The organism is Acinetobacter sp. I-MWF, from assembly GCF_025433935.1.
Classification (GTDB): Bacteria; Pseudomonadota; Gammaproteobacteria; order Pseudomonadales; family Moraxellaceae; genus Acinetobacter; species Acinetobacter guillouiae.
The window spans coordinates 366355-424025 of sequence record NZ_JAMBAR010000001.1; the positions used below are offsets into that span (position 1 = coordinate 366355).

Consider the following 57671-nt stretch of genomic DNA (forward strand, 5'->3'; position numbering starts at 1 on the left):
AAATTGAGAATCTGCAAAAGTACTGGGCGCAGCACTGATGGTCAATGCAGAGAATAAAAACGTTAGGCAATGTCTAAGTTTCATGTGAAGCCTCTAAATGTCTAGTCATTCTTGCTATTTAATTTCTAATCGAAGTAAGGTTGTTTTTAGTTTTAACAACTCAGGTAAGGTTTCCAATAATAAACTGATTTGTTTAAGTACCAAAAGTAAATTATCTGACAAATTTTCTTGATCACTGATGTGCTGAATTTCAGTGAGCTTTGTTTCAATTAAGGCTTCATTTACAGCGATTTGGTTAAGCAAAACATCAGTTAAAGTATGTTTGCACCATAACATCAAATCTAAAATCTGCTGATCATGTACATGTTCACGATGGCTACCTAAAGCTGAAACATAACTGAGCTGGCTATGGCTATAGACCAAGTATCGAAAGGCATTGTGAATTAAATCCGGATTTGGATTGGGCTCAGCACTTAAACTGGAAATCATCGTGGATAATTCAATCTGTGCATTATGTGCTGCTCGGCGTGCTTTACGATAATCAATACTGTTGGTGCGGCCTTGTTGATATTGTTCAACAACCGCATCGAAATAGTCTAAGGTTGCTTTACTGCTTTTTCGGATATTGTTGGAAATATCACGGAAGTTCCAGTCTGGCCAAATAAAACTGACCGCAAACCATGCGATTAAACATCCCAAGAGGGTGTCGATAATGCGTGGTAAAATAATGGCATAGCCTGCGCCTTTTAAATTAAAGATCAACAAGACCATAAGCGTTGCCATTAAAGTCGCCATGGCATATTTTTTTGAGCGTAGGTAGAAAAAGTACACCCCAAAAATAATAGTGAGGAGCAATTGGCCTTCAATACTGGGGACAAAGTATAAAATCGGAATACCCAAAAGTACCCCTAATACAGTGCCTAGCGTGCGCAGTTTTAAACGGCTTTTGGTGGCAAAATAACTAATCTGGCATACAAATAAACTGGTAAGTAAAATCCAATAGCCGTTTTTGGCAAAGGGCAATAGCGAAATGGCATAGCCCACAGCAAACACAAACGCAATACGCACGGCATGGCGAAATAATGCAGAATTTGGGGTTAAATGTTGTTTAATCTTGAGCCAAAGGTCTGGTAGATCATGAATATCATCATCCAATAAATTGAGATTATCTCGATGTTGGCTATAACTTTGTTGATAATTACGTTGTTCAATACTCAGATTAACAAATTGATCTTGCACATTTTTCAGATTGTTTAATACCAACAGTAAATTTTTTACTTCTAAATTATGTGGATTGTGTTGAATCCATTCCTGCATTGAGTTTTCTAAATGGGCTAAAGCAATATTGTTGTCTGTATGAGTTTGAAAGATTTGGCGCTTTAAAATTGCCTCGGCAAGTTGCTGGCAATTGTGCGCCTGCAAACGTACATTTTTCTGAATACGATAAATTAAATCTGTGCGGCTAAAGTTCTGGTGAATCTTTTCATAGTGCAAATAATTAGACGTAACTTGTTCATGAATATCTTGGGCCAGAAAATATAAATTAAGCCAGTAAATGGTGTTTTTATTGGCACGAGAGGCTTTTAATCGGGTCAGTAATGAGGCTTTGGTTTGGTTTAAGTTTTGTACCAACTGACTGTTTTGCAAAGAAAGATCATATAAAAGTTGCTCAACATTGTCGACATTATCAGGATCAAACAGTTTTGCTTTTGACATCAACAGCTCAGAAAGAAGATTAAAGCTATTGGATAAGTTGTCTTGTACAGCCTGTGTCGGTTTCAGTAGATAGAAAATGATAGAGGTCAAGCCATACCATAATGTGCCCATGACAAAATAACTGGGCTGTTGATACCACTCAGTATATTCACCTAAGCCAAACATGGTATAGATTGACAAGAGCACGGTACCAAATGAAATGGTGGCGTAGCGTTGCCCCAATGCCCCCATTAAGATAAAAACTGCGCTGGACAGAGATAAGTAAATTAAAAATAAAAGTTTATAGGGATGTAAAAAATCTAAAATACTACTGACAGTAAAAAATAGCACACAAACCAAGCCAAGATTTCTTAAACGAATACTCAGTCGGTCATCAAAATCTGTGAGTGCTGTTGCAATTGCACCAAGCGTAATTGGAACAATGAGCTGTTCATAACCTAGAAAATACAGCCCAAGCGTTGTTCCAGTTAAAACAATCAAAATCTGTAGGCAATAAATCAAAGTTGAATTTGATTTTATATTTTGAAAGATTTGCTGATAACTATTCACAGTGTCAATTCAGTGGCTTGGGCGTTTCAATATTTTACTCATTTCTGAAAAGGCGACACGATTTATTGCATATAGAAATGTAAAAAATAAACGGTAATATTCAACATTTTGTATACAGTTTAACCCTTACTTAAATGCTTAAAAAAACTCAGAATAAGCGATCAAATACTTAAAAATAGTAAAAATGTCAAACCAGCAAAACACTGAAATAAAACAACCTCGTTATCGAAATGCTGAATTAACAGAACGTCGTAATTTAAAAATGGCGGGTTCGATCCATGCCTATGTACGTGGCAATACGGCCAAATATTATGATTGGTTGAAGCAAGCTGAAATAAGTTCGATCCCACAGGGGCCAGCGATTTGGATTTGTGGAGATTGTCATACTGGGAATTTGGGTCCTGTTGCCAATGCTGAGGGTAAAATTGATATTGAAATTCGCGACCTAGATCAAACTGTGATTGGTAATCCTGCCAATGATGTTATCCGTTTAGGGTTATCCTTAGCCACAGCTGTGCGTAGTTCAGATTTACCTGGTGTGGTCACCGCACAGATGATTGAAGCGTTGTATGCTGGTTATGTGCATGCCCTAGCACACAACGGTCGAGGGATTGATAAATTACAGCGACCAGTACTTGTACATAGTGCAATGCAAAAAGCACTGAAGCGAACCTGGAAAAATTTAGCAAGAGAGCGTTTAGAAGGTTTAACGCCTGAAATAACCTTGGGGAAGAAATTTTGGCCCTTATTAAAAAAAGAACATCTCGAAATTCATCGTGTTTTTAATCAGCCTGATATTCAAGACTTGGTCACAATGATTGGTCAGCGTGATCAATCTGCTCAATTGAAAGTCATCGATTCAGCATATTGGGTTAAAGGGTGCAGTTCTTTAGGCTTATTGCGCTATATCGTACTGATGGATTCATCGAATCATATTGTCAGAGATGGCAAAGGCCTGTGTTTAATGGATCTGAAAGAAGCCACAACAGCACTTGCACCACGTTATTCAAATACACCGATGCCAAAAGACAATGCAGCAAGAATTGTTGAAGGCGCAAGACATTTATCGCCATTTTTAGGGGAGCGGATGCGAGCAAGTAAGTTTTTAGATACTTCGGTTTTTATTCGAGAGTTATTGCCACAAGATTTAAAACTCGAAATAGAAGGGGTCAATGAAGTTGAAGCCAAAGACTTAGCTTTCTATTTGGCTTTTGTGGTTGGTCGTGCACATGCTCGACAGATGGATGATGCAGTACGTAATGCTTGGGTAAAAGAGCTAAAACGCAATCAATCAAAAACCATTAATGCGCCATTTTGGCTATGGCGTAGTATTGTTGAATTGATGAGTGTACATGAGGCAGGTTATTTGGAACATTGCCGCCGTTACGCGCTTTCGCATCTAAAATAAACACGATGTGGATAAGCGCATACTTATCCACAATTAGGGTCTGTTGACATTTCATAAATGGCTTGCGTTGTAAGCTAAAATTGAGCAGGCAAGGCATGAAACGAAGAGAATAGCGAGACTATTTTCGAGTTTCATAACACAGGCTGAGATAATTTTAGCTACAACCCTTCGGGACTAGAGTGTTTTTTGCTGCTACGTCGTTACGAACTATTCATTTAGAATGACTAAATTTCATATTTCGTGCCTTGTATCATCTAAAAAACACACGTAGTCGCAAACATAGACGAATTGTCAACAGACCCTAATGATTTAAATTATTGAATCACACCACAGGCAATACGATCTCCACCGCCACCCAGTGGTTTTGGATGGTCTGAATAATTATCGCCACCGGCATGAATCATAATGGCTAAGCCTTGAATATCAGCCAGTTTTAGACGTGGTGCAATTAAGGTTGTTTTAGCATTTCCATTTGAATCTACATTAAGTACAGGTAAATCGCCCATATGTCCATCATTGGGGGTACCATGTCCAGTTTTCTGTGGATTGAAATGACCACCCGCAGCTAAAGCAGCGCCCATTTTACCGTCTTTTTCAGCAGGGGCACATGAGCCTTTTTCATGAATATGGAAACCATGATAACCAGAAGGTAATTGGCTAAGTTGGGTGTTGATGGTTAAACCATTTGGAGAATCTTGCAAGCTCACTGTACCAATTTTTGCACCAATGCCTTGTGCAGAGACCGCATGCATATCCACTGTTTGTAGTGGTGTTTTAAGCTTAGGTTTGACCGTTGTTGTACTACATGCCGCTGTAAAAAGTGCGATACATGTACAAAGTATAGAAGTTTTAAAGAAAGTAGATGTCATCGAACGCATCCAAAGTATTTGATTATGATTAGTCACTATTCAAACAAAGCAAGGCCTGATAAACAATGTGAATTAAATGTCTGATTGTATGAATTTATTTAACAGTAAATTTGATTGGCATTGATTATGCTGGCTAAAAATAAATAAACAAAATAATCAGCAAAATAATTATGCAGAATATCTACGATATATAGATCGCTATACAAGGTATATTCGCCAATTAAAGCTTATTGGCGAATATACGATTGACTCATATTGAAATTTTAATTATCACTTGCCTGAATTGGGCTAAGGTTTTGTTAGTTGATCATCATCAATGTCATAGGCCATCGTGGCATCTGGCATTAGGATTTCTGGCTCAGTGGTTTCATGTAACCACTCACGCCAAATGGCCAAGAGAATTGCAAGAATGACAGGGCCAATAAACAGTCCAACCAGTCCAAAGCTCGCTAATCCACCAAGTACACCAAACATGATCAACAAGAACGGAATCTTGGTTGCACCTGAAATAACCAAAGGTCGAATCACATTATCAGCAGTACTGACAATACAAACACCCCAAGCCATTACACCAATTGCTTCCATAGTTTGACCTTGTGAAAACAGCCATAATGAAACTGCACCATAAGCAACAGGAGGGCCAAATGGAATCAGTGCCATCAAGAAAGTCACAATGGTGAGTACCATTGGATTTGGAACACCCGCAACAAAATAACTTACACCAGCAAGAAATGCTTGAGCAACCGCAGTTAAACCAACACCATAAACCACAGCACGGGTTGTTTCAGAAATGGTGTCAAGATAATGGTGAATACGTGGGCCAATTAACATTTGTAAGGCTTTACTGACTTGTTCCAAAATGGTTTGACCATCTCGATAGAAGAAGAATAAAGACATGATTGCAAAACCTAACTTAACCAGATTTTTGGTAATTTCGTTCAAGACGAATTTACCATAGTTCATATGGCCTTGAATCCATAGACCAATGGTTTGCGAAAGGCTGGTAGGATCAGCATTAATTTCACGTACAGTACGGCTGACTTCTTTGCCAATGATGGGGAGTTCACGGATAAAGTCTGGAACAGTCAAATGACCTGAAGATAATTGGCGTTGTAGGTCGAAATAAAGATTTCGTCCTTCATGTTGTAAAATAAAAATGGCAAAAGTCAGTGGAATTCCAACCACCAACACCACCAGCGTAATCATCAGTGATGCACTGAGGGTTGGTCGATTCGAACCAAACATTCTTAATATGCGTTTGTACATTGGCCAAGTCATATAGGCAATAATACATGCCCATAACACAGGTACAATGAAGTATTTGAGAATATCGTAACCTAGAAAAATAAGGATAAACAATAATCCAAACAATAAGATACGTTGTAAGTTCGAAGTGAAATCTTGCACGAATTACTCTAAAAATTGTGAGTGATTGACTCAATATTAACTGAAAAATAAAGTGTGGCAAATTTTAACCCTACTTTATCTGATCTTTCTTGAATTGGTTTTAGAACCAATCGCTTGGATCGTCTATTAAAGCATCAAGTAAGGGTTGCCATTGTTCTTGAATGGTTAAAAAGTTCTTTTGGGTTTTATCAAAAACGTTTAAACCTTGCATCGCCAATTGGCTATAGGCAGTTCGTTCGGATATCCATGCAACAGGTTTTTGTTCGATTTTATCAAAGAATTGCTGAATATCTTTCGAGCTTGAGCTGTTGGCTTTCATTCGATTGGCAACCAGATATACAGAAACTTTGCCTTTACGGATTTTTTTAATGTCTTGGATGTGTTTAAGGAAACGTCGGGTACTGTCGATATCAAAAAATGAGGGTTGTAGCGGAGTGACTACAGCATGGCATTCACTAATCAATTGCTCAGCATGTTCACCAGTTAAAGCACCTGGTGCATCAATCACTAAATAATCTAAGTTTTTAGGTGCATCTCCAATTGATTTTTCATGACGCCAATCCAGACTTTGAATTGTTGCTGCAGTGTCAGGACGTTGCTTTAACCATTGCAGTGCAGATTTTTGTCCATCTGCATCAGCCAAGGCCACTTTATAGCCTTTTTGTGCAAGCGCCGTCGCTAATGTTATTGCTGTAATCGTTTTCCCACAACCGCCTTTTAAATTTGCAACAAGTATTGTTTTCATGATTGATCAATTAAGTCTGTAAGCTAACCTTCACCTTACTTTAGCATTAATTTTTAGCATATAGGTTATACATGACAAAACTTTAGTAGTTGTTTACATTGTGCAAGATATCGAGTTAAAGGAAAAAGCATGTCCATCTGGATGGCGATGTTAATTGGTGCATGTATTGGCATCGTTTTAACCACAATCGTGTTATCAAGTACGCGTAATGGCAAAATCAAAGCAGAGTATGAGCAATATATTGCTGAGTTGGAATTAGAGCATCAGCAGATTTTAGCAAGCGCGCAAAAGCGTAGTGTAAATACCAGCCGTGCTGTGTTGAAAGGCAAGATGGCGGAACAACTGGCACCAATCATGCCTGAGTTTCGTTATTTACCCAGTGATGCCAAGTTTTTAGGTGATCCTATTGATTATGTCGTGTTTGATGGTTATACCGATTTTCGAGATGGTGAAGGTTTGGCTGAAGATATTGAAGTGGTGCTGATTGATATTAAGAGTGGTGGGGCACGTTTGACCAAAGGGCAACAGGCGATTGCCCAAGCAATTCAAGACGGACGAGTACGCTTTGAAACGATTCGGATTGATTTTGACGATTAGAAGGTTGAAGTGTTATTGCATCGAGTGTGTAGATTTTTAGCCTAAATCAAAAACCAAGGTCCTTTTCGATTTTGCTTTAGATCAAGTGAAAAGGACACTGTTTTTAAATTGTGGGTGAAAGTCGAAACGATCTTGTTTTAAACGGGGATTGAGTGAGGTTAAAATTTCTCTATCAAATTTTCTATTCTATTCAATGGCGCAAGCTTAAAGCTTGTGTGCTCTGGCCATAAACATACGTCGTCCAATTTTTGGCAGATCCTCAGCATCAAAATAATATTTTTCAGAAAACTTAAAATTGGCGTTTAAAAGTTCAAGTTCGATATTACGGTTTAAGTGACATCCATCAGCAATAACTTTTTGTATAGGCGTTAAAATATCTTGCAATTTTTTTAAGGTGTTATTGTCATGATATTGAACGTGTTCAATTAGATGCAGTGTCCCTTGAGGTTTTAAAACGCGATAAATTTCTTGAATGGCTTTGTCTAAATTGGCAATGCTACACATGGTCCATGTACTGACGATATTTTCGACTGAATGATCTGCAAAAGGCAGCTTTTCTGCGCTGGCTTGAATATGTTGTACATGAAAAGGTGCATCAAATACCCGTTTTTGAGCAAGTTGATAGACATCTCGGTTTGGCTCAAGCGCATAAACTTGATCAACCTCTTGGTAAAATGGCAGATTTAAACCTGTGCCAAAACCAATTTCTAAGACTTCACCTCGAACTTTTCCAAGTAATTCTGCACGTCCATCCATCATGCTTGGTGTTTGCATCACTTGATTGAGCAAATGCGGGAAAATACGTTGTTGGTAAAATTTATAAATCATCATTGTATGCAATTATAGGAATATAAGCTAAATTCTAACCAAAGCCTGCTTTGAATATAAGACAAAAATAGGACGAAATCTCTGTATTTTGTTACCGAAACTCGATTTTTATTTTAAGTTTTTATATTAATACTAGGATTATATATTTTTACAATTTTTAAGTGTGGTTTGAGGAACATGATATGAGTAAAAAGTTAGTCTGTGCAGCGTTGATGGCACTGAGTGCTTTTCAGGTCTATGCCTTTCAATCTGCTGATTCTTCTAAAGTTTCAAAAGCCAACCCAGCATTTAATATTGCCAATGGTTTAGCACCAATCGATCAACATCAGAAGATTTCTGTTTTGGAACCTTTTCATGGTGAATTTCGGATTCTCGGTTCAAAAGAATATAAGGATGATGAGCAAGCAAAATTTTCTCCAATTGATTATGCAGTAACTCGCGGTTTATTTACTGAGCCTGAAATTGCCCGCCAAATTTCGATCAATCAATACGATCGTTTCTTAAATTGGAAAATGGCTCGACCACCAATTCCTGCTCAATTGGCAACTCAATTGGTCAGTAATATGCATATTATTCCCGCTAATCCTGAAATTGCTCAACAAATCAAACAGGTAAAGCGTGGCGATTTAGTTCGCTTAACTGGTGATTTGGTTCAAGTGAATGATAAAGATTTGGTGTGGAAATCTGCTTTGGATTGGAATGGTGTCGGTGATGGGGCGTGTAAACTGATTCGGGTAAATTCTATTCAGTGGTTGGAAAAGCAAAATATCTAAATTCAAATTGAGCCACATCAGAGAAGATGATAAGGTTTGCTATAATTTTAGCCAGTTTGAATCATAAAGAGTGTGATAAATGAAAGCTTTAGTGGGTTTTACTTTGTTGGTTTGCAGTTTGGGCTTAGTCGCTTGTCAAAGTTCAAGTCCTACAGTGGAAGGTAAAACACATGAGTATACATTGAAACAAAAGTGCCCAACTTTGATGGATATGAAAGTAGGTGAAGTGCTTGTATTCAATGCACCTGAAAATCCAAGCACAGGTTATCAATGGCAGTTATTACAACCACTTAAAATATTTAAAACAGAAGAAACCTATTTGCAAAATGATAATGAAGAGGGAGCAGTGGGTGTCGGTGGTACCAAGACTTTCCGTTTTAAAGCTGAAAAACCAGGACAAGATTATATTGAATTGGTGCACGTTCGTTCATGGGAATCTTCAAAACAACCTGATCAACAATGGCGTTGTCGTATTCGGGTTTCTTAGGATTTCACTTTAATTGTACTGGTTCAAACATGATCAGCGTTTCTTCTCTTGTGCCATTTGCTCTGGCACAAGAGAAGATTAAATAAATTGTTTATTGCTTATCAGTCAATTGTTTCCAATGATCAAGTTGCTCATCAGCGCTTAACATTTCTCCCATACCTTTGACTGCATCACTTGGATTTTTCAGTTCACCATCTGCAGATTGCTTTTTCTCATCATAGACTTTGGCTTGATTTTCCCAATATTGATAGCGTAACCCTTGAATATAGCGTCCTTGTTCGGTTTTTAGATCCAGTTGTTTAAGCATATTCAGCGCAGATTCAATGCCATCACGTTTGAGCTGACGATCTATTTCTTCGGTAAGAGTGCCATCTGTTGCACGTTTTTTTAGGTCAGCTTCTAAAGCATTATTATTTTCGGTAAATTTCTGATCATATTCTTCAAGTAATGCGATATCGTGAGCATCATCGGGTGTACTTGGAAAGCTTTTAATCGGTTTGGTTTTCAATTGATCCATGATCTCTTGAGAGGCATCTTTAGGTTCAGATGAATTGTTTTGCTGTGGGCTATCTTTAGGAGAACATGCTGCCATGAAAACGACGGATGTAAGTAAACCTGAAAGGAGTAAAGGGCGAAGTATTAAATTCATGATAAACATTCCTCATTAAAGCGTTTCGATTAGCGCAGTTTCCTAAAGTTATAAACATAGGTGACATAAGGGAAGTCTATTTCATCTTGCGCATGTTTACCCGTATATTCCAAGACAATATGTTCGAATTTGTGTTTCAGCGTGAGTTGCTGTTGTTCTGGCATCGCTGCAATAAAACTGGTGGATAACAAGCGTTTGCTGACCACGTTTTCCACGGTTCCAGTTTGTACTTGTGAAAAAACTTTGGCTGTTTCAAGCTGGAATAAAAATTGATTTTCAAACGCCAATTTCCATTGCCCACTATGGTAACGTGGTGTGTCTCCTTCGATCGTCGCGAGCAGATCTGCCAATGCTTTAACCCAGTCTATCGTCTCATCGCGCTGGTTCCAGATCAAACCAAGATGGCCCTCAGGTTTTAAAATGTGGTGAATTTCATTCAAGGTTTCAATATTGGCAAACCAGTGAAATGACTGCGCGCACAAAACAGCATCAATACTTTCAGATTCTAACGGAATTTGATCACTCTTTGCTTGAAGCGTTTGTACATCAGGATGTACTATTTTCAATTGTTCCAACATTTCTGTGACGGGCTCGACAGCAATAATATTGGGCGTTGCTTGTTTGAGGTAAGGGAGAAATTTTCCAGTACCTGCACCTAAGTCAACAATGCTTGAATCTGGGCCTAGGGCTAAATCTTCTTTTAACCATTTGACCACGTCTTGTGGATAATTGGGTCTGACTTGTTGATAAAGTTCAGCAGCAGTACTGAAGCCTTTTTGAGCAGCAGGATGTAGGGAATGTGTCATATTTTGCGCTTTTTTATCTGACTAGACTCTATAAAATATGACACTTGAAGCAATCAATAGGCAAGTGCCTATTTATTTAATTTCAGCCAATGATAGAGCTAGTGCTCGGTGTGCGAATGGATAAGCAAATAATTTTTGAAGATGATCATATTAGAGCAATCTATTTACAAGGCGATTCTGACACTTTAGTCCTGTCATTTGGTGACTTGATTTCTAGAGCTAAAGGACTTTCCATCAATGCTGAAAAGTCTTTGATGAAATATAACTATGCCGTGGTCGGGATTATGCCAAAACAGAAGTCTTGGTTTCCTGCCTCAAGCATGGCTGCATTGTTAGAGCACTTAGATCCCATTTTAAAACAATTTAAAAATATCGTGGGTTATGGCGGTTCGATGGGTGGCTATGCGGCAATCAAATATGCCAAAGCTTTAAAAATGAATCGTGTTGTTGCCATGGTTCCGCAATATTCTATCGACCCTTTAGAGGTTGAGGACAAGCGTTATACAGATTTCTATGATGCTGAATTAAATGTGGATATGCGTATTCAGGCACAAGATATCGTTGCAGACTGTGAATACATCATTGTTTATGACCCTTATTTTGAAAATGATAAAGAACATTATTTAAAAATTAAGCCATTGATCCCTCAATTGCATACGTTACATTTACCGTATACTGGTCATGATGCGATTGCAGTTTTAGCCAACTCTGCGTTACTACATGATTTTATTGAACGTGAATACGATCAAACTTATTTTTATAAGCAGATTCGTGAAGTAAAGAAAAACAGCAAATTTTATTATCGAAGTGTGATTGCTCACTTATTGGGGACACATAACGAGGCTTTGGGTAAAATTCTAAAAGGTACAGATATCCAACTGGATAGTACTTTCTTTGATGCCAGTTTAAAGCAGACCATTACGCGTATTTTATTGACCAATAAACGAGTAGATGAGCAAGATTTGCAGAAACTGGGTATTCAAGTCAATTTTGCTTTTGAAGATAAAACGCAGCTACAAGACAGTTTTGGCAATATTTTAGTATTTAACGTGATCACGCAAAAGCTAGAAAGCTATGATCAACAAGTGATTGATGTGAATGGAAAATACATTATTCCATTGCATGTTGAAAACAATGGTTTGGCACAAGTCGAGATCAAAAAGCAGACCTATTTGATTTGTATGAATGATCGCCGTGTGACCAAATTATTTAAGCAAGATGAAGCTTTGTCTTTGGATATGAATCCAATTGTGATTAAAAAAACCACTGACTTTTATGTGTTGACCTATAAAAACTTTTATATGAGTTGCGATATTCAAGGTTTGGTGAGTTTTGATGATGAAAGCTTAAATGAGTTTTGCCACTTTAAAGTTGCTTAAAGTCAGCGGTTGAGCTGAAATATCATTTGGTGTCTAACGATTTCACATTTGAGCTATTTAAATAGACAGATATGGCTTTAGTTACATTGCTTTAAATAGGCGATTGGAAATAAAGCGGTATATTTTTTAAATTCATTTTGAACGTCTAAATCACTGACTTTATAGACTTCGCTGGAATGTTGATAAACATCGGTCACTGCTGCCAGAGAACCTTCTTCACCGTCTTTATAATGATAACGGAAGGTTTTTTGCGTGGCATGGAGCAGTTTTTGCTTCATGGGTGGTTGATGAAGGAAGGTATAATTAAACACACGATTTTCCATTTCCAAATAATATCGAGCTTGAATACGACAACCCCGATTTAATTTAATCAGTTTAAATTCATTTCCCTCAGAACTTCTAAACTCAGCTTCGTCTAAGTTATTTATTGATTGTAAAACATATGCTTTTGCATAGACTGGTGAATATAAGCCAAAACCAAGTAGAGTGAGCATAAGTGACGGATAAGCTGTCCAATTCATTGTAAGGTCTTTTTTGTTGATTGTTTAACCCACTATAAGGCGTAATCAGGTGTTTTAAAATATAAAAGATCCATGCCAGAGGTCTCTATCAACTCATAAGACGTAGATATAAGTTATCAAGTTTAGAACCTACGATTCGCTCGTTTAAACGTCCCAAAGTCATTAAAACGGACCCCATTTTCTTGCATCACTGGATAGCAGTCTTGAGCAATGGCTTGACGAATATAAAATGGATCACGTACAACAAAATGGTGAATGGCATGTGTACCAGCAAAATTAAAACAAAAGGCTTGTAAAGGTTTCATCCGCCAATCTGTCCAGACCTGACACTGCTGAACGATATTGCCATCTTCAACATCGCCATAATAATGCATATTGGAACTGGTAAAATGCAGGCTTAAAGTGCGTAAAAAATTTGGTGCTGCAATGCTTACGGCATAAAACTTTGTGGTTTTGTCTGCAAGTATCCATAAGCTATTTTTAGGTTGTGCTATGCCTGTGGCTTTCATTGCCAATTTGGCAACATTGATCAATAAGAAACCATGCCATAGGGCATAATGAATATGTCCAAAGGGTGCATAACTCGCAGAAAGCTTTGCTTTTAATTTGAGTTTATCGGCTTGGGATAAATGCTTCTGCGCATGAATATAACGTTTAGTGGTTTTCATCATGGTGATAGGGCGTAAATAGATTGCCAGCATATTGTCACCAGTCATCAGCAAGCGTTTTAAGCCCCATTGATCACCATTGTTAATCCCACGTTCTTCTAAATCTGTTTTGGTACCCGATGATTTGTGATGATGTAAATGTACCTCGCGACGTATCCATGGATTTATGGTACTTGGGCGAAATGCATAAACAGCTGCCAACATAGCATCATTGATTTTTTTGTTTTTACGGTAATACATTTGGTGAATAAGATCATGCTCTAGTTCGTGTAAGAGCGACATCCAAAATGCAGAAAGCGGAATTGCCACGTACCAAGGCATTTTCCCACGAGTGTATTGTGTTATATTGAAAATAATCCCTGTTACAGCTGTTACAAGGATGGCTAGGCCAATTTGGTCTTGGTGCTGAACCAGCCAAGGATGACGTTCACGTAATTGATTTCCAGCTTCCATAATTGCTTTACGAATTCGGTGGCTACGTTGTTCATCTTCTGGATCAGCAAAAAGTTTAGTTTTGCTTTGTATGGACATTTGTACATCGGAAAGGGGTAAATTCATTTTCGGTTTCCTCTATATTTTTGTAGTACGACAAGGAAGTTTTTTAAAACCAACATTTGTTGGTTTTTTATGAGAGATTATCTGATGATTAAAATAACGTCAACGTCAGTTTTAAAAAAAATGACGAAAAAGGTGAGCCAACCAAAACAAGAACGTTCCCAAAAAAGAATGGATAAGATGCTGGCAACCACGCAAGAGTTACTGTTATCCATTGGAATTGAAAAGATTTCGATTCCTGAAATTGCCAATGCATCTGGCGTTCCGCGGACCAGTATTTATCAGTTCTTTCCGACGAAATACGATATTTTTCGTCATATTGCACTGACGCATTTAAATGATTTAGTTAAACAACTCGGACAGGCTGCTGTTCGAGTGTTGACGGAAAATCCAAATGCAGCCATAGAAGTATACGGACAGCTACTCTCTGAAAGTATGATTCGTACCACAGCCAAATATTTTAATGAATCTGAAACAGCAAGCTTGTTGATTTTAAGTGGACCTTTTACCCGGCAAGCTTATTTGGAATACCAAATAGAATTAAAAAAGGTCAGTCATGGTGTCCGAAAAGCACTGGAAATGATTAACGTCGATGAATATGTACCACAGGAGCCTGATACATTGACGATTTTAATGGAATTGGTTTTTACTTGTATGAAGCATGGTTATTACAACGAAAGCTATATTTCTGAAGCCATTATTCAAGAGGCCTACCGTATGACCAATGCATACTTATTGGCTTTAAAGAATAATTCTTTTGGTTTCCCAGAAGCATCTGCTTCGTAAGTGTAAAACTGGCTCTCTATCATTAAGGAAAAGCAATGAAAGCTGTATTTTTAGATTATGAATCTTTAGATAAACAAGATTTGGATTTTAGTCAGTTAAGTGCAGCTTTTGATGACTTAATACTTTATCCATCGACCACAGCAGAACAAGTTCTAGCGCGGATTCAAGATGTAGACGTGGTGATCAGCAATAAAGTGATTGTGAATGCTGAGGCGATGGAACAATGTAAAAATTTAAAATTGATTTTGATTTCGGCCACGGGGACCAACAATATTGATTTAGATTTTGCGCGATCAAAAGGTATTGTGGTGTGTAATTGTCAGGGCTATGGCACATCTGCAGTTGCACAGCATACACTGACGTTAATGTTGGCATTAGCAACATCTTTACTTAAATATGAGTATGCAGTTAAACAAGGTGAATGGAACAAATCGCCAATTTTCTGCTTACTGGATTTTCCAATAGTTGAATTATCTGGAAAAACTCTTGGTGTTATTGGCTATGGTGAGCTTGGTCAAGCGGTTGCCAAGTTGGCAGACGCTTTTGGAATGAAAATTTTGGTCGCATCATTACCTAATAGACCAACGCATAAGGATCGGACACCTTTTGTCGAGTTGCTTACTCAAGTCGATTTTCTTTCTCTGCATTGTCCTCTAACAGATGAAACACGTGATTTAATTGATGCTCAAGCATTTGATAAAATGAAAAAATCTACATTTTTAATCAATTGTGCCCGCGGTGGTATCGTTAATGAACAGGCTTTGGCCGATGCATTAAGACAAGGCAAAATTGCAGGTGCGGCAACAGATGTGCTTTCTATTGAACCACCGACACAAGGTAATGTTTTACTTGCACAAGATATTCCAAACCTGATTATCACACCGCATAGCGCGTGGGGCAGTGTAGATGCACGTCAACGTATTGTGAATCAAATGCTTGAAAATGTTGAGGCATTTAAGCAGGGTAAAGCGATTCGTCAGGTGAATGGCTAAAGAGCCGAGTGAAAAAGCACAATGAAAAAAGCTGCAATTAAAAAGGCATATTTAAAAAAACACCGTTAAATAGCTATATTCGTTTTATTGCTATCACCTTGAGCATAGGTAGCGCAAGCTGTGGAGATCGACGGATTAAGTGTGTTTAGCTGCTTATCTTGGTACACCAACCTCATCATCTGTTGAGCTTTGCGTATTGGTTGAGTTGGTGTCTTTTGAGCCTGTGGCATTGGCGTTGACATCATGCTCTTGGTTCTCGATTGGTAATGACTGTTTTTTAATTTCAGGTTCTTGTTGCGCATTGTTGGGTAATTGATTTTGAACTGCGGGTTGAACAGGTTGTGTGGTGATCGGCGTATTTTGAACGTTTGTTGTCGTTGCAGCAGTTACAGTATTCGCCGTATTGGGTGTGGTCGAAGATTGGCTTAAGCTGCCTTGTTCAATCGGAACATTTAAATTGGTTTTACCCATCACCCGATCTTTGGTTTGCTCAACCTTTTTTACAGCAGTATCGATGCCTTGGCGAGTACTATCACGAGCCTCAGTGGCTTTTTCAGTAGTATATTTTTTTGTATTTTCAATGGTTTCATCCAAAGCTGGTTTAATTTTTTGAATGCCTTTTTCGGTCGCATCACCTACTTTTTCAGCGGTATTCTGTACAGCTTCACCGGTCTTATGTGCCAATACTTTAAAAATATTTGGATTATCACCATATGGCTGGGTTTGATTTTGAGTATTGGTTTGCGCATAGAGTGATGGTGTTGCAAGTATTGCAGTGATCACACATAGACTTTTGATCATCTTCATGATGTTTTGATCCCTTTATGATGATTGTAGCGATTCGCTCAGTGCTAATTGGGATTATCATACTGTTTTATTTAGATAAAAAGTAAAATGGAAAGAAAAATCCTACAGCAAGAAAACATATGTATACATTGCATACCAAATTACTGGCAGATGTATAAGAAAAGCTCACCTAAGTGAGCTTTTTTAAATGGGCATTAAATTTAAATTATTTTGTAGCAACTTTAGCGTCTGTAGATACGGCGACTTTAGCGCTACCTACTGGTGTTTTTACATGAGTTTGTGAATTTACTTTTGCACCTGTATTTGCTGGTTTTGGTTTAACTAAATCTTTGGTTTTTTGCCAAGTTTTACTTGTTGCTGATTTAGTTTTGTCTTTCACTTTAACAGCAGCTTCTTTGGTGTTATGACCCGCTTCAGAACTCAGTTTCTTGGTATTTTCCCACGCACCTTTCGTTGCGACTTTACCTTTGTCTATGCCTGTTTCCACACCAGTCCCGACTTTATCAGCAGCATGTTTAGTGCCGTCCCATGCATCTTTAGATACATCACGGGTTTTATCGACACCTTTTTCCACACCAGTCCCGACTTTATCAGCTACATTTTTAGTGCCATCCCACGCATCTTTAGACACATCACGGGTTTTATCGACACCTTTTTCGAGACCTGTACCTACTTTAGCAGCAGTATTCTTAGTGCCATCCCAAGCGTCTTTGGACACTTCACGGGTTTTATCAACACCTTTTTCTAGACCATTACCTACTTTATCTGCTGTGTTATGGATACCTTGACCAATGTTGCTAAGAATACCTCCATTGGTTCCAACTTCAGCAGAAGCATTTGCACTTACATCTGTATTGGCAAAAAGAGGAGAGCTGGCAAGAAGTGCTGTGGCGATCACTGTTGTTTTAAGCATTTTCATAATTAGTTTTATCCTGTACCTGAATGAGTTCAAGTTTGAGTGTTGCCTATAATAATGTGAAATATGTATAAAAATAGCCTTTGAGATAAAACAGCAACAGCTTATCTACAGAGTTTTAACAATAGTGTAAGAATTGTGAATGAATGTTACGGCCAGATGTTTTTGGAAGAATTGAGCTTTTTTACTTTTTAAATTCTGAAGCTTATAAGAATGTGAGAATGATGATAAAAGCATTTTCTGTAAGAATTTCCAGCTTGTTATTAAAGCAAAAACGACATAAGCTTTGGGTTAAATTGTTGGTTTAATCATCATATTGGACTCATTGGCATCCTTGTTTGGATTTATCCCGTGATTTATGTGGCTAAAAGAGCGAAATGATTGTGCATTTTAGCCCTTTTAACTTCAACGACGTATCAAAGTGAAGTGCCGAGATTAATTACATTTTTCCAGATTTGATGCTTTAAAGTTGTTTTTAAGTGAGTTGAAGTTTTTAAGCTTTTCAGCATCTTTTGGGTCAAAAACAGTTTGTTTGTTTTCGACTTCAGCGTCTACATTTGAAAATGCAGAGATGAGCTGCTCACCTTTAAAAATCCAATGTTCTGTGGCTTTTCCTGTTTCAAAGTTGCCAGTAAATTCGATGACACAGTTGTCTGTTTGTTTGATGAGTTTGGCAAGGTTATGTTTTGTGCTTGGTTCAGCAGAGATATTTTTATGTTGTTCTAAAACAGTTGGAGCGTTTGGATTGGTGGGTGTAGTGGAGCAGGCTGTGAGGATGATTGCGATTAAAGGTACAGATAATAATATTTTAGAATTCATATGCTTTTGATCTTAAACTTAACTTGATCAATTGAGTCTATACAATGTATTGGGGATATTTGGTTTTAGATTGTTAATTTTTATTGTTATGTTTTCATTTATTTATACGTTTTGGAAAGCGGAGACAAAAAATAAACCCGCTCGAAAGCGGGTTATAATTTATGTTTTTATTTAGTGCTGTAACACCGAAATATCCGCAACACTTGTAAACAAGTCACGTAACTGTGCAAGTAAACGTAAACGGTTTGCTTTGAGTTCTGCATCATCTGCCATGACCATCACATTCTCAAAGAATGCATCAATCGGTGCACGAAGCGCAGCCAACTTAGAAAGCGCAGTGGTGTAGTCTTTCGCACCCAAAAGTGGTTGAACCGCAGGTTTGATATTTTGAATCTCGGTATAAAGCGCCTTTTCAGCATCTTCAAGCAATTTAGCTTCAACAATCTCACCTGTAGGTGCAGCTTCTTTTGCCAAGATATTGGCAACACGCTTATTTGCAGCAGCCAAAGCAGCAGCTTCTGGCAAGTTACGGAAATGATTTACCGCTGTCACACGCTTATCAAAATCAAGAGGTGATTTTGGAGAAAGTGCTTGAACAGCCTGAATCACATCAACCGCAACACCTTGGTCTTCGTACTTAGCACGGTAACGACCTTCAAGGAATGCGACAGCATCGGCTAAAGTCTTCGCATGATCTTTCAATACATCGCCATAAGCAGCCAAAGCAAGCTTGATCAGTTCTTCAATCGAAACATCAAGATTATTTTCAGTCACCAAACGCAAGATACCAATCGCAGAACGACGTAAAGCAAATGGATCTTTCGAACCCGTCGGTGCTTGACCAATCCCGAAAATACCTGTGAGGGTATCTAAACGATCAGCAAGGGCAATGGTTGTACCTGTTTTCGTTTTTGGTAGCACATCGCCAGCAAACTTAGGTAAATATTGCTCACCTAAAGCTTCAGCAACTTCATCATTTTCGCCTTCAATACGTGCATAATAAGTTCCCGCGATTCCTTGAAGTTCAGGGAATTCACCGACTAACTCTGAAGTTAAGTCACATTTTGCAAGCAGTGCAGCTTTTTCAGCATCAGTAGGATTTGCACCCGTGATTGCAGATAACGCCACAGCCAATTTTGCAATACGTTCAGACTTGTTCCAAAGTGTGCCCAATTGTGCTTGGAAGACCATATTGGCTAATTTTTCTTTACGAGAAGCAAGCGGTTGCTTTTGGTCTTGTAAGAAGAAAAACTCTGCATCAGATAAACGAGGACGTACAACTTTTTCATTACCCTCAATGATTTGAGTTGGATCTTTAGACTCAATATTGGAAACAGTAATGAAATAAGGCTGTAATTTATGTGCTGCATTGACCAAACAGAAATACTTCTGGTTGTCTTGCATCGTGGTAATCAAAGCTTCTTGAGGTACAGCAAGGAAACGTTCTTCAAAGCTTGCACGTAGCGCAACAGGCCATTCAACCAATGCAGTCACTTCATCACGCAGGTCAGCAGGAACGATGGCAATCGCATTGACTTCATCAGCCAAAGCTTTAACTTGTTGGTCAATGATCGCTTGACGCTCTTCAAAAGAAGCCACGACATGTGCTGCTTTTAATTTCGGTAAATAATCATCTGAATTTGTTAATGAAATTGCTTCAGGGGCATGGAAACGATGACCATAGGTCAGATTACCCGCTTTATGATCCTGAATCGTTGCATCAATCACATCATTGTCTTTTAACAAGACGACCCATTTCACCGGACGAACAAATTCAGTACGGCTTGCCGCAGAGCGCATACGTTTTGCGATTGGTAAGTTATCTAGTGCTGTTTGTAAAATTTGTGGAAGTAAAGCGTCAAGACTTTGACCTTTCACATCTTTTAAATAACAAACTTTTTCAACTTTACCTGCTTGGAAAGTTGATACTTGATCCGCAGTAATGCCTTGACCACGCATAAAGCCTTCCAAGGCTTTGGTTGGTTTGCCTTCTGCATCATAAGCAGCTTGTAGGGCAGGACCATCAAAACGCTTTTGAGTGTCTGCTTGTGCACCATCAACATTAACAATTTTTAATGCCAAACGACGTGGTGCTGCATAAGCTTCAATTGAATCAAATGCCAAACCTGCGTCTTTTAAACCTTTAACCGTTTCAGCTTGTAACGCATCACGTAAGGTCTTTAAGCTTTTAGGCGGTAATTCTTCACAGCCAAGTTCGAATAAAACTGTATGTTTAGACATTATTTATTCTCCTCAGCTTTTGCTTCTGCTTCAACTTGTGCCTTTAACTGTGCAAGCACTTCGTCACGTAAATGCGGTTCAGCCATTGGGAAACCGAGTTTGGCACGAGCGGCCACATAACTTTGTGCAATAGAGCGTGCCAAAGTACGCACACGTAAAATATAACGTTGACGCTCAGTGACAGAAATAGCACCACGTGCATCGAGTAAGTTAAAGCTGTGTGATGCTTTGATGACTTGCTCATATGCTGGAAGTGGAAGTTCCGCTTCCATTAAACGGGTTGCTTCAGCTTCATAAAAATCGAAGAGTTCAAACATTTTTTCAACGTTGGCATATTCAAAGTTATAAGTCGATTGCTCTACTTCATTTTGATGGAACACATCACCGTAGGTGACTGTACCAAATTGACCTTTGGTCCAAACCAAGTCATAAACTGAATCGACGCCTTGTAAGTACATTGCCAGACGTTCAAGACCGTAAGTGATTTCACCTGTGACTGGGTAGCATTCAACCCCACCAACTTGTTGGAAGTAAGTAAACTGAGTTACTTCCATACCGTTTAACCACACTTCCCAGCCTAAGCCCCAAGCACCTAATGTTGGCGATTCCCAGTTGTCTTCTACAAAACGAATGTCATGTGTAAGCGTGTCAATACCAATCGCTTCTAAAGAGTCTAGATACAGTTGTTGGATATTGTCAGGGTTCGGTTTAAGCACTACTTGGAATTGATAGTAGTGTTGTAAACGGTTTGGGTTTTCGCCGTAACGACCGTCTTTAGGACGACGTGAGGGTTGAACGTATGCTGCGTTCCATGTTTCTGGCCCAAGCGCACGTAAGAATGTTGCAGTGTGGAATGTCCCTGCGCCCATTTCCATATCGTAAGGCTGTAACACCACACAACCTTGTTCAGCCCAGTAGTTTTGTAAGGCAAGAATTAAGCCTTGGAATGTATCAATATGCGATATGGCGCGACTCATGCAGCATCCACTATAAGTATTAGAAAAAATTGGTTCTAAGTATAAGGATTTTGGGGAGGTGTGGCAAAGGTTAGTCTATAAATATTGATTCTTATCGCAGATCAACTTATGTACATTTTTTCAGATTTTCTTTTGAGATAAAACTTTTCATTTCTTTGGCCTCTTTTCTTATTTTCATTTCCTCAATGTGCTCTTCAATTTTTGCATCTGAAGCATCGCTATTGATTACGGGTTCCGAGCTTGAATTTTCAGATATTAAAATGAGATCGTCCCTAAAAAAAGCCCAATCTTTTTCTATTGTTGGTGTATTTTTAGAAGTGGTTTTTGCTTTTAAGATACAGATTTTATCTTTTTTAATTAGGGTAAGTTCAAGTGTGCTTGATGGTTCACCCGTCATTGCAATTTGCTTTGCTTCTAAAATTACAGGTTCATTTGATGTACTACATGCAGCAAGGAAAAAAGAAGAAGTTAAAATGATGAAATAGGTTATTTTATTCATTGGTAAAATTAAATAAGTTAAATTATATATTTGATATTAACATAAAAAATTTATATTCATGAACTTTATAAAGGTAAATGGCGCTACAAAAACTGAATGTCGGAAGTTCATCATGACGATGTCACAATGCTTTATTCAATGTTAAGTAAATGAATTATTTAGAAATCATAGGGGCGAATTTAGAGGATAATAAAATGCACAAAATCATTATTGGGCTGTAGCAAAATTAGAAAGGGCTAATTAAAACTTAATTTTCAAACTGCAGGGTTTTTCAATGTTAGCGGTTCTTGTCAAAATATTGAATAATTTGTTTTAAAATAAAATTAACTAATTGAATTATTTTATATATAATTTGAAAAATACTTTTTTAAAAATTTATAAATTTAATTTTTATATCAAAATGAGCAATCTTAATATGAAAAAATTCAATTATTTTATGTACATAGCGACTTTAGGTTTTATATCTGCAACATCAAGTTATGCAGTAAATATAGAAGAAGCCCCTTGTTTCGCCCCACAAACAGCGCCTATTTTTAAAGAGTTTTATCAAATAAATAAAGGATTTGATCAAAAAGTATTGTGGGAGTTGTATGTTCAATCACCCATAGAAGGTTATCCAAATGCAAAAATGATTAATCAAACTTTAGAGACTTTATTTGGTCAATTGGGGCTCTCAGAAGAACAGAAAAAGCAGATGAAACCGATCCAAAAAGATGTATCTGAAGTAGAGCCTGAAGAATTAGAAGCCTATAACTTAATGGTTAAAGCACAAAAATTATATTACGGCGATAAAGTTGCTATTGATCAACAACAGGCTTTTGAGTTGCTGCTTGATGCAGTTGGAAAGAGAAATTCAGAAGCCTATATTTTCTACCCTGTACTTAATCAGCATTGTGCTGATCCAGATAGAAAAGAAACAGCAGTTCGTATATTTCATACCATCGAAAAACACATGGGGGATAATGATGATTATCCAACTCCAATATGGGCATATTTAAGTTATGCCTATGCGTATGGTGTAGGCACAGAGGTGGATGAAGCAAAGGCTTTAAAATATTGGAAAAAAGCTTGGCGTATCTATTCGTTACAATTTGATGCAGGTGGTTTTGTCGGTTTTATGATGGGACAAATGGCAGAACAAAAGCCTTATTTAAAAGCACATTTGGGTGAAGCTATGAATTATTACAAAATTGCGACCCGAGCAGATGAAAATAACATTCCAGCACAACAGGCAATTGTAAGATTATTAAAAACGGATAAAAAGTTTGAAGATCTGACTTATGAAATAGAGTTATTTGAAGAAACTGAAAACGCAAAGCATGATCAAGACCCAAAATCTGCTTATTTTACTTTGTCAGAATTATATGCTCAGGAGCAGTGGAAAATTTACAATCCTCAACTTTCAATGGAGTGGTTGGCAAAAGCAGCTGAAGCAGGGCATGAACGCGCACAGTTGAACCTACCACTCTATTATGAGCAAGGGAATTTGATCAAGGCAGATCCAAAAAGAGCGATGGAGTTGTATCAAAAATATTATGAACAGGACAATATATTAGTGGGTATCTACTTTTTAGATCGTTTGGAAAATGGAACCAAAGGCATTGCTAAAAATCCTGAAAAAGCGAAGTTAGTTCGTGAAGATTTAACTAAAAAATATCATGCTTTAGGACAAACAGGTGAGATTCCAAAACCTAAAGAATTGCGATTAATGCAGCGAATGTATTAAAAACTTTCTTTAGCAAAGATTAGTCTTGAGTCATGGCTCACTAATCTGAGCTATATCTAAAACTTAATCTTCAATCCATAATCCTTTTTCAATGCCAATAAAGCCTCAGCATTGCCTTTGGCATCGTCAACAGGGTTATGGGTATGTGCTGTTTTACGTAAATGCTTAAAACTTTGAAAGCTATCTTTGACCAGTCCTTTATACAAACTGCCTAAATTTTGTGAACTAAATCCAAACGGATTACTGCCAGTAAAATGATGAAAATACCAACAGACAAACATCCAGTCAAAACCATTATTATCACTAATAAAGATAGGGCGATCTTTACTGACTTTACTCACCCACTTGGCAAAGTCTTTCATAACATGCTCAGGATTGTTAAAGCTTAGGGTTTCTTCACGACTAAAGCCTGAAACTGCGAGCGCTTGAGGAATATAATTTTCGGAAATTGGTTTAAGTAAACCGTAGAATTGTTGATGTAAGTGATCTTCGACCAACACTGCACCTAGCGAAATCATTGAGTAATCACCGGGAATTGGACCATCCGCTTCGATGTCCACCATAATATAAGCCATATATTTTCCTTATTTTAAGATATTGTTTTTATGCTGGAAGTCATTATAAATGATGATTTTAATCGCTGACAAACTTTATCGGTATTTTGCTTTTTTAATATTTATAGCTTATAAATTATTGAATAAATTTAAAACATTTTTAAATCATTCATTATGCAAAAAGTACAGAAAAACAAACTTTGGCTAAGCCTTTTCCTTATTCTATTGGCGGTTATTTCTATTCCTGCAATTCATCTTTTTAAAACAAAAATCAATGAGCAACAAGGAATTGAGCATATTCCTACAGGTTATCGGGATGATGCCAGTCATCTTAATTTGACAAAAGTGCATAAAATTGTCGATGTCGAAAGTACACCCGAAGCGATTCAACAACAACTTAAAACTTTGCTTAAATATGCAGCTGAACATCATCTAAAAGTTTCGATTGCGGGGGCTAAGCACAGTATGGGTGGGCATACTATTTACCCTGATGGTATTGCACTGAATATGCTGCCCTATAACCATATGAGCTTTGATGAGAAGAGCAATATTCTCACGATTGGCTCGGGTGCAACATGGGAAGAGGCCCTTCAGTATTTAGACCGCTATGGTAAATCAATTGCAGTGATGCAATCTTTTAGTAATTTCTCGATTGGCGGTTCGATCAGTGTCAATGGGCATGGTTGGCAAAAGAATTCACCTCCGATTTCATCCAGTGTTGAATCATTTACCTTGATGAATGCACAGGGAGAGATTGTAAAATGTAGTCGTACAGAACATCCTGAACTGTTTAAATTGGTGATTGGTGGCTATGGATTATTTGGCATTATTCTCGATGTAAAATTAAAAGTTGTAGATAATGTTGCTTTAACATTTCAATCAATTTCAGTTTTACCTGAAGACTATGTAAACGCGTACCAAAAGATTGTCAGCAATAATCCAAATGTACAATTTGCTTATGGTCGTTTACGTATTTCAGATAAACATTTTTTACAGCAGGCAACCTTAAACTATTTTGAAAAGATCGATAAAAAACCCTTAGCATTGTCACAACAGCAAAGTAAAAACGCTGAAACCAAGCGGATTGTGTTTCGTGGTTCTGTCGATAGTGAATACGGCAAACGACTCCGCTGGGATCTAGAAAGTAGCCTGAATTCAGTATCGCCTTATGCGACGTTTAGTCGCAACGAAATTCTCAGTGAGGATGCCGCCTTGATTGAAAATAAAGATAGCCATTCAACCGATCTATTGCATGAATATTTTATTCCAAAGCAGCAATTGGCTCAGTTCATTCAAGATCTCAAGCCTGTTTTAAAAACGAAAAAAGTGGATCTACTCAATATCACGATTCGTGAAGTTGAACATGATCATGATGCGTTTATGAATTATGCTCGAGAGGATGTTTTTGGCTTGGTGTTTCTGTTTAATCAAAAGAAGACCGCACAACAAGAGCAGGATATGCAACAACTGACTCAGCAATTGGTTGATATTACACTTAAAAACCAAGGCACATTTTATTTGCCTTATCGTTTACATGTGAGTCGCGATAAGATGCGTTTAGCCTATCCGCAAACGGATGCTTTTTTTAGTTTGAAGAAAAAATATGATCCAGAGGAGATTTTTAGTAATCAGTTTTATCTACATTATCGTGAGTCGTGAATGATGGTCTGGAGAATACTTTTAACAAACCCCAATAACAGCACCCTGCAAATACAGAAATTGCATAAAAAAACCAATCGCTCAATAGTTTCCATAGCGGTGTAGGCAATGACCCAGTAAAAACCAGATAGCCAATGCTGCTGACAATTAGCCACATCAACAGTGAGCCAGCGAAAATACTGAAAAAATTAAGCCAATATTGATGTGCAAGCCAAAGTGAAATGACATAAGCAATTGGAATGACAAGAATGCAATAAATCAGATAAACGATTAGGCTGATACCAAATATTGTGAGTAAAGACTGTATATCGTATTGATGATTCATAAAAAGAAAAAACGCGATCAATAGGATTAAGCTCAGACTGGGTGCTAAAAACAAAGCTTTTAAAATCGATTTATTGCTATATTGAGCCATGATCAAAACAACAAAGGAATAAATATGATAAGAGCATGCACAATCATGATGGTTTTATCTACAACTATTTGTTCAATATCGGCTTATGCAGAACAGAGTGCTGCTTCACCCGATGTATATAACCAATGTGTTGAACAAACCATCGAAAAACTGGCTTTAGGCAACATCAACAATGCTGTGGTTGAATCATGTAGTAACCAAAGCAGAGCATATTATGAAAAAGAAATTGTCAAAGTTCTCGATCAGATCAAAAAACAGAGTCAGATAGACCTTCGACAAGAACGTTATAATGACATCATGAAATCACAACGCTTATGGAAAGCTTATGTTGATCAGGAGTGCCAAAATGCTGGAAGTTATATTGGTTCACCCATGTATGCGTTTTGCCCAATGCAAGAATATGGGAAAAGACTTGATCAATTGACTGAATATGCTCAGTGAAAAATCAGTAGATGAGAAATATCGGCGAAAAATTTATCCATTTAAGATAGATAATAAATATATCTTATAACCACAACATCGTATAATTCACACTTTAAACCGTGTTAAAGCGCAGGACTGTCGTGTTTCATACGCAACTTGAATGGTTAAATACCTTAAAACCCAATTTTAAAGTTTTACCGCTAAAAGATCGTTTAGTCTGTGGTGTTGGTGCACTGCTCGGATTAGCAGTGTCATCATTGATCAGTTGGTATGTACTCGGTGGATTTAATGCGTGGTATATCGCACCGATGGGCGCGTCCTCGGTATTGCTTTTTGCTGTACCCGCAAGCCCTTTAGCACAACCTTGGAATATGGTGGTGGGGAATACCATCGCAGGTTTAGTAGGCGTGACTTGTGCCATCTTTATTTCCAATCCAACCGAGGCATTTAGTGTCGCTGTTGCCTTGTCGATATTCTTGATGATGAGTACAGATTCATTGCATCCGCCAAGTGGTGCGGTGGCGATTACTGCCGTATTGGGTGGCGCTTCTATTCACCAATTGGGTTATCAATTTATCTTTTACCCAGTATTACTTAATTCAGTCTTGCTGCTGGTGATTGCAATCATTTTTAATCGTATGTTGGGAAAGCAATATCCACAGGTTGCACAGCTCAATACACGTTCTAAAGATCCAACACCGACACAAAAAGTCACTATTCAACCGCAAGATATTCAAGATGTGTTAGAACAACAGACACAGCTTTTAGATATTAGTGAATATGATTTACAGAAAATCATTTTAGAAGCACAAGCAAAGGCCAACGCAAGAGCAGTACATCAATACCTTTGCCAAGATATTATGAGCAAAGATGTGCTGAGCTTGGATGAGCAAGATGATATTCACCAAGCTTTAGATAAGTTTAAACATGTGAATTTGATGAGTTTGCCTGTGCTCAATGCTGATCGGGAATTGGTTGGTACATTGGCATTGTATGAAATTGTAGAGTGGTTTAAACGCGCTGCTGATGCGCGTGCCCCTTGGGAACATTTGGTCAAACAAATTATGAATCGGCAAGTGGTGACTGTACAGCCGACACAACCGATCCAAGACTTAGTGCCTTATTTCGTTGAACGCTCTTTTAATTATATCCCTGTGGTTGATCATCAAAAAATGGTCGGGATTATTAGTCGTGCAGATATGATTGCAGCATTACAGCAACAACTCAATAATTCACAATGATACTGTTTAAAAATGATGCGGCATAAAAAAAGCTACAGCAGTTTGGGGGAACTGTTGTAGCTGAAAAGGGTCATATCTTTAAATCGAAGTCAATTAATGGATTTTCTCTTCATAAATAGTTCGTACAGGGCGTTCATAGCTTTGCGGTTCATTTAACTGCAAGTTTTGTTTTGGCATAATTAGCCAAAGCACCAAATACACCAGAATACCTGGAAAAGCTGCGCTCAAACATGAAACAATCACGAAAATAATTCGTAGTAATGTGACATTCCAACCAAAACGTTCAGCAATACCGCCCATTACACCGGCGATCATATTGTGTCGGCTTGAACGATATAAACCAGAATTGGCCATTTAAATCTCCTTAAAGTTATTCATCATCATTCATGATTAAAAAATTAAAAATGAATTCATATAAGTAAATAGTGGCGTTTCTATCTGATTCTTCAAGTGAATCACCAATTAAAATTGTTAAGACTGTGTAACAACGCCAGTTAAATCATTCAAAATAATGTAAAAAGTGTCCAATCCGATGTAGGTAGCGATGGTGATAAATATGTTTTTTATACTTTTGTAAAAAATACAGCGTTAAGATTTCGAGAAACGGCACAACGCAATAAGATATAGATATACACATTCATTTTTGATGTGTCTGGCACGGTGCAATTGGGTTATTTGGATTTATGTATTTAACTTTTCATAAAGTAATTTTTTTTAGAATTTTGGGCATCAGTATTTGTACAGTACTGAGTGCTTGCGATTCCTCAAAATCAAATGATAAACAACAAGGTGCATCTGACACACAAAATTCATCCAGCGAACTTGCTTTGCAACAAACCCCACCACGTGCCAATGCAAGTGAAGGGAAAAAACTGACCGATCTTGCGGGTCAAGCCACCTTGCCTGCAATGGTAGATATGAAAGGGCAAGGCCAGCAAAGTGACGTGGTTTCCACAAAAGCTGAGGCATTTGTAGGACGTTATCATGTACAAATGAGTTGTGAAGATCCGTTTGCCAAGTGCGAAAAAGGCAATGCGGAGTTTATTATTAACTTACTCCCAGACGGTACTGCACATCGTACCTTTGTATATATGGGGAAAATGACCTATGAAAATAGTGATATAAAACCGAACCGTGGTTATCAAAAAAATACTTGGGCCTATGATGAAGTAAATCATGAAATTGTGATTAATCGAATTGAAGGTATTCAGTTCTATTACAACGTAGATGAACAAAATGACTTGGTGATGGATATTGATAAAATAGTCAATGGCACTGAAGAAAATCGACTTTATTTTAGTCAACACCATACTGCACCAACAAAAGCTTATGTGTTAAAGAAATTTGATAATTAAAGAAATTAGTAGTTAAAAAATTGGTAGCTAGAAAAATTGATAATTAAACAATCTGGTGGGGCTTTAGGGTGTAACCCACCAGACTGACACATTTAAAATTTAAAGTTTTGAAATGAATGATCATCTCAGAAAGCATTTTTTAAATTGAACAAATCTTTAAAAACCAGATAGTAGTTAAACATTGTGTATCATCTAAAAATGCAATATTAAAACGCTTTGGTTAAACTAAAAATTGCACCGTTTGCGACTGTACGTTTTTCACTTTTAGAGAGCTGATCGGTATGCAAATTGGTACCAACCGCAGATAACTCCGCAGTTAAACCTTCAAGTGTTTTAAATTGATAATTCACCCCAAGCTTCCAATCGACGTAATTGTCGGCATCAACATCAATCAATGCACCTTTATCTTGGATGATGGAATAACCAATACTTGACGTCAGACCAAAACCTGTTTCTGCCAATGGTACTGAATAGCCTAGGGTGAAGTTCCATGCATCACCTGCAAATCCAATATAGTCATCACTATAATTAATATTGGTGAGGAGGCTATCTTTACCCAAAAAGATATCATTAAAGGTTAAACGTGCAGAAAACTCATGCCATGCCCAATCCGACCAACCTGGATAGCTAAATCGGTTATAGCTTAAATCTAGTGTTGGCTTAACTTTTTCAGACCAATTTAATGCCGTGTTATAGCCAATATATGAGGTAAACTCAAAATGTGGTGATGTTGAACCACCAAAGTCCGTATTGGCAGCAAAGATTCCGCCGTATAAACCAGAATCATGTGACAGTACAAAGGTCCCTTGTACCGCAGGATCATTACGAGATTGGGATAGACCACGGAAACGGTAGTCCGTTGTTAGTGCAGCAGAACCACTTAAGCTAAGACCTGATGAATGTCCTGTTTCTGAGGCCATAGCAGAATGAGTTGCTATTGTTGTTAGCATTACCGATAAAATTACTGGTTTAATCATATTGATTTCCTTTTCGTAAAAAATTTGGATTATTCCAAAATCCTTTTTTATGTCGATCAACGACGCATTTTTGTTTTTGTTATCTTAAGTAGTGATGTTATAAAGAGATAATAGAATATTCAGAACACATGCCTCAAAAAATCTGAATCGCTTGGGTATAACGATGACTTTTATCCAATTGAGTTAAATTTTTTAATGATTATTTATGTAATTATTTTTTAATAAAAAATTCTTTTGAACGATAAATTACTTTTTTAACCCTAGATCAATGATTTGCTTTTCACCCATCGTTTTTATTCAATTCAAGTGGTACTCAAGCTGGTGTATAGGTCGATATTGAACATCGATCAAATACAGGCCTGAGATAATTTTTCCTTTAATTTGTTCGTGATTATTCTGGCCTCTATATTTTCACCATATTAGATGGTCTTTATTTGAAATTTTAAGGTGATTTCGCAAATGATTTTGATCTCTTTGAGATGGAGTAACTACGCTATTCAGTCCTTTTTAGCCTTACTTTAAAAAAACTAAAGGCTTGATACTGAATATAAAAATTTAAGCCGATCTTAAGATTGGTTATAACTTTTTTATTTATGGAATGGATTCCTATGTCTATCACAACTATGGAAAGTAGTACGATTCAGGCAATTCCTGAAAATCAACGTCACGGTAACGCACGCGATCTATTTACGATCTGGTTTGGCTCAAACATTATGTTGTTGACCATGTTTACGGGTTCATTGGCGGTTACAGTTTTTAATCTGAGTTTCTTTTCTGCCTTAATGGCATTGGTTTTAGGAAATCTTGTTGGTGCGATTTTTGTCGCACTGCATTCTGCGCAAGGCCCACAACTTGCAGTGCCGCAAATGATTCAGACACGCGGGCAATTTGGTTTCTATGGGGCTTTACTTGTAGTTGGTGTCGTCGTGATTATGTACTTGGGCTTTTATGCATCCAATCTGGTGGTTGGTGGCGAAGCACTACATACGATTTATCAGCCGATTTCGAAGGTACAAGGCATCACGATTATTGCGATAGGGAGTCTGATTGCAGTCATTTTTGGTTATAAACTCATTCATAAATACACGCAAATCCTTGCGGTACTTTCAGGTTTAATGCTGCTTGCTGCTTTTATTCGTGTATTTAGTTCGCAATACTTCCCCCAAGATTTCTTTCAGCTGGGAACGTTTTCAAGCATTGGCTTTATGGGAACCTTATCCATTGCCGCATTATGGCAGTTGGCTTATGCCCCGTATGTATCAGATTATTCCCGCTATTTGCCTAAAGCGACTGGGGCAAAAACTGCATTTTGGGCAAGCTATTGGGGCTGTTCACTCGGCTCACTGATTTCAATGATCTTGGGCTTAACCGTTGCTCGTGCCTATAGTGGTGACTTTATTCAAGGCTTAATTCATTTAACCGGTTCAGGTCTATTCAGTACCGCTTTGATTATCGTCTTTTCTCTTGGGATTGCTGCCACAAACTCGATGAATTTGTACTGTGGTACTTTATCGAGCATCACTATTCTACAAACGATTTTTCACCGGTGGTCACCGCGAGTGCTTGCCAGAACCATAGTGGCATTAAGCTTATTTAGTGTGGCGATGTTCTTATCTGTTTCAAGTTCGGAAAGCTTTGTCGAGAGTTATGTCAATTTTATTCTCTTGCTCATGTGTGTACTGATTCCATGGACAGCCATCAACCTCATCGATTATTACTTTATCCATCATACTGAATATGATGTGCCATCCTTCTTTAAACCTGATGGTGGGATTTATGGTTACTTCAATTGGCCTGCATTAATCTGTTATGTGATTGGGATTTTGATTCAGATTCCATTTTTATCTACGCCGTTGTATGTTGGTCCGCTTGCCAAATTACTGGGCGAGGTGGATATCTCATGGGCAGTTGGTTTACTGGTGGTTAGCCCATTGTATTATGTTGTGGCGATGTTATATAAACGCACATTACCTGAAATAGACAATCAACAATTACAGCAACATAGCTATGATTATGTCATTGTTGGCGCGGGTTCGGCGGGGAGTGTGATAGCCAATCGACTAAGTGAAAACCCAAATACTCGTGTCTGCTTGATTGAAGCAGGCGCTACTGATAATTCGCCACGTATTCAGATTCCAGCAGGAACGATCACGTTATATAAGAGTAAAAAATACAGCTGGAATTTCTTTTCTACCCCTCAGAAACGTTTGAATAATCGTCAAATTCATGCCCCACGGGGCAAAATGCTCGGCGGTTCAAGTTCAATGAACAGTATGATTTATATTCGCGGAAATGCCTCTGATTATGACAATTGGGAAGCGAAAGGTTGTGCTGGATGGGGCTGGAAAGAGGTTTTACCCTTCTTTAAACGTTCTGAAAAAAATGTCATTCAGCAAGACTTGGCTTTTCATGGTGTTGAGGGCGAGTTGTTTGTTGATCATCCGAAAGATCCTAACCCATTATCTAAACTCTTTATCCAAGCTGCGGCTTTACTCAATCTAAAAGAGAATCAAGATTTTAATGCTGCATCAAGCGAAGGTGTAGGGATATATGATGTGACTCAACGTGATGGTCAGCGTCTATCCAGCTTTAAAGCATTCGTTCAGCCGATATTGACACGCTCAAACCTTACAGTGGTGACAGAATGCGAGGTTGAGCGTATTCATCATAGTGATGGTCAAGTGCACTCGATTCATGTGCAACGACAAGGACAAAATTTTGATATCAGGATCAATAAAGAGTTAATCCTCTCAGCTGGTGCTTTTGTTTCGCCGTTATTATTGATGAAATCTGGTATTGGTCCGAAATCTGAGTTGGAACAGGCCGGTATTGAATGCAAGGTTGATTTACCTGGGGTCGGTAAAAACTTGCAAGAGCATATTGATGGTTTGGTGACCGTTAGAACAAATAGCTCAAAAACACTGGGTTTTTCTGTTGGGGCTTTGGCATCTATACTGCCCGCACCATTCCAGTATGCACTCAAAAGAAAAGGCTGGTTGACCACCAACTATGTAGAAGCAGGGGGCTTTGCAAAAACACCACTGGCAACAGATTTACCGGATGTGCAATTTCACTTTGTTCCGGGGTATCGGAGTCATCGTGGTCGTCTGTTTGAATGGGGGCATGGCTATGCAATCCACACCTGTGTTTTAAGACCAAAGAGCATTGGTGAAATACGTGTGAATGCCCAAAAGCAGATCGAGATTGATTATAACTTCCTTGAAAAAGAACAAGATATGCACGTGCTGATCGAAGGAATTAAACTGGCACAGCGTATTTTAAAACAAGATGTATTTAAGGCGTTCAATGGTCAAGAAATCTTACCCGGACCTGATGTTAAAACTGATGCAGATTATCAAGCTTATGTTCGTGAATATGCTGCAACCGTATTTCATCCTGTGGGAACATGTAAGATGGGGATTGATGCAATGAGTGTGGTCAATCCAAAGCTTAAAGTCGTTGGTTTTAATAATCTGCGTATCGCTGATGCATCCATTATGCCTGATCTTGTTTCAGGCAATACCAATGCGCCATGTATTATGATTGGTGAACGTGCCGCAGATTTTATCCTTCAACAGCAATAACCCACTGGGTAAATTTCCGTGGATTGTTTTAATTGAGTAGTCATACGCATAATTAAACCGTGCGCAATCTTGGTTATTGGGCACGGTTTTATATTGTTTGGGAGGGGGAATACGATGATTCGTCAAGCAGGGGAGTATTATCTTGCTAGCGATGATTTGATATTTGCTCGTTCAATAAGAAGAAGAAAAGCTTTTTTAGCTATTCGGTTTGGTCGTGTCATCTGATTGTGATTGTGATTGTTGGCTTGGTTGTTTTAAGCTAAAACCGACTAAGATCTCAGTCGATATTTGAGTATTGATTCTTCGCCATCATTGAAGGATAAAACAATCCGTTTGATTAGAATGTGCAGTTATCAGAAAAATAATTCAACTGAGCTTATTTAAAGGGGGGTAAATGACTTAAAAATCTGATGGGTTGTGTGGGGTTCGAACCCACGACCAATAGATTAAGAGTCTACTGCTCTACCAACTGAGCTAACAACCCTGAACTTGTTTAAAACATGATTAAACCAGAACAAAAGATGAAGCAAAATTTCGAGAATGGCGAAGCATCTAATAAAGATGTTTGGTCTTGGTCGGAACGTTTGCAGGTTTCGTTTCTATTGTAGTACTTTAACTGTACAGAAAGAAGCCCTAAGAAAGAATGGTGGGTCGTCCGCGATTCGAACGCGGGACCAACGGATTAAAAGTCCGCTGCTCTACCAGCTGAGCTAACGACCCTGAGCGAGATGTGTAAAGCGCGCTGCTTTACCCGATATCAGTGAAAATCGAGAATTTTCTATCGGTATCTATTTACAGGTTGAAACATGAAGATGGTGGGTCGTCCGCGATTCGAACGCGGGACCAACGGATTAAAAGTCCGCTGCTCTACCAGCTGAGCTAACGACCCTGAGCAAGGATGTGTAAAGCGATGCTTTACTCGATATTTGTGAAAATTGAGAATTTTCTATCACTATCCATTTACAGGTCAAAACAATTAAGTGGTGGGTCGTCCGCGATTCGAACGCGGGACCAACGGATTAAAAGTCCGCTGCTCTACCAGCTGAGCTAACGACCCTGAACCTTCATCCAAGCTAGGCTTGAATGTGTAGTGCAAGAAAACTAAAAAGTTTTTAAACACCACTTTGTTTTGATGGAGCGTATTTTAGCAAGATATTGATAGAGCGCAAGTAAAAATTAAGAAAGTTTGCAACGTTCGGTTATAAATAACACAAAATGGACAAAAAAAGCCCTGAAATCAGGGCTTTTAGCTTTAGAAGCGGTATTTATAAGCTTCAATATTGGCAAAAACTTCCGCAGTGACATCACAATAGGCATTGGCACTTGGCAGTAAAACCAATAAACGATCAGAGGTTTTTTCAGGATTAAAGGCTTGTTCCTTTAATTTATTTTTCTGATATTTAAATGTACCCGTCGTTTCTACAATTTGTTGGATACGTAAAAATACCGGAACAGCATAGGCTGGCAAGTTCTTTTTAAACTCGGCTGCAAGCTGGCTTAGATCTTGTTCAGTCAGTTCTTCACCGTCATGTAAAGTAATTGCAGCCATACCTGCTCGACCATTGGTATTTGGAATTTCAACGCCGTAAACCACAGCTTCTGTGATTTTAGGGTATTCACTACAAATATTTTCAACTTCGGTGGTTGAAACATTTTCACCTTTCCAGCGGAAAGTATCACCAAGGCGATCGACAAATTGCGCGTGTCGGAAACCAATATCACGAACCAAGTCACCAGTAATAAAGTAAGAATCGCCCTTTTTAAAGACATCTTTCATGATCACTGACTTGTTCTTTTCTGGGTCCGTATAGCCATCAAAAGGGGAGCGCTTGGTGATTTTACCAATCAATAAGCCCACTTCACCTTTTTTGACCTTTTGACATGCACCATGACTGTCACGGATTGCTTCATTTTTTTCTTTATCGAACTGGACGATGGCGTAAGGTGTAGGTGAGAAGCCAACAGTATTGTTAAAATTAAAAACATTACTGAAGCCTACATTTCCTTCACTAGAGGCGTAAAGTTCTAAAATTTCTTCGATACCAAAGCGTTCTTTAAACTTGCCCCAAATATTTGGGCGCATACCATTACCGATCATTTTGGTGACACGGTGCGTATGATCAAGTTCTGAAGCAGGTGCATCCATAAGGTAGCGGCAAAGTTCACCAACATATCCAATCGCTGACGCATTAAACTTTTTGACATCAGACCAGAATGCAGAGGTAGAGAATTTACGACGGATTGCCAAGGCTGAACCACCTGCAATAGCACCACACCAGCACACCACCATACCTGTTGCATGGTAAAGCGGTAAAGTGCAGTACATCACATCATCTTCACCTAAGTTTAAGACATGACCATATGTTCCATATGCCAAGGTCCAACGACTGTTGGTAAAGACCACAGCTTTAGGTAAACCGGTTGTGCCAGAGGTATAGATATAAAACAAGCCATCTTTCCCTTTGACACTTTGTGTGGTCGAAGGATTGAATTTTGGAAATTGTTGAATTTTTTCAGCAAGATTGATAAAGCCTTGAGGTGCTGTACCCGGGTCTTGCGTTGTATTTTGATCTGCAAACCAATGGATGCGGTCTTGAGCAATGTTTAAGTCTTGACGAATTTCATCTACCGCAGCACGGCATTCTTCACCGACGATCACCGCAACAGGATTGACCAAATTGATACTATGTGTCAGGACTTTACCTGTCTGTGAGGTATTGACTAAAGCTGTTGTTACGCCAATTTTTGCCAGTGCAATCACGGTCGCAATCAACTCAGGACGATTTTCGATCATCACGGTGATCGCATCGCCTTTTTTTATGCCAATAGAAAGATAAAAGTGTGCAATTTGATTGGCCCAGTTATTCAGTTCTTTATAACTATAGCGTTGATCTTCAAATAGTAACGCATCACCATAAGGATTGCGTTTTACAGCACGTTCAAAAGCAAGACCTAGCCCAGCAGGCGTATTGGGTGTTCTGATATAAGCTTGTTTAAGTCCAGTCAGGATATTGGGAAGCTTATTAATGAGCTGTGGTAAGCGCTCTGCGACATCAGTAAATCCGATGAGATCGGCCTGTGTTGTTTGACTCATATCAATCCTATTTATTTTTCGTAATCCAATACAATTTTTAGAGTGTCATTGACTCACATTACATTTGTCTTTTTAATCGTATAAGACTAGTGCAATCAACCTAATCTGACAAATGTCCTGATAATCTCTTCAAAATAGCAAAAAAACCTAGCCATCGAAATGACTAGGTTCTCTTTAATCGCTACATTTTAAGCAAATTTTTAAAAATTACTCATCCGCTGGCGGTGTCGCTTTTTTTGGCGGGCGGCCACGAGGGCGACGAGGGCGGGCAGGTTTTTCATCTGTTGCCACATTGTCTGCCTTTTGTGCATCTTCATCTACGCCAGCTTCAGCAGTCGTATCTAAAGCAAGCGATTGTTGTGGCTTTTTCGCCTTTTCAGTTGCAACAACTGCTTTCTCAGCTGACTTAGCAGGGGCTGCTTTAACCACTTGAACTTCCGCAGGTGCTGTTTCAACTGTCGTTTCTACAGGTGTTTCAGCTTGCACTTCTTCTGCTTGAGTAACCACAGGTGCTGCTTCAACTGGACTTGCTTGAGTCTCAATTTTCACTTCTTCTGGTTGTTGCTCAAGTTCAGCTTGATGCTCTTGCTTTGCTTGTACAGCCGCTTGTTTTGCTAAACGACGACGTTCACGAGGATCATTCGCTACACGGCGATCATTCTCAGGCTTCGGTGGCGTTAAGTCTAAAACATCAGCAGGTTGTGCTTCTGGCGCTGCTTTAGAGATAGCAACATCACGTGTTACAGGCTGCTTGCTTTGTACATCAGTCTTTTCTACCACAGTTAAGGTCGCTGAATATTCTTCAGTAAACTTAACCAAAGCACGATTGAATGTTGGAATTAATCCAAACTGTTCAATCAATACCGCACAGTCATCACCATAGACATGACGAATCAACGTTCCCACTGTGTACTGATTTAATGTCGGTACCTGAGATGGTGCAATTTTAGGTGTTGCCGCTTTTGCTTGAGCAGCGTCACGTTGTTGACGGCGTTTTTGGCGCGGGTCATTGCTGGCACGTTGCACAGGCTGTTCTGCTTGAACCTCTGTTGCTGCAGGTGCTTTTGCTTCAGTCGTTACAGCCTGACTTTCTACAGCCGGTGCAGTAGCTGGTTGAGCGTCTACAGTGCGAGGTGCTTTAGCAACAGTTTCAGCTTTTTCATTGCGATCATGACGCTTCGGCTTGTTGCTTGCTGGCGCAGCAACTTGTTGCGGGTTTAATGCCACAATTTCACTTTGAGCTTGATCAAGGTTAACCACTAAAGCTGTTTCAAGTGCTGCATGCTTCGGTGTGTCAATGAGTTCAACCTTAGGTTGTTTCTCTTGAGTTTGATTCTGCTCTACAGGCGCATTGTTGTTTGGCGCTTGTTGTTGCTCATCATTAAACACGCTGCTATCGCGATGACGATTTGGGCGGTTTGGACGTTGCTGATGGTTACGATCACGACGTGGAACAGCTTGTTCAGCATGGTTCGTGTCAGCATTTTGATCATGCTGTTGACGTGGCTGCTTTTGCTGACGACGTTGTTCCTGACGCTGTTCTTGGCGTTGCTCTTGACGAGGCACCTGAACCACTTCTTCAATCACTTGATGTTGATCGGTGTTTTGTTCACGTGACTCTTTGTGCTTGTTGCGATTTTTATTTTTATTGTTGTTGTTGTTGTTACGCGGAGCTCGTTCTTCTTTCTCGCCCTGTTTTTCATATTCACGCGGTTCTTGTTTTTGAACAGGTGCATGTGAAAGATAAGCATTGGTTTCAGCAACAACTTGAGCTTCAATTGCAGCTGGCGCGCTATTGCTATTCACTTGGCCAAATTGACCACGGCTTACAGCACCACCGTTAATCATTTGTTCAATGGCTGCAGCTGCATTGTTTGCAGTACGTGATTGGTCAACAGTTGCTGCTTGTTTTTGTACAAACAGATTTTCTAACCAAGCACATGGGCTAGAAGCTGGTTGAGCAACTTGTGCTTGAACCGCTTGCTGAGCTTTTTGAGCTTGAGCAGGTTGTTGCTTTCTGTTTTGCTTATTGTTCTGTGCTTGAGCTGGTGCAGCATTGTGTTGCGTTTGCTCTTCTTCTAAATGCCACTCAGATGACTCATAGCCCAATTCTTTTTCGCTTGAACGGGTAGCTTCAGTACGTTCATAGCTAGTTGGCGCAAAACCTTCTGGGTTATATGAGATTTCGTAATGTGGTGTTTCTAAATGTGGATGTGGCAGTACAGTAACACGCACATTTGACGTTTGTTCTAAGTAAACCAAACTGTGGCGCTTTTCATTCAATAAGAATGCTGCAATTTCAACAGGCACTTCAACTTGAACTTCACCTTGACGTTCACGTAATGCAATCTCTTCAACTTTACGCATAATTGAAAGAGAAAGAGAACGTAGATCACGTACCATACCTGTGCCATGACAGCGAGGGCATACATAACCTGTAGCTTCTTCAAGAGATGGGCGTAAGCGTTGACGGCTCATTTCCATTAAACCAAAACGTGACAATTGACCGAACTGGATACGGGCACGATCACTTTGTGTCGCTTCACGAAGTTTAGCTTCAACCATACGTTGGTTGCGTTCTTTGGTCATATCAATAAAGTCGATCACCACCAAACCACCAATATCACGTAAACGTAATTGGCGAGCAATTTCTTCAGCTGCTTCTAAGTTAGTGCTGAGCGCAGTTTCTTCTACATCATGTCCGCGTGTTGATTTCGCCGAGTTGATGTCGATTGAAACCAGTGCTTCAGTTTGGTCGATTACAATTGAACCGCCTGATGGAAGTTTAACTTCACGTTCATAAGCTGTTTGAATTTGACTTTCAATACCAAAATGCGCGAATAACGGTTCATTTAACGTATAGGTTTTTAACTTGTCCAATTGATTTGGCATTACCGCTTTAACAAAGTTATAGGCTTCGTTATAGGCTTGCTCTGAGTCAATTAAAATTTCTGCAACATCATCACGTAAATAGTCACGGATAGCACGCGTCACCACACCAGCTTCTTGATGAACAAGCATTGGTGATGGACCAGAGTTTGCTGTACCTTGGATTTGTGCCCATAGGTCTAACAAATGTTGAAGATCAAGTTGCAGTTCTTCCTGTGAACGGCCAATCCCTGCTGTACGAACGATTACGCTCATACCACGTGGGGTATTTAATGACGCCAACATTTCTTTAAGTTCTTCACGTACTGAACCCGAAATTTGACGACTAATACCACCACCTTTTGGGTTGTTCGGCATCAAGACTAAATAGCGACCAGCAAGGGAAATATAGGTTGAAAGTGCTGCGCCTTTGTTGCCACGCTCTTCTTTTTCAACTTGAACCAAAAGTTCAGTGCCTTCAGTGATGAGTTCACGAATATTTGATGTTTGGCGAGGGTCTGCCTTGTAGTAAGTATTGGCAATTTCGCGCATCGACAAGAAACCTTGACGACCCGCACCATACTCTACAAATACAGCTTCTAAAGAAGGCTCTACGCGAGTGACATGGCCTTTATAGATATTGGCTTTCTTTTGTTCACGTGTACGGTTTTCTAAATCGAAATCGTAAAGACGGTGACCAGTGATGAGTGCAACGCGAACTTCTTCGGCATGTGTTGCATTAATCAACATACGTTTCATGGGTGTAACACCTAATAGTGATTCACACCAACAACTCGCTATCTTTTTTAAGTGAAGCGAACATCTAAAATATTGGATCAATGCTCAAATCACGGATACATCCAATATGATCTGAGTAATTTACCCACTTGTTTTGAGCAAGGTTGGGTTTGATGCCTGTATTGATGCTGCAATACTTCTTTAATCTTTGCACGATTAAAGTTTCGAGCTCTTCACTGGCACTTAAGTGGTGCATTGGATGACTGATTTGATTCGTCTTTCACTATCACATTGCTCGAAGAGCATCTCAACTTTTGTGAGAGCGTCTTGATACGGAATTATCATCGTACCTTTACAAATTGTGCAGTTCCAATGCCTCAAACACTTATGTCCTGAATAACACTCTACAGCGACTTGCCTGATGTGTATCAGTTTATGTTTAAAAACCAACGTCTGGGTTGGCGACATATATTTTTAAACAAACTGATTTCTGTACTTTAAGTACAATTAAACGCAACAGTTTGTCTTTTTGCCGATATAATAAAGCCTTCGGCGTCGGCATATTCTTTTGGGACCTTTCCGCATCTGTCGTGAATTTTATCGTTTGTGTCACGCTTTCATTTTTAAAAAAGGGTGGCACTAAATTTCACTTACGGTGGTATCCGTGCGCTGACTATAGCAAACCTTGAATCATCTGCCTATGGGCTATATGCTTATTTTGTATGAAAAGCATAGTCTAAATGATCAGTTTTTAATCAAATTTTAGTTTTTTATTGGATCACCTAACTGTATGAATTCTACGCAACAATGGCAAAATGTAACTTGGTTTGAAGTAGACGAGCATCAAGAAGGCCAGCGCATCGATAATTTCTTATTTACTCGCCTGAAAGGTGTGCCGAAAAGCCGTATTTATCGTTTAATTCGTGAAGGTCAAGTGCGCGTCAATAAAAAGCGTATAAAAGCAGAAACTAAGCTAGCGATTGGCGATCAAATCCGTGTTGCACCTATTCGCTTTGAGCAAAAAGACGAAACTGATGCACCTGTATCCGATAAGGTTGCACAAAGCTTACTCAGCCGTGTGGTGTATGAGGATGAAGGTTTATTGGTAGTCAACAAGCCGTCTGGAATTGCCGTACATGGTGGAAGCGGTGTGGCGTATGGCTTAATTGAAGGCTTACGTGCGGCAACAGGTAAAAAATATTTGGAATTGATTCATCGTATTGACCGCGATACTTCGGGTCTGGTGATGGTGAGTAAGAAACGCAGCACATTGAAGGCGCTACAAGACATGTTGCGTGAGCATAAAATTAAAAAAACCTATGCTGCGATTGTTAAAGGTCAAGTGAGTTTAGATCAACAGTTGATTAATCAACCTTTATTGCGCTATGAGCTGTCCAATGGTGAACGTCGTGTACGTGTCTCAGAAGAAGGTAAAGAATCTAAGACACAATGGAAAGTTGCCGAGCGCTTTATGCATGCGACACTGGTCTATGCTTCTCCACTGTCAGGCCGTACCCATCAAATTCGTGTGCATGGTTTAAGTATTGGTCATCCTTTAGTGGGCGACGATAAGTATGGTCATGAAACAGAGTATCGTGGACCAAAAGCTCGTCGATTGAGCCTACATGCAATGCGCCTTGAAATTCCTGGTTATCCTGTGATCGAAGCGCCTTTACCTGAAGATATGCAAAGCTTGGTTGCGCAGTTAAGAGCACAAAAGAAAGATTGATTCGATCTTGCTGCTCACTTTATCTTTTACACAAAGGGAACTTGTTTTATGAAAAGTTCCCTTTGTGTTTAAAAATGCGTTAGCTTGTCATGTAAAGGGCATAAGATCTAAACATTAGTCATGCGTAAACTGAGCAAATATTGGAAATAATTCATGCAAAAACCTGTAGAACTTATCATTTTTGATTGGGATGGCACTTTATTTGATTCAGTTGGGCAAATTGTGGCAAGTTTATTGGTTGCTGCAAAAACCTTTGACCAACCGTTAACAGCTGATGCTGCGAAAAGTATTATTGGTTTAGGGTTGCCTGAAGTTGCTCAAGTGTTATTTCCACAGGTCCCTGAGTTACACACTGAAATTTTGAAATGCTATGGCGATCATTATGTTGAGCATTCCAAAGATGATTTGTGGTTCACTGGTGTCTCTGAAATGTTGCATGATTTAAAAAATCAAAATATCAAATTGGCAGTTGCAACAGGGAAGAGCCGTCGTGGTTTAGATCGTGTTTTGGCTCAGACCCAGAGTCAGGATTTATTTGAGATCACCCGTGCAGCGAGCGAAACCAAATCCAAACCAGATCCATTGATGTTGACTGAAATTTTAGATTACACTGGAATTTCGGCGGAGCAAGCCATTATGGTGGGCGATACATCTTATGACTTAGAAATGGCACAGAACATTGCCATGCCACGTGTTGGGGTGAGTTATGGGGTACATGCGATTGATGTATTACAGCGTTTTAATCCGCTGACGATCGCGAATAACGTTGATCATTTACATCAATTTTTAACTCAACAGCTTAAGGCCAGTGAAGTTGCTTAGATGCTGTTTTTACGCTGTTTGCAGATTGCCCTCAGCGTAAACTTAGATAAAACCAAAGAGATATAATAAGAAAATTGACCATGAGCCGTTCTATTCGATTACTCACTTTATTACAACTTTTACGTGAACAGCGTTATCCCATTACCGCGCAATGCTTAGCAGAACATTTGGAAATTAGTGTCCGAAGTGTTTATCGGGATATTGAAAGTTTACGTGACCAAGGTGTCAATATTGAGGGCAGTGCGGGCTTAGGATTTCAGCTGAAAGAAAACTTTTTACTGCCTCCGATGAGTTTGGATGAAACGGAAGTCGAAGCAGTGTTCTTGGCATTGCATTGGTTAAGGTCAGTGCCAGATCCAGCATTAAAAAATGCTGCACATTCAGTTTTGGCCAAACTCAATGCGGTATTGCCCAAGAATAAACAAGAACTGATTGATGAAACCATGCTTCGGTCTATCAACCATTGGCTTGTGGTTGATGAAAAAGTTGTCGAACAAGTACGTCTAGCAATTCGTTATCAGGTCAAGATTGAAGTGCAGTATTTGGATGAAAAACAAAATATCTCTAGCCGTATGCTTTGGCCTTTTGTCTTAGGGTATTTCAATGACAAAATGTTGTTGGCTGCATGGTGTGAATTACGTGAGGATTTTCGAAATTTTCGTTTAGATCGGATTCAAAAATTAACTGTAACCGAAATCATTTACCCAGAGTTTAAGCGCCATCTTTTTCAGGCATGGTGGCAAAAAGAGTTGCAAAAAAAATCCATGCTGAAAAGCTCCTGACAAAAACTGACACAGCCGCCCTTTATATTCAATACACCACTATAAAGGAATGGAAAAATGGGCTTAAAACTATATAGCAACGCGCAGTCTAGAGGTCTTGTTATTGAATGGCTACTGATTGAACTGGGTGCTGAATTTGAAAAAATTGAGTTGGCTTATCACACTGAAATGAAGTCGGAATCTTATCTAAAGATTAACCCATTTGGCAAAGTACCCACCTTAGTCGATGGCGATGTGGTGATTTACGAAATGCCTGCAATTTGTGCCTATTTGGCAGATAAATTTTTTGATCAAGGACTTGCACCAGCACTGGATGATCCAAAACGTGGCTTGTATTTCCGTTGGTTATTCTTTGCTGCTGGACCGTGGGATGCAGCCACGACGGATCGCGCATTAAAGGTTGAGATTACCGACGAGCAAAAAATGCATATTGGCTATGGAAACTTTCAGGACACCTATACCGCTTTAATTCAGGGCTTGGAGCAGGCTCAACCTTATCTATGTGGTGAGCAATTTACGGTAGCCGATGTGTTTGTTGGTTCCATGCTATTTTGGCAATTGAAGATGGCAGAGCTTGAAAGCCATCCTGCAATTGAAAAATATCTTAATTCAATCAAAAGCCGAAAAAACTTAAGAAATAATCAAGCACTTTTTAGCGACTAAATCATCAAGACGATGCAAACTTAGCATGATCTCGTGCTGGGTTTGCATTGAGGTTTTTTAGTCACATTCAAGCGCAGAAAAATGATAAAAAACTTTGGAGATTGGCTTTTGGTGTTAATCCCTCTATTTTTACTTCAGTTAAATAAAACCTGCGGCAACATTAATACAGATCGCCAAAATCGTCGTGTTAAATCCATACGCCAAAAGGATATGGAGAATATTTAAAACGCGCATCGAACGAGATGTAATCGATACATCTGCTGTTTGTGCAGAAGTACCAATGACATAACTAAAATACAAAAACTCAGGGTAGGTTGGTTTAGGTGTTTTTGGAAAGTCCAATCCACCATCCTGATGATTCTCCACTGCCAAATAAAAGTCATGTGCATAGTGAATAGCAAAAATAGTATGCATAAATAACCATGCAAAAATGATGGTGAAAATTGCTAAGGCGATATGTCCTGCTTTAACTCCAGTCACATCGGGCAAATGTGCCAATTCAATAATAATGGCAATAAAACACATGATGAGTGAGAGCACAACCAACAGTAAAATGATCCATTTGCTGGCATCCTGTTGCTGAGCACGCTTTAAAATATGCGCTTGATTGGTTGCCCAGAGCATTTTTATGGTCAGGATTAAGTAGACCAGGATGGCAATATTCCAGCTGAATAACAAATTGGTTGACCACTGCCAATCTGTGCTCAAAGACATCCCCATATACACAACTGCTGTAAGGAGAAAACTAATAAAGAAATATGGACGAGACAGAATACCTGATCGAAGTTGGTGAAATGCACGTCCTATCATGATGAACACCGCCTGAATTAAAAAATGATGGATATTTAAGCAAATAAAATGAGTATTAAATTCGATTGGTTTAAGTCGTCATATTAAAAATAAGTTTACGCTCTATGTCTTGTCGCGGCAGTCTTATTCTTGCTCTAAACGATTGATATCCAGATAAAATACCTTGGTTAATAGTTCAATGAATTTTTGTATTGCAACAGAGCCAGCACTTTTTCGATAACTTACATACAAGTCTAGATAGGGAAGCTCAATCTCTAAAGGTCGAATGACAGTGTTATTGTTGATTAATGGCGCAATATAACTTGGCAAAATTGTACAGCCTAAGCCCGCTCCAACTGAGTTAATATTCAATGAAATATTGTCAGCTTTTTGGACGATATTCAATTCAATATGATTGTGTTTGGCAAACTCTAAAATGGTGTTGTGCAAAGTCGTGGATTGTTCTTCAGCAGGAATAATAAAATCGATCCCATTGAGCGCTTTAACAGGGATACGTTCATACTTGGCTAAAGGATGATCTTTGGGTAAAACAAAAATTAACGGTTCACGGAGCACAAATTTACTTTCGATTTCATCATTATGAAAATTGTGCCTGCTAAAGCTGATATCCAGCTCACCCTTTTTTAATGCGCGCATTTGTTCAAGGTTATTTAAGCTCAATAACTCAATTTTTAGCTCAGGATTTTGTACCCTTAAATTCGGTAAGATATAAGGGAAAATCTTTATTTCAGCCACGGGTACAAACCCAATTCTTAACAATAGCTGTCTGGCTTTGGAGACCTGTCTTGCCATAGCAACAGCCTTATCGGCTTGTGCTAAAGTTAAGCGTGCTTGCTCCAGAAAAACAGCACCTTCTTCAGTAAGTTCAACTTTACGCTTGGTCCGATTTAACAGCCGAACACCGACATCTTCTTCAAGATCTTTGATCTGCTGGCTGAGTGAGGGTTGTGCTGTATAAAGTCTCAATGCTGCTTTGCTAAAGTTGAGTTCTTCAGCCACAGTAATGAAGTATCTCAGATGTCGTAATTCCATATAACGCGTCCAAAGAATAATCCAAAAAATGTCTTACTAAGATTTTCAAAGAGTATAATCTATAATCAACTGTCAGGTGAAGATGATTATAGTATTTAGAAAATAAATGAACTTTTCAAAATCATTGTTATTTTAATATAGAAAATTACATGGCGAATAATTGATAAAATATCTTAATTAAAACAAAAAATATTTCTCTAGGCCCTAGCCTAGGAGCCATCATCTGTACACAGTTTCATCAATTTATCTACGGCCCTTACTTGTCATAAGCGTACTTTCAGCAATGGAAAAATTGATATCGATGTTTTAATTGATGTATCTCGTCATCAATTTATAGAGAACCAGATTTATATGAATGAACACTTGAAAAGTGTTTGATTGCACTGGGTTAAGTTGTTGTAATCTGATCTGATAAACATGATCATGCTGAGGATTACTAAAACCGACTTGGAGATAGAGGGCAAGGTCGGTTTCGTCGTCATGGATAGTCAGCTTGATCAGGGTGTTTATGATGATGTTTTTTGATATCGCTCTATCTCAAAACACTTAGACGGAAGGCTTCTTTAGTTTCAAATGCAGAATTGGAAATGGGTTACCTTCAGCATCAAGTTCCGAACGCGCAATTTGTTGGAAGTTATGTTTCTTATAGAACTCCAAAGCACGAATATTTTGTTCGTTGACATCTACCTCATGTGCGCCTAACTCAAGGGCTTTTTGAATGAGCATGGAACCAATACCTTGATCAAAAAAATTAGGGTCAATAAATAACATTTCAATCTTTTGATAAGCCAGTCCCATAAACCCAACGATTTGACCTTCACGTTCCACATGAAACAATCGTACATGATCAAAATAATGATGCTGAATGATGAGCGTTTTAATTTGTAAGATATGTTGTTCGTTTAAAAAGTCATGCGTCGCACGTACAGAAGCTTCCCAAATTTTTAATAATTGTGGATGAGACTGCGACGGAGTATTTAGAATATTGGTTAAATTGGGTTCCATAAAAGATTCACTCAATTGTGAAAAGCAACAAAAAATAAAGAAAAATCACAGATAGTTTCGCTAATATGAAGCAGGACAGATATAAAAATCAAATTGATGTATTTGATGATAAAAAACAGGACAATAAATGTCAGATTCCAACAAAATTGTTGTATATGCAGCACTTTTGGGCAATTTAGCCATTGCTCTGGTTAAGTTTGTTGCCGCTTATATTACAAATAGTTCGGCAATGCTCAGCGAGGCGGTCCATTCTGTCGTAGACACTTTAAATGAAATCTTATTGCTGTATGGTTTAAAAAAATCACAGCAGCCTGCAAATTATCATCACCCCTTTGGTTATGGGCGAGAGCTATATTTCTGGGCCTTTATTGTCGCATTGTTGGTTTTTGCTTTAGGTGCTGTGGTTTCAATTTATCAGGGTATTCAACATATTCGTCATCCAGAAGTTATACAATCCCCATTGGTCAATTATGTGGTACTCGGATTTGCGCTGCTTTGTGAAGGTACTTCATGGTTTATTGCGTTGAAAACATTTAAAAAGACCAAAGGTCAAATGGGATATTTTGAAGCCTTTCGTCGCAGTAAAGATCCAACAACCTTTACTGTTTTATTTGAAGACTCAGCAGCTTTAATTGGCTTAATCATTGCGTTGCTGGGAATATTTTGTGCTCAGCAGTTTAATTTACCCGTTTTAGATGGTGTGGCTTCAGTGCTGATTGGGATTGTCTTAGCCATCTCGGCCCTGCTTTTGGCAAGGGAAACTAAAGGGTTGCTGATGGGTGAAACAGCAGATCCAAAATTGCGTCATAATGTATTGAAAATTGCTCAGGAAGATGCTGCCGTGTATTCAGCAAATGGCGTACTGACTGAACAAATGGGTGCGCATCAGGTGATTGCTTCTTTAAGCTTAGAGTTTAAAGATAGTTTAACTTCAGATGATATCGAAGCCTGTGTGAACAGAATTGAAGCAAAGATTAAAAGTATTCATCCCGAAATCGTGGCATTATTCGTGAAGCCACAAACACAGCAAGTATGGCTTGAAAGAATGAAAGGGCGTTTAGAGTAATCATGTCGAAACAAGAGCCAATGGTCCGTCTTGAAGATACAACGGTACAAGACAACACAATGCAAAATAAGACTATTCCATCTCAGCAAGTTCAACAATTGCATTATCGAATTGATACTGAAAATTGTCTGTCACATACATGGTATAAACCTGTATTTAGTGTGATTGGTTCAAATCAGCACAATGGTGAACGGTTCTTTAATGAAATACGTAAACCACAAGGGCGTAGCCGTTGGGATTTGATGAAATGGCTGGGTACCCGAAAATCATATACTTGGAATGTGGATACTCAAAAAGAATCATCAGAATTCTATGCGGCAAAACGGGTATTACCTCTGAATCGACCAGATGTTGATGAACATGATTGGCAAATCTGGTTTGTGAGTCATGCGACTGTACTGGTTCAAATTGGTCCCTATAACTTTTTAACCGATCCTGTTTGGGCCGACTATGTTAGTCCGAAACATGGGCGTGGACCAAAACGGGTGATTCCTGCTGGAATTGCTTTAGAGCAATTGCCAGAGATTCATGCAGTTTTACTCAGTCATAATCACTATGACCATATGGATTTAGCCTCTTTAAGATGGCTACACAACAAATTTGCTATGCCAATCTATACAGGTTTGGGCAATGCCTGTTACTTGCCTAAAGAGTTTCATGTGATTGAGATGGACTGGTGGCAATCTGCATTATTTAAAAACTTAAAAATTATTTATACCCCTGCACAGCATGGTTCGGGTCGTGGTTTACGTGATCAGAATATCGCATTGTGGGGTGGTTTTTCTGTGGTATCGCAACATGGTCATTTCTTCTTTGCTGGCGATACAGGATATTCACCGCATTTTAAAGAAATTCAAAAACGTTTAGGTTCACCGCGAATTGCGTTATTGCCAATCGGTGCGTATGAACCAAGAGCGTTAATGAAATATATGCATATGAATCCACAAGATGCTTTTCAGGCGCATTTAGATTTACAAGCCAAACGTTCTTTGGCAATTCATTACCGTACTTTCCAATTGACGGATGAAGCGCGGGAACAGCCTGAGCAGGATTTACAAAAGGCCATGAAGAATTCATCAAAAATGGTTAATCCATTCTATTGTATTCGTGAAGGTCGTAAATTGGTGGTGTAGTGGGCCTTTATTGAGCCATAAAAATTGAGAGCGCTAAGAAATTGAACGCACTAAAAATGATAAAAATCTTATCCAGTACTTTGTTGTTTTGTTTGGTGATGACTTCAGTCGCTGCAAAATCTATAGACCTAACTCAAGCGGCTAAGGCGGATTGTGTTTCAGATGCGCCTTGTGCTGATGGAGATCAGATGACTATGGCAACAGCCGAAGATAGTCCAGCAGCAGATGATACGGAGAGTATTAAACCTCTCAATGAAAAATATGATTTGGAAACGGGTGATGAATGGAAATTAATTCATCAAAATTCAAATACTCAATTTTTTGAAAGTATCACCACAATATCTGATGGTAATCAACTTATTCAAGCTTGGGTTAAAAGTGTGAACCCAAAAAGACAATACACGATTAATTATTATCAAGTATTGTGTAAGGATCGGACATTTACTCGACTTGAACAGTTTAAAAGTCAGGACGATAAAAATTATAAACTGGTTAAAAAGGTCGAGCATTATCGTCAAACACAACCTTTTAGTCAGGCTGGTGAAATACTTCCAGTTTTGCAAAAGCTGTGTCAGGATTAGGATGTATTTACCCAAACTAAAAAATAGTGTTGATTCCTGATTGAAAAATCAAGGGAGATGAATAATGAAAATAATCCAAACTTTATTGATGTTACTGGCATTATCCAGTACAGCTTTTGCTGAGACTCAAAATATACAAATTAATCAAAATAATTTTGAGTTGAAAACAGTGATGAATGAAGATGAAGCCGACTTCTTGCGTAAAGATATTGAATTATATCGAAATAACCAAAAGCTGCTCACGCATACAATTTATTCAACCACGGGTGACTGCAGTATTCTCCAGATTGAATTGGGTGATTATGAGGTCAAAGATAACAAGATTATTTTTTATAGCTATTGGGCTTCAGGTGATCGGCAGGGGCTCTGGACCTATCCTTATGGTGTGCGTAAACAAACCTATACTGTGGATGCAAAGGGTAAAGTGAAATTAGTCAGTGCTGTACTATATGTTGAAGATATTTTGGGTGATCCGCTTAGCACAAACCCAGATGAGGAATACCTTCAATTTTTGCATACCGCTCCAAAAACCAAGCAACAACAACGTGCACTGAATGAATATATTCAAACCATGCAAAGTGATTATAAAGGTCGATTTGTGCATGGACAGGAACGGGCGCGCTTAATTCAAGAAGTGAAAAGCAAACTCGCCAAGCAAATTGCCACTGAAACCAAAGGATGGAAAGAGCAGTTTGGTACAAATGTGCGAATGTAAGTTTATTCGGCTTTTTGCGCATTGAGAAGTTGAATTGCGACAATAGACAGTGCAGCCATTGCAGTATTCATGATGAAAGGATTAAAACCCTGCGCAAAATAGTGTGGATAAACGATCGCGACAACCAGTAAAAACAACAGCATCGCGATGATATTGAAATAATGCAGAAGCTTTGATTGTCTAAAAATAAGAAATAATCCACCAAATATGATTTCTCCAAATCCTGAGAGTTCAATAAGTCTAGGAATGGGCAACAATTGAATCCCTGTAAATTGCCAAAATTGCTGCTCTTCGACGACTTTATATATGATTTTAGGGATGAGCCCCTGATAGAACCATAAGACAGCCAGTGAAATATGAATGGTCAATAGGGCATTCTGAAGTGCTTTAAAATTTTGCATCAATGCTATGTTCCAAGAAATGTTTTTTATTTTCAGATGAAGGTAGTAAACACTGTTTAGTTGTACCAAATAAACGATAGCGATTTAAAGCGACTCGGCGGTATAGAAAGTCTCGGATAAATTTGGGTATCCAATAACCCATTTTTAAATATGAAAAGGGTCGTCCTAAGCTTTCAATCACTTTTAAAAATGCAGTGGATTCACTATAGGCTTGCCCATTTTTGATCACCAACATGCTATCAAATTGCTCAGTGGGCATTTGGTAATGTCTTAAGATGTCTTGCCCTAATGGTGATTGCACCGAAGTTAATTTAAATTGTGCCTGTGTATCATATTTGATTAAAAACTTTGCCCAGCCGTTACATAACACACAGATTTCATCAAATAAAATGATGTCATGTTGTTGAATTATCGCTTCAATTTTCTGTTGCATGGCTTTACTCGCGATTGGGAGTTTCTTCAATATAGTGCATTTACACAAAATAAAAAACCGCCCAAAGGCGGTTTCTATTGAATGACTTTTATTGAGCTAGGCTTATTGAAAACCAGGATGACCTTTGCCAGGATCGCTATCGCGTGCAGCTTGTGCATCTGCAACAGTTAAGCCCAAGGCTTTTGCCACGCCTTCACCATACGCTGGGTCACATGCATAACAGTTACGGATATGACGATACTTAATAAAATCAAGTGCATCACCCATCGCACCCGCCGTATTATCAAACAGTGCTTGTTTTTGCGTATCATTCATTAAATTGAATAAAGCGCGTGGTTGGCTGAAATAATCCGAATCATCTTGGCGGAAATCCCAATGATCTGCATCACCACTGATTTTTAATGGTGGTTCTTTAAACTGAGCTTGTTCCTGCCATTGGCTAAAACTATTCGGTTCATAGTGTGGTAAACCGCCATAGTTTGCATCGACACGACCTTGACCATCACGGTGATTAGAATGAACAGGGCAACGTGCAGCATTGACAGGAATTTGTTGATAATTCACACCCAAGCGGTAGCGTTGAGCATCGGCATAGTTAAATAATCGCGCTTGCAACATACGGTCAGGTGAAACACTGATACCTGGAACTAAGTTACTTGGTGCGAAAGCCGATTGTTCTACATCAAGGAAGAAGTTTTCAGGATTTTTATTTAGCTCAAACTCACCCACATCAATCAGTGGATAATCTGCATGAGGCCAAACTTTGGTCAGGTCAAATGGATGATAAGGGACTTTTTCTGCATCTGTTTCTGGCATGACTTGAATTTGGAGCTTCCATTTTGGGAAGTTACCATTTTCAATCGAATCAAATAAATCACGTTGATTACTTTCGCGATCTTTAGCAACAACCGCTTCCGCTTCAGCATCGGTTAAATTTTCAATGCCTTGTTGGGTGCGGAAATGAAATTTGACCCAAAAACGTTCATTGTTTGCATTGATAAAGCTGTACGTATGACTACCAAAACCATGCATATGGCGGAAGCTTTTTGGAATACCACGATCAGACATCACAATCGTGACCTGATGCAAAGCTTCAGGTAATAACGTCCAAAAATCCCAGTTGTTGGTTGCACTACGTAGATTGGTTTTAGGATCGCGTTTTACGGCTTTGTTTAAATCTGGGAATTTACGTGGATCACGCATGAAAAAGACAGGAGTGTTGTTTCCAACGAGATCCCAGTTACCTTCTTCGGTATAGAACTTAAGTGCAAAACCACGGATATCGCGTTCTGCATCTGCTGCACCACGTTCACCAGCTACAGTAGTGAAGCGTGCAAACATTTCTGTTTGTTTGCCAATTTGTGAGAATATTTTAGCGCGTGTGTACTGGGTAATATCGTGAGTTACGGTAAATGTACCAAAAGCACCTGAACCTTTTGCATGCATTCTGCGCTCAGGAATCACCTCGCGTACAAAGTTGGCCAGTTTCTCGTTTAACCATAAATCTTGTGCCAGTAGAGGACCACGTGCGCCTGCCGTTAAACTATTTTGGTTGTCTACAACAGGTGCACCAAAAGCCGTTGTCAGGTGGGTTACAGGACATTTTTTTGAGTCTTGGCTCATTCTATTTCTCCATTTTTAATTAATCATGTATTCATTTTTGAATAGATGGAATAGATAAAGAATATTCGCTATTACATGACATTAACCGTAATTGAAAAACCAATATAGTGAACAATTGTTAAATCTAATTGATCTAAAAATAAATGATTTGTCATTTATTTTTAGAAACAACTTACCGGTCTTTATCTGCTTTAAAATACTGTTGTTTAAGGAAGAGCAATCAATGTTTTAAAGCGATAACTTTACTTTAGAGTGATTTTTTATATTTGTGAAATTGATAAAAATATTATTATTGATTTGTTTTGACGATTAATAGGGATCAGAACTTTGCGTGGTGTGAAGTTAAGTGATTTTATATAAAACCGCTTGAGCGCATTTTTACGACACTGAAAGCCTATATAGAAAGTTTTGAGTAGATAGATCTAGTTTTTTATTAAATTTCGTATAAACTGTATTGTTTTTATTTTCTACATTGTATGTTAAATTTTATTTAACTATTTTTACTAATATAAACATATGTATCTAAAAATTAAATGCCTCCCTCTCTAAGTTGCAAGGTTAGAGGCTTTTTACTAAAACAAGAATTTATTTGCCAAATATTCTCAATTTTATCATTCGAAATATGGTTCAACTATTTTCTTTTTTATAAAACAAACAACAAGATAAGTATGGAGTATAACCATGAATCATAAGCTTTTTTTATCTCAACTTTCTCAAGATGAAATATTGAATTTGTCTACTGAGGAAATTCAACAGCGTATATTGGCTGAACAAGAATTTATAAATAAACAACCTCATAAGAATTTTTTAGCAGCAACACATGGCTCCAAAACTAAAAATGGTGGGTTAGTTAAAGCAAGCATTAATCAACGAGTGAAAGCAGAAGGCCACCTTATTGCCGCAGTAGGGGATGAAGCCATTTATCAAGATGGTTCAAACTCTAAAATCATTTCAGGTGCTGGTGAGGAAGGGAAAATCGAAGGTTTTGAGGTAGCGCTTGTTGGAAGCCGTTTGGAAAATGGTGATGAAATTATCGAAAGTCTACAATCAAGTTTTGTATTCCGTTTATATGCGGATAGAGCAATTCCTGAAGACTTTTTGAATCGTGATTAATTTTTAAAGGGGGAAATCATGGCTAAAGGTTTTGCGATAGATCACTCTATGACTGATCATGGTGGAATTATTAGGGCAACTCAAATGAACGCTTCTCAAATGGGGAGCTTGTTTTTAGTTGCAGGTGATGGGCATTTTTGTCCTAAATGTAAGTGTTGGTCGAAAATTATTAAAAGTCACGATCATATTATTTTTGACGGTAAAGCGGTTGCTTATGTTGGTGATCAACTCACTTGTGGGGCAAAAATTTTACCAAAGCAGGATCATGTTGTGGGGGATAGTCAGGGTTCTAGTTTACGTTCCCTTGCCTCTAATTTTCAGCCTACTAACTCTCAACAAAATTTAACTAATAACTTAGTAGCTGGTAGTTATAACATGATCTTTCTTCTTAAAGATGGTCAAAATAAACCTCTAACTAAAATGCCTTACACATATGAAGTTGATGGTATATCTAAAATAGGGACGACTGATGATAAGGGATGCACAGATCCCATACAAACTAATGGTGAAAAAGTTATTAAGGTCTATATTGGCAATAATTTAAACAATTCAAATGATCACGGTAACGTATTAATTGCAACGGCCAAGAGCAACTTAACATCGAATGCAATAACTGAAGGAAAAACAAATAGATTAAAAAAGCCTTGGAAGATATCAGACACATTACGACAAGCTATGATTAAAGCTGAAGGGGCTATACCAAGAGAATATCCCTCTCCTGAAGGTGGGAATAATACAATTGGAATTGGGCATAAAATTAAAGACTCAGAAATAAAAAGTGGTCGATTTAAAGCTGGTGGTGAATACCCACAACCACTATCAATAGAACAGATGCTTAAACTGAAAGATGAAGATGTTGGCCTAAATGGTGGCAACACTCTCAACCAGATAGTCAATGTTCCTCTGCATCAATATGAAATGGATGCGATTATTGACCTTTGTTTTAATGGAGGAAAAGGTGCATTGTCTGGCACAGCATCAACTTTATACGATGAAAATGGTAATAAACAGCCTGCTGGTACAAATAAGGTTGCATTAGTTGATTTACTAAATAGTGGAAAATATAGTGAAGTACCTAAATATTTAAGAAACCATTTCAATACATCAAACAGGATGTGGTCTCGAGGAGTTCAAAATCGTAGAAATATGGACGCTAGAATGTTTGTAAATGCACAGAATGGCTACATCATGCTCAATGATGCACCAAAAAAGAAATAATTCAGACCTACTTTTTGCGGAAATTTATATGCGTAAAATTAAATTAATTTTTCTATGTATAACATGCTATCTTACGGCACTTCATGTTTATGCAAAAGAATTACAATACATTAGTGATGGAAGAATCTATTATTATTGCAATGATAAAAAATCAAATTTCTATTTTTCTGCTGAACAACAAGGATCATTTTTAAAAGATTTTAAAGAATATAATATTGATGTGGATTCATTATTGATTAGTAAAGAAGATTCCGAGGGAAACATTACACGATTAGGAAGCAAAAAATCTATACACCAATGTGGGGCTATAAAATTAGTTGTTGAAAGTGGCTTCTATAATGCCAATACTCAGGGAATGTTAGGCTTACTAGATTATCCTCTTATGTCTATTTCTATAAATGGCAAAAGAGTATTTGATAAAAATCCTTTAAATTTATGCGCCTCCAGTGGTTCACGCGCGATATGCCCAACTGATTTTTCTGTGCAATCTATAGAGATAATCAAAGTTTCTCGTGATTTATATCAAGTAACATTAACAAAAGCCTTACCTGTGAATAATGGTGATAGTTTTAAGTTAAAAAAAGAAATTATAAAGTTAAAAGCCAAATAAGATCTTCACTAAATTATATTCCAAAACCCATGCCTTAATCTTGCTTAAGTGGGTTTTATATATGCAAAATAACAGTTTATCCAACTGGTTTATTTAAATAATTTCCACTGAAAAATAGCCCAACCAATAAGATCTATGTAAGTAACATTATCACAATAAATGCAATATAAAGCATTGATAAAAATAAAATATTACGATTCCATGCCATTCCTAAATTACGGTAATGTAGATCTGCATTTTCCTCAGTATTTGAACTAAGGTATGCGAGAGAAAGCCCGATTAAACTAATACAGGTACAGAGAAAAGCAGCACTTACAAACAAAAGTTCATATAGCGGTCTTTCACAAATATTAGTAAATTTACAAGACTGGCTTGCTATATAAATAGAATAAAAAATGCTTGCCGCAATAATGAAAATATTGAGTATTGCGCAATAGTAAGATGAACGACTAAGTTTTGATGATTCTCTATTGATTTGTTCTGGCTCTTTCATTTTTTTAAGAAGTTTAGATGAGGCTTAGCTATTTTATTACATTTTTAAAGAAAGCGTTCTTTCATAGGCAAGATATTATTTAAAAACCAACATACTAGGCGTTATGTAAAATTAAACTAGCTTGATGAGCAGTTGAACCATATCCGCCTCCAAAACTTTCCAATCCTTAAACTCAGGTTCGATCAACAATGTCTGCGAGACAAAACCATAGCAAATTCGTTGTACATTTAGACTCACCTGTTTAAGTTGTTCATCATCCTGAATAAAAGGTTTCAGCATGTTTTGCCACATTTCTACCATCATGGCATAACTTTTTTGATATGTTTCAATACTGGAAACCTGTCGTTCTAATAAGAAAGACTGGGCCCATAAAAATTGTTGTGCTTGAATTTGCTCAAGTTGAAAATGAATGATTTGCTGTAAATAGCTTTGAAAATCTGATTTTGTGGATAAGTCATACACGCTTTGTGCATAACTTTTTAAGACTTCTGCATTGCTTTTTACATGTTGGTGAATAGTTAAAGCAATCAAATCTTCCTTTTTAGAAAAATACTCATAGAACGTCCCTAAACCCACACCAGCAAGATCGGTAATTTCACGAATGGTAATTTTATTGGCAGGATGTTCATGTAAAAGCCGAACAAAACTTTCCATCAACGCTTCTTGCGTGATACGTGCCCTTGATTGGCGGGGTTTACGACGCACATTGATTGCAGGTAAAGCCATAAAAATAATCCGAACATCCTTGAAGGTATTTTCTTCTATACTGAATGCAATTGGTTAAAACAACAAGACAGGAATTCAGGATGAACAC

52 protein-coding genes, 4 tRNA genes and 2 pseudogenes (2 of these 58 only partly in view) are annotated in these 57671 nt (G+C 38.4%); 26 read left to right on the forward strand and 32 right to left on the reverse strand.

The annotated features are described in order from the left end of the window. Positions 1-84, reverse strand: partial view of a hypothetical protein gene (locus tag M2R48_RS01760; RefSeq protein ID WP_262084899.1) — the start only. It extends 471 nt beyond the left edge of the window; the window shows 84 of its 555 coding nt (coding positions 1-84); the start codon lies at positions 82-84; the stop codon falls past the left edge of the window. Between the two features lie 30 nt (positions 85-114). After that, positions 115-2265: a YccS family putative transporter gene (gene yccS, locus M2R48_RS01765; protein ID WP_262084900.1), complete on the reverse strand. Its 2151-nt coding sequence runs from the start codon at positions 2263-2265 to the stop codon at positions 115-117. Between the two features lie 184 nt (positions 2266-2449). Here yccS and M2R48_RS01770 point away from each other — a divergent pair, with 184 nt between their 5' ends. Next, positions 2450-3673: a DUF2252 domain-containing protein gene (locus M2R48_RS01770; RefSeq protein ID WP_262084901.1), complete on the forward strand. Its 1224-nt coding sequence runs from the start codon at positions 2450-2452 to the stop codon at positions 3671-3673. Positions 3674-3987: 314 nt separating this feature from the next. Here the strand turns inward: M2R48_RS01770 and sodC are convergent, their stop codons facing one another. The 3 genes from sodC to M2R48_RS01785 form a co-directional block, all read right to left on the reverse strand. Then, positions 3988-4542 (reverse strand): superoxide dismutase family protein, encoded by a 555-nt coding sequence (gene sodC, locus M2R48_RS01775; protein WP_004718225.1) that lies wholly within the window; start codon positions 4540-4542, stop codon positions 3988-3990. Between the two features lie 288 nt (positions 4543-4830). Further along, on the reverse strand, positions 4831-5949 hold the full coding sequence (locus M2R48_RS01780) for an AI-2E family transporter (RefSeq protein WP_262084902.1): 1119 nt from the start codon (positions 5947-5949) through the stop codon (positions 4831-4833). A 100-nt stretch (positions 5950-6049) separates the two neighbouring features. Further along, on the reverse strand, positions 6050-6694 hold the full coding sequence (locus tag M2R48_RS01785) for a ParA family protein (RefSeq protein ID WP_004718222.1): 645 nt from the start codon (positions 6692-6694) through the stop codon (positions 6050-6052). Between the two features lie 129 nt (positions 6695-6823). On the opposite strand from M2R48_RS01785, the gene M2R48_RS01790 reads away from it, so the two are divergent. Then, complete coding sequence (locus M2R48_RS01790) at positions 6824-7291, forward strand: Holliday junction resolvase-like protein (protein WP_262084903.1); 468 nt, start codon at positions 6824-6826, stop codon at positions 7289-7291. A gap of 204 nt (positions 7292-7495) precedes the next feature. Here M2R48_RS01790 and M2R48_RS01795 read toward each other — a convergent pair whose 3' ends face one another. After that, positions 7496-8119 (reverse strand): class I SAM-dependent methyltransferase, encoded by a 624-nt coding sequence (locus M2R48_RS01795; RefSeq protein WP_154129282.1) that lies wholly within the window; start codon positions 8117-8119, stop codon positions 7496-7498. A gap of 287 nt (positions 8120-8406) precedes the next feature. Here M2R48_RS01795 and M2R48_RS01800 point away from each other — a divergent pair. Both M2R48_RS01800 and M2R48_RS01805 read left to right on the forward strand, forming a co-directional pair. Next, positions 8407-8892: pseudogene (locus M2R48_RS01800) on the forward strand (hypothetical protein); the annotation flags it as partial. Positions 8893-8971: 79 nt separating this feature from the next. Next, positions 8972-9379, forward strand: a complete 408-nt coding sequence (locus M2R48_RS01805) for a protease inhibitor I42 family protein (protein WP_262084906.1) — start codon at positions 8972-8974, stop codon at positions 9377-9379. Positions 9380-9470: 91 nt separating this feature from the next. On the opposite strand, the gene M2R48_RS01810 is transcribed toward M2R48_RS01805, so the two are convergent. Then, on the reverse strand, positions 9471-10028 hold the full coding sequence (locus M2R48_RS01810) for a hypothetical protein (RefSeq protein ID WP_262084907.1): 558 nt from the start codon (positions 10026-10028) through the stop codon (positions 9471-9473). A gap of 29 nt (positions 10029-10057) precedes the next feature. After that, complete coding sequence (locus tag M2R48_RS01815; protein WP_262084909.1) at positions 10058-10834, reverse strand: class I SAM-dependent methyltransferase; 777 nt, start codon at positions 10832-10834, stop codon at positions 10058-10060. Between the two features lie 89 nt (positions 10835-10923). Between M2R48_RS01815 and M2R48_RS01820 the strand changes: the two genes are divergently transcribed. After that, positions 10924-12213 (forward strand): hypothetical protein, encoded by a 1290-nt coding sequence (locus tag M2R48_RS01820; protein WP_262084910.1) that lies wholly within the window; start codon positions 10924-10926, stop codon positions 12211-12213. Positions 12214-12290: 77 nt separating this feature from the next. Here the strand turns inward: M2R48_RS01820 and M2R48_RS01825 are convergent, their stop codons facing one another. Next, on the reverse strand, positions 12291-12734 hold the full coding sequence (locus M2R48_RS01825; protein WP_262084911.1) for a hypothetical protein: 444 nt from the start codon (positions 12732-12734) through the stop codon (positions 12291-12293). Positions 12735-12856: 122 nt separating this feature from the next. Further along, positions 12857-13960, reverse strand: a complete 1104-nt coding sequence (locus tag M2R48_RS01830; protein ID WP_262084912.1) for a fatty acid desaturase — start codon at positions 13958-13960, stop codon at positions 12857-12859. 84 nt (positions 13961-14044) lie between these two features. Between M2R48_RS01830 and M2R48_RS01835 the strand changes: the two genes are divergently transcribed. Both M2R48_RS01835 and M2R48_RS01840 read left to right on the forward strand, forming a co-directional pair. Beyond that, complete coding sequence (locus tag M2R48_RS01835) at positions 14045-14743, forward strand: TetR/AcrR family transcriptional regulator (RefSeq protein ID WP_004818708.1); 699 nt, start codon at positions 14045-14047, stop codon at positions 14741-14743. 35 nt (positions 14744-14778) lie between these two features. Then, entirely contained in the window at positions 14779-15735 is a 957-nt protein-coding gene (locus M2R48_RS01840; RefSeq protein WP_262084914.1) for a 2-hydroxyacid dehydrogenase, read from the forward strand. Between the two features lie 153 nt (positions 15736-15888). Here M2R48_RS01840 and M2R48_RS01845 read toward each other — a convergent pair whose 3' ends face one another. The 6 genes from M2R48_RS01845 to M2R48_RS01870 all read right to left on the reverse strand — a co-directional run bounded on the left by M2R48_RS01845 (position 15889) and on the right by M2R48_RS01870 (position 21994). Beyond that, a complete protein-coding gene (locus tag M2R48_RS01845) occupies positions 15889-16542 on the reverse strand; it encodes a hypothetical protein (RefSeq protein ID WP_262084915.1) in 654 nt (217 codons plus the stop codon). 205 nt (positions 16543-16747) lie between these two features. Next, complete coding sequence (locus M2R48_RS01850; RefSeq protein WP_105714013.1) at positions 16748-17461, reverse strand: hypothetical protein; 714 nt, start codon at positions 17459-17461, stop codon at positions 16748-16750. A 432-nt stretch (positions 17462-17893) separates the two neighbouring features. After that, the gene (locus M2R48_RS01855; RefSeq protein ID WP_262084916.1) at positions 17894-18277 is read right to left on the reverse strand and encodes a hypothetical protein; all 384 of its coding nucleotides are present in this window, start codon (positions 18275-18277) and stop codon (positions 17894-17896) included. Positions 18278-18448: 171 nt separating this feature from the next. Further along, positions 18449-20518, reverse strand: a complete 2070-nt coding sequence (gene glyS / locus M2R48_RS01860; RefSeq protein WP_262084917.1) for a glycine--tRNA ligase subunit beta — start codon at positions 20516-20518, stop codon at positions 18449-18451. Beyond that, positions 20518-21495: a glycine--tRNA ligase subunit alpha gene (gene glyQ, locus M2R48_RS01865; RefSeq protein WP_004718182.1), complete on the reverse strand. Its 978-nt coding sequence runs from the start codon at positions 21493-21495 to the stop codon at positions 20518-20520. The genes glyS and glyQ overlap by 1 nt, the downstream gene beginning before the upstream one ends. Before the next feature lie 106 nt (positions 21496-21601). Continuing rightward, entirely contained in the window at positions 21602-21994 is a 393-nt protein-coding gene (locus tag M2R48_RS01870; protein WP_262084918.1) for a hypothetical protein, read from the reverse strand. A gap of 415 nt (positions 21995-22409) precedes the next feature. Between M2R48_RS01870 and M2R48_RS01875 the strand changes: the two genes are divergently transcribed. Then, positions 22410-23720: a tetratricopeptide repeat protein gene (locus M2R48_RS01875; RefSeq protein ID WP_262084921.1), complete on the forward strand. Its 1311-nt coding sequence runs from the start codon at positions 22410-22412 to the stop codon at positions 23718-23720. A gap of 56 nt (positions 23721-23776) precedes the next feature. Here the strand turns inward: M2R48_RS01875 and M2R48_RS01880 are convergent, their stop codons facing one another. After that, a complete protein-coding gene (locus tag M2R48_RS01880; RefSeq protein ID WP_262084922.1) occupies positions 23777-24295 on the reverse strand; it encodes a 3'-5' exoribonuclease in 519 nt (172 codons plus the stop codon). 153 nt (positions 24296-24448) lie between these two features. On the opposite strand from M2R48_RS01880, the gene M2R48_RS01885 reads away from it, so the two are divergent. The 3 genes from M2R48_RS01885 to M2R48_RS01895 all read left to right on the forward strand — a co-directional run bounded on the left by M2R48_RS01885 (position 24449) and on the right by M2R48_RS01895 (position 28012). Continuing rightward, on the forward strand, positions 24449-25933 hold the full coding sequence (locus M2R48_RS01885) for an FAD-dependent oxidoreductase (RefSeq protein ID WP_262084923.1): 1485 nt from the start codon (positions 24449-24451) through the stop codon (positions 25931-25933). Positions 25934-26372: 439 nt separating this feature from the next. Continuing rightward, a complete protein-coding gene (locus tag M2R48_RS01890) occupies positions 26373-26789 on the forward strand; it encodes a lysozyme inhibitor LprI family protein (protein ID WP_151956651.1) in 417 nt (138 codons plus the stop codon). Between the two features lie 122 nt (positions 26790-26911). Further along, complete coding sequence (locus tag M2R48_RS01895; protein ID WP_056516801.1) at positions 26912-28012, forward strand: HPP family protein; 1101 nt, start codon at positions 26912-26914, stop codon at positions 28010-28012. Positions 28013-28105: 93 nt separating this feature from the next. Here M2R48_RS01895 and M2R48_RS01900 read toward each other — a convergent pair whose 3' ends face one another. Further along, complete coding sequence (locus M2R48_RS01900; RefSeq protein WP_262084924.1) at positions 28106-28366, reverse strand: PspC domain-containing protein; 261 nt, start codon at positions 28364-28366, stop codon at positions 28106-28108. 329 nt (positions 28367-28695) lie between these two features. Here M2R48_RS01900 and M2R48_RS01905 point away from each other — a divergent pair, with 329 nt between their 5' ends. Further along, positions 28696-29367 carry a hypothetical protein gene (locus M2R48_RS01905; RefSeq protein ID WP_262084925.1) on the forward strand — a complete coding sequence of 224 codons (672 nt, stop codon included), beginning with the start codon at positions 28696-28698 and terminating at the stop codon, positions 29365-29367. Between the two features lie 206 nt (positions 29368-29573). Here the strand turns inward: M2R48_RS01905 and M2R48_RS01910 are convergent, their stop codons facing one another. Continuing rightward, positions 29574-30344 carry a TorF family putative porin gene (locus M2R48_RS01910; protein WP_262084926.1) on the reverse strand — a complete coding sequence of 257 codons (771 nt, stop codon included), beginning with the start codon at positions 30342-30344 and terminating at the stop codon, positions 29574-29576. A 608-nt stretch (positions 30345-30952) separates the two neighbouring features. Between M2R48_RS01910 and M2R48_RS01915 the strand changes: the two genes are divergently transcribed. Further along, a complete protein-coding gene (locus tag M2R48_RS01915; protein ID WP_262084928.1) occupies positions 30953-33928 on the forward strand; it encodes a cytosine permease in 2976 nt (991 codons plus the stop codon). A 411-nt stretch (positions 33929-34339) separates the two neighbouring features. On the opposite strand, the gene M2R48_RS01920 is transcribed toward M2R48_RS01915, so the two are convergent. The 6 genes from M2R48_RS01920 to M2R48_RS01945 all read right to left on the reverse strand — a co-directional run bounded on the left by M2R48_RS01920 (position 34340) and on the right by M2R48_RS01945 (position 40649). Beyond that, positions 34340-34412, reverse strand: a tRNA-Lys gene (locus M2R48_RS01920). A gap of 160 nt (positions 34413-34572) precedes the next feature. Beyond that, positions 34573-34648: transfer RNA gene (locus M2R48_RS01925), tRNA-Lys, on the reverse strand. A gap of 93 nt (positions 34649-34741) precedes the next feature. Beyond that, positions 34742-34817: transfer RNA gene (locus M2R48_RS01930), tRNA-Lys, on the reverse strand. Positions 34818-34909: 92 nt separating this feature from the next. Continuing rightward, a tRNA-Lys gene (locus M2R48_RS01935) sits at positions 34910-34985 on the reverse strand. Positions 34986-35180: 195 nt separating this feature from the next. Beyond that, positions 35181-37022 (reverse strand): long-chain-acyl-CoA synthetase, encoded by a 1842-nt coding sequence (locus M2R48_RS01940; protein ID WP_209828139.1) that lies wholly within the window; start codon positions 37020-37022, stop codon positions 35181-35183. 207 nt (positions 37023-37229) lie between these two features. After that, positions 37230-40649: an Rne/Rng family ribonuclease gene (locus M2R48_RS01945; RefSeq protein ID WP_262084929.1), complete on the reverse strand. Its 3420-nt coding sequence runs from the start codon at positions 40647-40649 to the stop codon at positions 37230-37232. A 769-nt stretch (positions 40650-41418) separates the two neighbouring features. Between M2R48_RS01945 and M2R48_RS01950 the strand changes: the two genes are divergently transcribed. From M2R48_RS01950 to M2R48_RS01965, 4 genes are all read left to right on the forward strand, one after another. Further along, positions 41419-42357 carry an RluA family pseudouridine synthase gene (locus M2R48_RS01950; protein ID WP_004718156.1) on the forward strand — a complete coding sequence of 313 codons (939 nt, stop codon included), beginning with the start codon at positions 41419-41421 and terminating at the stop codon, positions 42355-42357. A gap of 153 nt (positions 42358-42510) precedes the next feature. Continuing rightward, positions 42511-43179: an HAD-IA family hydrolase gene (locus M2R48_RS01955; protein ID WP_262084930.1), complete on the forward strand. Its 669-nt coding sequence runs from the start codon at positions 42511-42513 to the stop codon at positions 43177-43179. Between the two features lie 80 nt (positions 43180-43259). Continuing rightward, complete coding sequence (locus M2R48_RS01960) at positions 43260-43961, forward strand: helix-turn-helix transcriptional regulator (RefSeq protein WP_262084931.1); 702 nt, start codon at positions 43260-43262, stop codon at positions 43959-43961. A gap of 57 nt (positions 43962-44018) precedes the next feature. Then, positions 44019-44624 (forward strand): glutathione S-transferase family protein, encoded by a 606-nt coding sequence (locus tag M2R48_RS01965; RefSeq protein WP_262084932.1) that lies wholly within the window; start codon positions 44019-44021, stop codon positions 44622-44624. Between the two features lie 138 nt (positions 44625-44762). On the opposite strand, the gene M2R48_RS01970 is transcribed toward M2R48_RS01965, so the two are convergent. The 3 genes from M2R48_RS01970 to M2R48_RS01980 form a co-directional block, all read right to left on the reverse strand. Next, positions 44763-45434, reverse strand: coding sequence for a DUF1345 domain-containing protein (locus M2R48_RS01970; protein WP_262084933.1), 672 nt, complete (start codon positions 45432-45434; stop codon positions 44763-44765). Positions 45435-45557: 123 nt separating this feature from the next. Beyond that, entirely contained in the window at positions 45558-46466 is a 909-nt protein-coding gene (hcaR, locus tag M2R48_RS01975) for a DNA-binding transcriptional regulator HcaR (RefSeq protein ID WP_034611600.1), read from the reverse strand. 546 nt (positions 46467-47012) lie between these two features. Next, complete coding sequence (locus tag M2R48_RS01980; protein WP_262084934.1) at positions 47013-47471, reverse strand: GNAT family N-acetyltransferase; 459 nt, start codon at positions 47469-47471, stop codon at positions 47013-47015. 127 nt (positions 47472-47598) lie between these two features. Here M2R48_RS01980 and M2R48_RS01985 point away from each other — a divergent pair, with 127 nt between their 5' ends. The 4 genes from M2R48_RS01985 (at position 47599) to M2R48_RS02000 (ending at position 50966) form a co-directional block, all read left to right on the forward strand. Next, positions 47599-48537 carry a cation diffusion facilitator family transporter gene (locus tag M2R48_RS01985; protein ID WP_262084935.1) on the forward strand — a complete coding sequence of 313 codons (939 nt, stop codon included), beginning with the start codon at positions 47599-47601 and terminating at the stop codon, positions 48535-48537. Positions 48538-48539: 2 nt separating this feature from the next. After that, positions 48540-49670, forward strand: coding sequence for an MBL fold metallo-hydrolase (locus tag M2R48_RS01990; RefSeq protein WP_262084936.1), 1131 nt, complete (start codon positions 48540-48542; stop codon positions 49668-49670). Positions 49671-49726: 56 nt separating this feature from the next. Next, positions 49727-50251, forward strand: a complete 525-nt coding sequence (locus M2R48_RS01995) for a hypothetical protein (protein ID WP_262084938.1) — start codon at positions 49727-49729, stop codon at positions 50249-50251. 64 nt (positions 50252-50315) lie between these two features. Beyond that, the gene (locus M2R48_RS02000) at positions 50316-50966 is read left to right on the forward strand and encodes a hypothetical protein (RefSeq protein WP_004718143.1); all 651 of its coding nucleotides are present in this window, start codon (positions 50316-50318) and stop codon (positions 50964-50966) included. A gap of 2 nt (positions 50967-50968) precedes the next feature. Here the strand turns inward: M2R48_RS02000 and M2R48_RS02005 are convergent, their stop codons facing one another. From M2R48_RS02005 to M2R48_RS02015, 3 genes are all read right to left on the reverse strand, one after another. Further along, entirely contained in the window at positions 50969-51367 is a 399-nt protein-coding gene (locus M2R48_RS02005; protein ID WP_262084939.1) for a DoxX-like family protein, read from the reverse strand. Next, complete coding sequence (locus M2R48_RS02010; protein ID WP_262084941.1) at positions 51354-51800, reverse strand: thiol-disulfide oxidoreductase DCC family protein; 447 nt, start codon at positions 51798-51800, stop codon at positions 51354-51356. Before M2R48_RS02010 ends, M2R48_RS02005 begins: the two co-directional genes overlap by 14 nt. Positions 51801-51902: 102 nt before the next feature. After that, positions 51903-53423, reverse strand: coding sequence for a catalase (locus M2R48_RS02015; protein WP_239046537.1), 1521 nt, complete (start codon positions 53421-53423; stop codon positions 51903-51905). A 681-nt stretch (positions 53424-54104) separates the two neighbouring features. Between M2R48_RS02015 and M2R48_RS02020 the strand changes: the two genes are divergently transcribed. From M2R48_RS02020 to M2R48_RS02030, 4 genes and pseudogenes are all read left to right on the forward strand, one after another. Then, on the forward strand, positions 54105-54536 hold the full coding sequence (locus M2R48_RS02020; RefSeq protein ID WP_262084942.1) for a PAAR domain-containing protein: 432 nt from the start codon (positions 54105-54107) through the stop codon (positions 54534-54536). An 18-nt stretch (positions 54537-54554) separates the two neighbouring features. Next, positions 54555-54878 (forward strand): annotated as a pseudogene (locus M2R48_RS02025) (PAAR domain-containing protein); the annotation flags it as partial. Positions 54879-54956: 78 nt separating this feature from the next. Continuing rightward, positions 54957-55754, forward strand: coding sequence for a lysozyme (locus tag M2R48_RS21590; RefSeq protein ID WP_410004173.1), 798 nt, complete (start codon positions 54957-54959; stop codon positions 55752-55754). A gap of 28 nt (positions 55755-55782) precedes the next feature. After that, positions 55783-56364, forward strand: coding sequence for a hypothetical protein (locus tag M2R48_RS02030; RefSeq protein WP_262084943.1), 582 nt, complete (start codon positions 55783-55785; stop codon positions 56362-56364). Positions 56365-56968: 604 nt separating this feature from the next. Here M2R48_RS02030 and M2R48_RS02035 read toward each other — a convergent pair. Then, a complete protein-coding gene (locus M2R48_RS02035) occupies positions 56969-57583 on the reverse strand; it encodes a TetR/AcrR family transcriptional regulator (protein ID WP_262084944.1) in 615 nt (204 codons plus the stop codon). 80 nt (positions 57584-57663) lie between these two features. On the opposite strand from M2R48_RS02035, the gene M2R48_RS02040 reads away from it, so the two are divergent. Then, on the forward strand, positions 57664-57671 hold the 5' portion of the coding sequence (locus tag M2R48_RS02040; protein ID WP_262084946.1) for an acyl-CoA dehydrogenase family protein. The gene runs 1651 nt beyond the window's last position; the window shows 8 of its 1659 coding nt (coding positions 1-8); its start codon is at positions 57664-57666; its stop codon lies beyond the right edge, outside the window.

What these genes read in the sequence shown, in the direction of transcription:
- M2R48_RS01770 (WP_262084901.1), top strand. Translation starts at nt 2,450, where the DNA reads ATGTCAAACCAGCAAAACACTGAAATAAAACAACCTCGTTATCGAAAT.
- sodC (WP_004718225.1), bottom strand. Translation starts at nt 4,542, where the DNA reads ATGACATCTACTTTCTTTAAAACTTCTATACTTTGTACATGTATCGCA.
- M2R48_RS01785 (WP_004718222.1), bottom strand. Translation starts at nt 6,694, where the DNA reads ATGAAAACAATACTTGTTGCAAATTTAAAAGGCGGTTGTGGGAAAACG.
- M2R48_RS01790 (WP_262084903.1), top strand. Translation starts at nt 6,824, where the DNA reads ATGTCCATCTGGATGGCGATGTTAATTGGTGCATGTATTGGCATCGTT.
- M2R48_RS01795 (WP_154129282.1), bottom strand. Translation starts at nt 8,119, where the DNA reads ATGATTTATAAATTTTACCAACAACGTATTTTCCCGCATTTGCTCAAT.
- M2R48_RS01805 (WP_262084906.1), top strand. Translation starts at nt 8,972, where the DNA reads ATGAAAGCTTTAGTGGGTTTTACTTTGTTGGTTTGCAGTTTGGGCTTA.
- M2R48_RS01810 (WP_262084907.1), bottom strand. Translation starts at nt 10,028, where the DNA reads ATGAATTTAATACTTCGCCCTTTACTCCTTTCAGGTTTACTTACATCC.
- M2R48_RS01815 (WP_262084909.1), bottom strand. Translation starts at nt 10,834, where the DNA reads ATGACACATTCCCTACATCCTGCTGCTCAAAAAGGCTTCAGTACTGCT.
- M2R48_RS01820 (WP_262084910.1), top strand. Translation starts at nt 10,924, where the DNA reads ATGATAGAGCTAGTGCTCGGTGTGCGAATGGATAAGCAAATAATTTTT.
- M2R48_RS01825 (WP_262084911.1), bottom strand. Translation starts at nt 12,734, where the DNA reads ATGAATTGGACAGCTTATCCGTCACTTATGCTCACTCTACTTGGTTTT.
- M2R48_RS01830 (WP_262084912.1), bottom strand. Translation starts at nt 13,960, where the DNA reads ATGAATTTACCCCTTTCCGATGTACAAATGTCCATACAAAGCAAAACT.
- M2R48_RS01835 (WP_004818708.1), top strand. Translation starts at nt 14,045, where the DNA reads ATGATTAAAATAACGTCAACGTCAGTTTTAAAAAAAATGACGAAAAAG.
- M2R48_RS01840 (WP_262084914.1), top strand. Translation starts at nt 14,779, where the DNA reads ATGAAAGCTGTATTTTTAGATTATGAATCTTTAGATAAACAAGATTTG.
- M2R48_RS01845 (WP_262084915.1), bottom strand. Translation starts at nt 16,542, where the DNA reads ATGAAGATGATCAAAAGTCTATGTGTGATCACTGCAATACTTGCAACA.
- M2R48_RS01850 (WP_105714013.1), bottom strand. Translation starts at nt 17,461, where the DNA reads ATGAAAATGCTTAAAACAACAGTGATCGCCACAGCACTTCTTGCCAGC.
- M2R48_RS01855 (WP_262084916.1), bottom strand. Translation starts at nt 18,277, where the DNA reads ATGAATTCTAAAATATTATTATCTGTACCTTTAATCGCAATCATCCTC.
- glyS (WP_262084917.1), bottom strand. Translation starts at nt 20,518, where the DNA reads ATGTCTAAACATACAGTTTTATTCGAACTTGGCTGTGAAGAATTACCG.
- glyQ (WP_004718182.1), bottom strand. Translation starts at nt 21,495, where the DNA reads ATGAGTCGCGCCATATCGCATATTGATACATTCCAAGGCTTAATTCTT.
- M2R48_RS01870 (WP_262084918.1), bottom strand. Translation starts at nt 21,994, where the DNA reads ATGAATAAAATAACCTATTTCATCATTTTAACTTCTTCTTTTTTCCTT.
- M2R48_RS01875 (WP_262084921.1), top strand. Translation starts at nt 22,410, where the DNA reads ATGAAAAAATTCAATTATTTTATGTACATAGCGACTTTAGGTTTTATA.
- M2R48_RS01880 (WP_262084922.1), bottom strand. Translation starts at nt 24,295, where the DNA reads ATGGCTTATATTATGGTGGACATCGAAGCGGATGGTCCAATTCCCGGT.
- M2R48_RS01885 (WP_262084923.1), top strand. Translation starts at nt 24,449, where the DNA reads ATGCAAAAAGTACAGAAAAACAAACTTTGGCTAAGCCTTTTCCTTATT.
- M2R48_RS01890 (WP_151956651.1), top strand. Translation starts at nt 26,373, where the DNA reads ATGATAAGAGCATGCACAATCATGATGGTTTTATCTACAACTATTTGT.
- M2R48_RS01900 (WP_262084924.1), bottom strand. Translation starts at nt 28,366, where the DNA reads ATGGCCAATTCTGGTTTATATCGTTCAAGCCGACACAATATGATCGCC.
- M2R48_RS01905 (WP_262084925.1), top strand. Translation starts at nt 28,696, where the DNA reads ATGTATTTAACTTTTCATAAAGTAATTTTTTTTAGAATTTTGGGCATC.
- M2R48_RS01910 (WP_262084926.1), bottom strand. Translation starts at nt 30,344, where the DNA reads ATGATTAAACCAGTAATTTTATCGGTAATGCTAACAACAATAGCAACT.
- M2R48_RS01915 (WP_262084928.1), top strand. Translation starts at nt 30,953, where the DNA reads ATGTCTATCACAACTATGGAAAGTAGTACGATTCAGGCAATTCCTGAA.
- M2R48_RS01940 (WP_209828139.1), bottom strand. Translation starts at nt 37,022, where the DNA reads ATGAGTCAAACAACACAGGCCGATCTCATCGGATTTACTGATGTCGCA.
- M2R48_RS01945 (WP_262084929.1), bottom strand. Translation starts at nt 40,649, where the DNA reads ATGAAACGTATGTTGATTAATGCAACACATGCCGAAGAAGTTCGCGTT.
- M2R48_RS01950 (WP_004718156.1), top strand. Translation starts at nt 41,419, where the DNA reads ATGAATTCTACGCAACAATGGCAAAATGTAACTTGGTTTGAAGTAGAC.
- M2R48_RS01955 (WP_262084930.1), top strand. Translation starts at nt 42,511, where the DNA reads ATGCAAAAACCTGTAGAACTTATCATTTTTGATTGGGATGGCACTTTA.
- M2R48_RS01960 (WP_262084931.1), top strand. Translation starts at nt 43,260, where the DNA reads ATGAGCCGTTCTATTCGATTACTCACTTTATTACAACTTTTACGTGAA.
- M2R48_RS01965 (WP_262084932.1), top strand. Translation starts at nt 44,019, where the DNA reads ATGGGCTTAAAACTATATAGCAACGCGCAGTCTAGAGGTCTTGTTATT.
- M2R48_RS01970 (WP_262084933.1), bottom strand. Translation starts at nt 45,434, where the DNA reads ATGATAGGACGTGCATTTCACCAACTTCGATCAGGTATTCTGTCTCGT.
- hcaR (WP_034611600.1), bottom strand. Translation starts at nt 46,466, where the DNA reads ATGGAATTACGACATCTGAGATACTTCATTACTGTGGCTGAAGAACTC.
- M2R48_RS01980 (WP_262084934.1), bottom strand. Translation starts at nt 47,471, where the DNA reads ATGGAACCCAATTTAACCAATATTCTAAATACTCCGTCGCAGTCTCAT.
- M2R48_RS01985 (WP_262084935.1), top strand. Translation starts at nt 47,599, where the DNA reads ATGTCAGATTCCAACAAAATTGTTGTATATGCAGCACTTTTGGGCAAT.
- M2R48_RS01990 (WP_262084936.1), top strand. Translation starts at nt 48,540, where the DNA reads ATGTCGAAACAAGAGCCAATGGTCCGTCTTGAAGATACAACGGTACAA.
- M2R48_RS01995 (WP_262084938.1), top strand. Translation starts at nt 49,727, where the DNA reads ATGATAAAAATCTTATCCAGTACTTTGTTGTTTTGTTTGGTGATGACT.
- M2R48_RS02000 (WP_004718143.1), top strand. Translation starts at nt 50,316, where the DNA reads ATGAAAATAATCCAAACTTTATTGATGTTACTGGCATTATCCAGTACA.
- M2R48_RS02005 (WP_262084939.1), bottom strand. Translation starts at nt 51,367, where the DNA reads ATGCAAAATTTTAAAGCACTTCAGAATGCCCTATTGACCATTCATATT.
- M2R48_RS02010 (WP_262084941.1), bottom strand. Translation starts at nt 51,800, where the DNA reads ATGCAACAGAAAATTGAAGCGATAATTCAACAACATGACATCATTTTA.
- M2R48_RS02015 (WP_239046537.1), bottom strand. Translation starts at nt 53,423, where the DNA reads ATGAGCCAAGACTCAAAAAAATGTCCTGTAACCCACCTGACAACGGCT.
- M2R48_RS02020 (WP_262084942.1), top strand. Translation starts at nt 54,105, where the DNA reads ATGAATCATAAGCTTTTTTTATCTCAACTTTCTCAAGATGAAATATTG.
- M2R48_RS21590 (WP_410004173.1), top strand. Translation starts at nt 54,957, where the DNA reads ATGCCTTACACATATGAAGTTGATGGTATATCTAAAATAGGGACGACT.
- M2R48_RS02030 (WP_262084943.1), top strand. Translation starts at nt 55,783, where the DNA reads ATGCGTAAAATTAAATTAATTTTTCTATGTATAACATGCTATCTTACG.
- M2R48_RS02035 (WP_262084944.1), bottom strand. Translation starts at nt 57,583, where the DNA reads ATGGCTTTACCTGCAATCAATGTGCGTCGTAAACCCCGCCAATCAAGG.